At 63.2% G+C, this 57,671-nt stretch carries 43 protein-coding genes, 1 tRNA gene and 1 pseudogene (1 of these 45 running past the window's edge); 24 read left to right on the top strand and 21 right to left on the bottom strand.

Annotated features, from left to right (window positions below; translation table 11 throughout):
* The 7 genes from QRN45_RS05905 to QRN45_RS05875 form a co-directional block, all read right to left on the bottom strand.
* Nucleotides 1-2,248 carry the start of a DEAD/DEAH box helicase family protein gene (locus tag QRN45_RS05905; protein ID WP_284762656.1) on the bottom strand. Its footprint begins 2,933 nt before the window's first position, so only the first 2,248 of its 5,181 coding nucleotides appear in the window; it begins with the start codon at nt 2,246-2,248; the stop codon falls past the left edge of the window.
* Nucleotides 2,249-2,456: 208 nt separating this feature from the next.
* On the bottom strand, nt 2,457-3,698 hold the full coding sequence (locus QRN45_RS05900) for a tyrosine-type recombinase/integrase (RefSeq protein WP_284762655.1): 1,242 nt from the start codon (nt 3,696-3,698) through the stop codon (nt 2,457-2,459).
* Nucleotides 3,698-3,925 carry a helix-turn-helix transcriptional regulator gene (locus QRN45_RS05895; RefSeq protein ID WP_284762654.1) on the bottom strand — a complete coding sequence of 76 codons (228 nt, stop codon included), beginning with the start codon at nt 3,923-3,925 and terminating at the stop codon, nt 3,698-3,700. Before QRN45_RS05895 ends, QRN45_RS05900 begins: the two co-directional genes overlap by 1 nt.
* A 1,300-nt stretch (nt 3,926-5,225) precedes the next feature.
* Complete coding sequence (locus tag QRN45_RS05890; RefSeq protein WP_241708022.1) at nt 5,226-6,188, bottom strand: carbohydrate kinase family protein; 963 nt, start codon at nt 6,186-6,188, stop codon at nt 5,226-5,228.
* Between the two features lie 118 nt (nt 6,189-6,306).
* Entirely contained in the window at nt 6,307-7,101 is a 795-nt protein-coding gene (locus tag QRN45_RS05885) for an ATP-binding cassette domain-containing protein (protein ID WP_284762653.1), read from the bottom strand.
* Nucleotides 7,098-8,144 (bottom strand): ABC transporter permease, encoded by a 1,047-nt coding sequence (locus QRN45_RS05880; RefSeq protein WP_234750546.1) that lies wholly within the window; start codon nt 8,142-8,144, stop codon nt 7,098-7,100. The genes QRN45_RS05885 and QRN45_RS05880 overlap by 4 nt, the downstream gene beginning before the upstream one ends.
* A gap of 95 nt (nt 8,145-8,239) precedes the next feature.
* Complete coding sequence (locus QRN45_RS05875; RefSeq protein ID WP_241708020.1) at nt 8,240-9,355, bottom strand: substrate-binding domain-containing protein; 1,116 nt, start codon at nt 9,353-9,355, stop codon at nt 8,240-8,242.
* Nucleotides 9,356-9,521: 166 nt separating this feature from the next.
* Here QRN45_RS05875 and QRN45_RS05870 point away from each other — a divergent pair, with 166 nt between their 5' ends.
* Nucleotides 9,522-10,520 carry a LacI family DNA-binding transcriptional regulator gene (locus QRN45_RS05870; protein WP_241708019.1) on the top strand — a complete coding sequence of 333 codons (999 nt, stop codon included), beginning with the start codon at nt 9,522-9,524 and terminating at the stop codon, nt 10,518-10,520.
* A 46-nt stretch (nt 10,521-10,566) separates the two neighbouring features.
* Nucleotides 10,567-10,860: a putative quinol monooxygenase gene (locus QRN45_RS05865; protein ID WP_241708018.1), complete on the top strand. Its 294-nt coding sequence runs from the start codon at nt 10,567-10,569 to the stop codon at nt 10,858-10,860.
* Nucleotides 10,861-11,403: 543 nt separating this feature from the next.
* Here QRN45_RS05865 and QRN45_RS05860 read toward each other — a convergent pair.
* A complete protein-coding gene (locus QRN45_RS05860) occupies nt 11,404-14,010 on the bottom strand; it encodes a glycoside hydrolase family 32 protein (RefSeq protein ID WP_284762650.1) in 2,607 nt (868 codons plus the stop codon).
* Nucleotides 14,011-14,386: 376 nt separating this feature from the next.
* Here QRN45_RS05860 and QRN45_RS05855 point away from each other — a divergent pair, with 376 nt between their 5' ends.
* The 8 genes from QRN45_RS05855 (at nt 14,387) to QRN45_RS05820 (ending at nt 24,549) form a co-directional block, all read left to right on the top strand.
* A complete protein-coding gene (locus QRN45_RS05855; protein ID WP_241708017.1) occupies nt 14,387-15,457 on the top strand; it encodes a LacI family DNA-binding transcriptional regulator in 1,071 nt (356 codons plus the stop codon).
* 78 nt (nt 15,458-15,535) lie between these two features.
* A complete protein-coding gene (locus tag QRN45_RS05850) occupies nt 15,536-17,212 on the top strand; it encodes an ABC transporter substrate-binding protein (protein WP_284762649.1) in 1,677 nt (558 codons plus the stop codon).
* A 127-nt stretch (nt 17,213-17,339) separates the two neighbouring features.
* On the top strand, nt 17,340-18,317 hold the full coding sequence (locus tag QRN45_RS05845; RefSeq protein ID WP_241708015.1) for an ABC transporter permease: 978 nt from the start codon (nt 17,340-17,342) through the stop codon (nt 18,315-18,317).
* Nucleotides 18,318-18,327: 10 nt separating this feature from the next.
* A complete protein-coding gene (locus QRN45_RS05840) occupies nt 18,328-19,254 on the top strand; it encodes an ABC transporter permease (RefSeq protein ID WP_284762648.1) in 927 nt (308 codons plus the stop codon).
* Complete coding sequence (locus tag QRN45_RS05835; RefSeq protein ID WP_241708013.1) at nt 19,251-20,213, top strand: ABC transporter ATP-binding protein; 963 nt, start codon at nt 19,251-19,253, stop codon at nt 20,211-20,213. Before QRN45_RS05840 ends, QRN45_RS05835 begins: the two co-directional genes overlap by 4 nt.
* Entirely contained in the window at nt 20,210-21,280 is a 1,071-nt protein-coding gene (locus tag QRN45_RS05830; protein ID WP_241708012.1) for an ATP-binding cassette domain-containing protein, read from the top strand. Before QRN45_RS05835 ends, QRN45_RS05830 begins: the two co-directional genes overlap by 4 nt.
* Entirely contained in the window at nt 21,277-22,833 is a 1,557-nt protein-coding gene (locus tag QRN45_RS05825) for a glycoside hydrolase family 32 protein (protein WP_284762647.1), read from the top strand. Before QRN45_RS05830 ends, QRN45_RS05825 begins: the two co-directional genes overlap by 4 nt.
* Before the next feature lie 222 nt (nt 22,834-23,055).
* A complete protein-coding gene (locus QRN45_RS05820) occupies nt 23,056-24,549 on the top strand; it encodes a glycoside hydrolase family 32 protein (RefSeq protein WP_284762646.1) in 1,494 nt (497 codons plus the stop codon).
* 411 nt (nt 24,550-24,960) lie between these two features.
* Here the strand turns inward: QRN45_RS05820 and QRN45_RS20995 are convergent, their stop codons facing one another.
* The 3 genes from QRN45_RS20995 to QRN45_RS05810 form a co-directional block, all read right to left on the bottom strand.
* Nucleotides 24,961-25,035, bottom strand: a complete 75-nt coding sequence (locus QRN45_RS20995; RefSeq protein WP_502870697.1) for a hypothetical protein — start codon at nt 25,033-25,035, stop codon at nt 24,961-24,963.
* Between the two features lie 26 nt (nt 25,036-25,061).
* Entirely contained in the window at nt 25,062-26,318 is a 1,257-nt protein-coding gene (locus QRN45_RS05815) for an IS110 family RNA-guided transposase (RefSeq protein ID WP_284762666.1), read from the bottom strand.
* Nucleotides 26,319-26,775: 457 nt separating this feature from the next.
* Nucleotides 26,776-27,762: a response regulator transcription factor gene (locus tag QRN45_RS05810; protein WP_284762645.1), complete on the bottom strand. Its 987-nt coding sequence runs from the start codon at nt 27,760-27,762 to the stop codon at nt 26,776-26,778.
* Between the two features lie 358 nt (nt 27,763-28,120).
* On the opposite strand from QRN45_RS05810, the gene QRN45_RS05805 reads away from it, so the two are divergent.
* The 4 genes from QRN45_RS05805 to QRN45_RS05790 all read left to right on the top strand — a co-directional run bounded on the left by QRN45_RS05805 (nt 28,121) and on the right by QRN45_RS05790 (nt 33,959).
* A complete protein-coding gene (locus tag QRN45_RS05805) occupies nt 28,121-29,284 on the top strand; it encodes a N,N-dimethylformamidase beta subunit family domain-containing protein (protein WP_284762644.1) in 1,164 nt (387 codons plus the stop codon).
* Nucleotides 29,285-29,407: 123 nt separating this feature from the next.
* The gene (locus QRN45_RS05800) at nt 29,408-30,814 is read left to right on the top strand and encodes an APC family permease (RefSeq protein WP_284762643.1); all 1,407 of its coding nucleotides are present in this window, start codon (nt 29,408-29,410) and stop codon (nt 30,812-30,814) included.
* A 437-nt stretch (nt 30,815-31,251) separates the two neighbouring features.
* The gene (locus QRN45_RS05795) at nt 31,252-31,599 is read left to right on the top strand and encodes a N,N-dimethylformamidase alpha subunit family protein (RefSeq protein WP_241708006.1); all 348 of its coding nucleotides are present in this window, start codon (nt 31,252-31,254) and stop codon (nt 31,597-31,599) included.
* Between the two features lie 5 nt (nt 31,600-31,604).
* Nucleotides 31,605-33,959: a N,N-dimethylformamidase beta subunit family domain-containing protein gene (locus tag QRN45_RS05790; protein WP_284762642.1), complete on the top strand. Its 2,355-nt coding sequence runs from the start codon at nt 31,605-31,607 to the stop codon at nt 33,957-33,959.
* Nucleotides 33,960-34,390: 431 nt separating this feature from the next.
* On the opposite strand, the gene dctA is transcribed toward QRN45_RS05790, so the two are convergent.
* Entirely contained in the window at nt 34,391-35,701 is a 1,311-nt protein-coding gene (dctA, locus tag QRN45_RS05785; protein ID WP_284762641.1) for a C4-dicarboxylate transporter DctA, read from the bottom strand.
* A 57-nt stretch (nt 35,702-35,758) separates the two neighbouring features.
* Entirely contained in the window at nt 35,759-36,898 is a 1,140-nt protein-coding gene (locus QRN45_RS05780) for a PrpF domain-containing protein (RefSeq protein WP_284762640.1), read from the bottom strand.
* 125 nt (nt 36,899-37,023) lie between these two features.
* Here QRN45_RS05780 and QRN45_RS05775 point away from each other — a divergent pair, with 125 nt between their 5' ends.
* From QRN45_RS05775 to mobF, 3 genes are all read left to right on the top strand, one after another.
* On the top strand, nt 37,024-37,959 hold the full coding sequence (locus QRN45_RS05775) for a LysR family transcriptional regulator (protein WP_284762639.1): 936 nt from the start codon (nt 37,024-37,026) through the stop codon (nt 37,957-37,959).
* A gap of 168 nt (nt 37,960-38,127) precedes the next feature.
* The gene (locus tag QRN45_RS05770) at nt 38,128-38,418 is read left to right on the top strand and encodes a single-stranded DNA-binding protein (RefSeq protein ID WP_284762638.1); all 291 of its coding nucleotides are present in this window, start codon (nt 38,128-38,130) and stop codon (nt 38,416-38,418) included.
* A 354-nt stretch (nt 38,419-38,772) separates the two neighbouring features.
* Complete coding sequence (gene mobF, locus QRN45_RS05765; protein ID WP_284762637.1) at nt 38,773-42,345, top strand: MobF family relaxase; 3,573 nt, start codon at nt 38,773-38,775, stop codon at nt 42,343-42,345.
* Nucleotides 42,346-42,525: 180 nt separating this feature from the next.
* On the opposite strand, the gene QRN45_RS05760 is transcribed toward mobF, so the two are convergent.
* The gene (locus tag QRN45_RS05760) at nt 42,526-43,164 is read right to left on the bottom strand and encodes a TMEM175 family protein (RefSeq protein ID WP_284762636.1); all 639 of its coding nucleotides are present in this window, start codon (nt 43,162-43,164) and stop codon (nt 42,526-42,528) included.
* A gap of 321 nt (nt 43,165-43,485) precedes the next feature.
* On the opposite strand from QRN45_RS05760, the gene QRN45_RS05755 reads away from it, so the two are divergent.
* Nucleotides 43,486-43,698: a helix-turn-helix domain-containing protein gene (locus QRN45_RS05755; RefSeq protein WP_284762635.1), complete on the top strand. Its 213-nt coding sequence runs from the start codon at nt 43,486-43,488 to the stop codon at nt 43,696-43,698.
* Between the two features lie 25 nt (nt 43,699-43,723).
* Nucleotides 43,724-44,938, top strand: a complete 1,215-nt coding sequence (locus QRN45_RS05750; RefSeq protein ID WP_284762634.1) for a site-specific integrase — start codon at nt 43,724-43,726, stop codon at nt 44,936-44,938.
* 89 nt (nt 44,939-45,027) lie between these two features.
* Here the strand turns inward: QRN45_RS05750 and QRN45_RS05745 are convergent.
* A tRNA-Thr gene (locus QRN45_RS05745) sits at nt 45,028-45,101 on the bottom strand.
* 150 nt (nt 45,102-45,251) lie between these two features.
* Entirely contained in the window at nt 45,252-46,130 is an 879-nt protein-coding gene (locus tag QRN45_RS05740; protein WP_078106406.1) for a DsbA family protein, read from the bottom strand.
* Between the two features lie 181 nt (nt 46,131-46,311).
* Between QRN45_RS05740 and QRN45_RS05735 the strand changes: the two genes are divergently transcribed.
* The 4 genes from QRN45_RS05735 to QRN45_RS05720 all read left to right on the top strand — a co-directional run bounded on the left by QRN45_RS05735 (nt 46,312) and on the right by QRN45_RS05720 (nt 51,402).
* Complete coding sequence (locus QRN45_RS05735; protein ID WP_284762632.1) at nt 46,312-47,802, top strand: alpha,alpha-trehalose-phosphate synthase (UDP-forming); 1,491 nt, start codon at nt 46,312-46,314, stop codon at nt 47,800-47,802.
* Nucleotides 47,792-48,616, top strand: a complete 825-nt coding sequence (gene otsB / locus QRN45_RS05730; protein ID WP_284762631.1) for a trehalose-phosphatase — start codon at nt 47,792-47,794, stop codon at nt 48,614-48,616. The genes QRN45_RS05735 and otsB overlap by 11 nt, the downstream gene beginning before the upstream one ends.
* A gap of 194 nt (nt 48,617-48,810) precedes the next feature.
* Nucleotides 48,811-49,893 (top strand): ABC transporter ATP-binding protein, encoded by a 1,083-nt coding sequence (locus QRN45_RS05725; protein ID WP_059388327.1) that lies wholly within the window; start codon nt 48,811-48,813, stop codon nt 49,891-49,893.
* Nucleotides 49,894-49,992: 99 nt separating this feature from the next.
* Complete coding sequence (locus QRN45_RS05720; RefSeq protein WP_078106409.1) at nt 49,993-51,402, top strand: DUF4032 domain-containing protein; 1,410 nt, start codon at nt 49,993-49,995, stop codon at nt 51,400-51,402.
* A gap of 9 nt (nt 51,403-51,411) precedes the next feature.
* On the opposite strand, the gene QRN45_RS05715 is transcribed toward QRN45_RS05720, so the two are convergent.
* On the bottom strand, nt 51,412-52,083 hold the full coding sequence (locus QRN45_RS05715; protein ID WP_264637432.1) for a GntR family transcriptional regulator: 672 nt from the start codon (nt 52,081-52,083) through the stop codon (nt 51,412-51,414).
* A 281-nt stretch (nt 52,084-52,364) separates the two neighbouring features.
* Between QRN45_RS05715 and QRN45_RS05710 the strand changes: the two genes are divergently transcribed.
* Nucleotides 52,365-53,591, top strand: coding sequence for an amidohydrolase family protein (locus QRN45_RS05710; protein WP_284762628.1), 1,227 nt, complete (start codon nt 52,365-52,367; stop codon nt 53,589-53,591).
* 53 nt (nt 53,592-53,644) lie between these two features.
* Here QRN45_RS05710 and QRN45_RS05705 read toward each other — a convergent pair whose 3' ends face one another.
* From QRN45_RS05705 to QRN45_RS05690, 4 genes and pseudogenes are all read right to left on the bottom strand, one after another.
* A complete protein-coding gene (locus QRN45_RS05705) occupies nt 53,645-54,967 on the bottom strand; it encodes an MFS transporter (RefSeq protein WP_284762627.1) in 1,323 nt (440 codons plus the stop codon).
* Between the two features lie 121 nt (nt 54,968-55,088).
* On the bottom strand, nt 55,089-56,507 hold the full coding sequence (locus tag QRN45_RS05700) for an FAD-binding oxidoreductase (RefSeq protein WP_284762665.1): 1,419 nt from the start codon (nt 56,505-56,507) through the stop codon (nt 55,089-55,091).
* 54 nt (nt 56,508-56,561) lie between these two features.
* Nucleotides 56,562-56,927: pseudogene (locus QRN45_RS05695) on the bottom strand (GNAT family N-acetyltransferase); the annotation flags it as partial.
* A 73-nt stretch (nt 56,928-57,000) separates the two neighbouring features.
* The gene (locus tag QRN45_RS05690) at nt 57,001-57,495 is read right to left on the bottom strand and encodes an SRPBCC family protein (protein ID WP_241707993.1); all 495 of its coding nucleotides are present in this window, start codon (nt 57,493-57,495) and stop codon (nt 57,001-57,003) included.
* Nucleotides 57,496-57,671: the final 176 nt, after the last annotated feature.

Genomic DNA, 57,671 nt, shown 5'->3' with positions numbered 1-57,671 from the left:
CCACCACGAGGAGACCTGTCTGTTCAAGGTTGGGCAGGGTGATCCGCCACCCGCGTTGTAGGTCGCGCAGCGCACGGTAGGTCACGACTTCATTCAGGGCCCGCTTGGTCGGTTTAGGGTCCAGCGGGTCTTCAGTGCGCGCATAGTCGGACCATGCCAGGCTGAGCGTTTTGATAATCGCATCGCCCAGTTCCATGGCCTCAACTCCTGAATCGCCGGCTGAGGCGACTGCGCGGTAGAGGGCCGAGCGAAGCTGGGCCACTTGGACGAAGTCGTTCAAGTGGCCGGCCTGGAGGGACGCGTCCTGTCTGTTGTCTACGAAAGTCAGCAGCTTCTTGGCGCGCGGGCTCAAATCGCTTCCGGCCCCGGATTTCAACAGTTGCACGAGCTTCGTTGCGATCACGGTCATCGCGCTGCTGCGGCCCTCTTGGTCGAGCGTCACAACCTTGGAGAATTCACCGCTCCGGGCGGATTCATAGGTGACCTGGCAGTTCAGGCAGAAACCAAGGCTTCCCGGGACCCAAGCGGCGAGCTGGCCATCGTCCTGGGTGTACTCGTTATCCCGGGCCGCTGCGCCGTCAGGCTGGACGCGGTAGCGCGACGGAATCCGCTTGCGCTTGGACTCGATGACTCGATTCCCAGACACCGCCTCGTTGAGCCAGGAGGCGGGGATACGGCCCGCCTCAATGGCCTGTTCCGGCCATTCCTGCTCAGTGGAGATGTACAGATAGCCGTCCTGGCCATTGTCCGGGCCGCCCGTGTCCTGCATTTTCAGTTCGTGCCGGGCAATAAAGCGTGATTCGTCGCCAGTTTCCGTCAACCGTGCCATGAGGTATTCCTGACCGCACTCGCGACAAAAAGCGAGGGGGTAGAGCCGCTTCTCCTCGCCTCCGACGGTCAGCTGGAAGTCGGTCTCGATGAGCCTCGTGTCCTCGGACTCCGCTGTGGCATAGAGGGAGCCAGCCTTGGAAATGAACTGGTGAAGGCGGAAGGCGAACAGCGGACGGTTGGTCTCAGTGTGCTTTGCCCTCGACCCCGCAAGGAGAGTCGCGCGGATAGCGGTGGCGCAGCTCCCTGCTGTTTCCCCGGTCTGTTTAGCCAGTTCCTCTGCGGCATGGGTGACGGTCTGTGGTTGTCTACGGATGATCTTGCCAGATTCCTGCTCCGTGGTGAGGCCGAACTTGTCCTCAATCCAAGATGCCAGCGGATCTGAGGTCATCAGCGTGTATCCGCCGTCCAACGTGGGGCTGCTGTACTCGGCGTCACCGCGTTCTCTCACAGCAGCCTTCAGATCCTGGTCCGATCGGTGCTGGTTGGTGGTCGCTTGGACCAAGGTCTCGGTCACCACGTGCTCCGGCGAAACAACGGTTCCAAAAATCCGGGAAGCGACCTCGGCGACGTCCCTCTGCTGCTGGGCGACTGTTCCACCGCTCGACATCGTGGCGGACGTGCCAATGCACTGCAGGGTGCTCTGAGCGTTACAAGCGTCCCGCAAGCGGCGTACGAGCATGGCAACATCAGCGCCCTGCCGGCCGCGATACGTATGCAGTTCATCCAGAACGAGGAACTGGAGACCGGAGGCCGCTCGGATGAGGGACTGCCGCTCCTCCGGCCGGGTCAGGACGTACTCAAGCATGACGTAGTTAGTCAGCAAGATGTCCGGGGGGTTCTTAAGGATGTTCTCGCGGGTTTCTCCGCGTTCCTGGCCGGTATAACGCGCGAAAGTGACCGGCGGCTTGCCGTCAAATCCGTTGTCGAGGAACTTGGATAGCTCCTCCATCTGGCTGTTGGCCAAGGCGTTCATCGGGTAAACGATGATGGCCTTGACGCCCTTACCCGTCCCTTCGCGGAGCACGCGGTCCACAATCGGGACTATGTACGCAAGTGATTTGCCGGAGCCCGTGCCGGTTGTAAGGACGTATGAAGCATTCTTGGCGGCGATTTCGATGGCATCGCGCTGATGCTTGTGCAGCGTGATGGGCGCTGAGCCGCGATCGCCGGCATCTTTCTTGGGCCTGAAAATGGCATCGCAGTCGGGGTGAAGGAGTCCACGCCGGACGAGCGCGTCTATGCGCCCGCCGGAGCTGAACGAGGGATTCAGGGATAGCCAAGGATCGGGCCACTGCCGTCCCTTGTCTCCGAGCTCGACGACGGCATCCTTGATCCGCTGATCCTGGATGTCAACGAAGCCCTCCGTGAAAGACCGGTAGCCGGCAATCAGCTTTTCACGAATTCCGAACGCATCCACGCGTGCTCCCCCTGTTGACAAGACCTTCGATAACTACAGCGAAGTTTAGCCGGGTGCGGCCAGCGCTTCGCGAAGCCACGGTCCGACCACCTGCCCGCAAACGCTGGAATGAGCCTCCAAACCGATTGACGACTCATTCCAGCGCACAGCAGGTCTCATCCGCGCCGGTCTCAATTCATATGAGGCCGGACAGACAACACCGATCTGCCTATGACCCGGGCTTCGGCGCCAGACGGTTCAGGACCGTGGTGTAGTCCGCAACGTCCCTCAGCCGCTCGATGTAAGCGGCGTGGGTCATGGAGACGTCGGCGTGACCCAACATGGCCGCGGCGGCCCCGTCGGTCAGCTCACTCGCGAGAAGGGACGCAACCGTTCGCCGAAAGGCGTGCGGAGTGATGACTGCCGTGTCTTCCATTTTGGACGCGATCAGCGCGGAGCGCAGCTGCCTCCGTACGCTTGAGGCCTGAACGTAGGTGCCAGTCCTGGACCAGAACAGGGCCCCCGCTTTGTTGTTCTCCGGGGATTCAAGGCTCCTGCGGATGAGTACGTCGACGACAAACCGAGGGACTGGGATGACCCGCTCGCTGCTGCGGCTCTTGAGGAAGCTCTGGCGGTACTTGGGGCCATGCCGAGGCTCCACCAGCGTGCCGGTGAGTGCGATCTTTCCGACGTCGCCTGACAGGTCGATGTCTTCCAAACGGATTGCCAGGACTTCCCCAATGCGCGCCCCAGTGCCGATCAGAACGTCAACGACATCTGCCAGTACGTTGCTCGGGCGGGGACCGAATTGACCGGGTTCCGTCCGCCAGTTCCGGACGGCTTCCCGGACGTCGTGCAGGGTAGCCGCGCTCAAGGCAACGGGCTTCTTCCGCGGCCTGTTCAGCCGATCGACTTCACGCACCGGATTTCCACCCACGTAGAGGTCGTGCCGGATGGCATAGGACATGATCTGCTGGAGCACCGTTTTTGCCAGCCGGGCATTCGTATGCCCTTTCCCTCCCACGACCAGCGACCTCAGGAAGCTGTCACAGGTGGACGTGCTGATTTCATTGATCTTCAGCGCGCCGAGCGCGGGCTCGATGAGTCGGTAGATGAGCCCTTGGTACTGGTCCCACGTCTGGCGCCGGATCCCATCCGTGCTGTCAGTCGCGACCATGTTCCCGTTGTCGTCAACGACGACCTTGGGAACCTCGATACTGGCGAGCCACTTCTCGGCGACGACGTTCAGCGAGGGGTTCGCCGCTACTCGGCCGGCACGCTGCTGGTGCTCTTTCATGGACGCCAGCAGGGCTGTCTCTGCCTTGCCCTTGGTCGACCCGAACTTGCTGTAGGTCCGCGTGACACCGTCCCAGCCACGGAACCTACAGCTGGCCCGCCATTTTCCCGACGCCTCGTCCTTCTTGGCGCTGACCGTTCCCCAGGCGCCAACCGGCAGGCTTGAGCGCCCCATCAGGCCGCAGCCTTCGAAGTCTTACCGATCCAGGCCACGACAGCGGCACGGTCGTAGCGGACGACGCTATGGAGTTTAAGGGCCCTCGGCCCGATCCCGGCGGAGCGCCAGTTCCGGAGGGTCTTGGGTGCCACCTGCAGCCAGAGAGCCACTTCCTCGGTGGTCAGGAGCTGCACTGCGTTGCCTTGGTCCGTTGCCGGTCCCAAGGTCTTTCTGCTTGTCTGCATGGCTTCCCTATGCAGCCCGAGAGCCGACGGGCGTATCCCGTCTCCCTGAAAGCGTGTCGTAAGCGTGTCGTGCCCAATTTTCCGGCATGAAAAAGCCCCTCCGTTCCGGGCAAAATCGCCGGAATGGAGGGGTTTTCGGAGCCCCCTGTCGGATTCGAACCGACGACCCCCGCTTTAGGACCCAGGTCCTCTGTGCGCCTTGAATATGTCCCTCTCCCCCGGAATCTAGGGGTTTTTGTAGGCGACGATGGGTGATGAATTGTCATTGGTTGACGCTGATTAAGGTGAGTTAAAGGTGAGTCGGTTGCAATCTCCGGGGCCTCGCTCGGCCAAGTCGCCGCTTGTGGAGCTCGTCCCCTACTTGGACATTCTCGTGCTCGACCACAGGAGCACAGGAGCACAGTAAAGCCCAACAGCTCTGCTGCTTTCCCGCACAGATGTGGCGTCGTGTTTGGGCCCTTACCGCTGACCACAGGCAGCCGTAGTCATCGCTGTTTGTCATTCTGATCGTCGATTATCGCTGGGCCGGCCCTCCGCGCAACCAGGGCGTTTTGCGCCGGCCCCAATCCAAAACTTCGCTCGGCGCTCCGCTTCTTTCCTCGCGAACTTTCGGATCGTTCCCGGTTCCCCAAGTTGCACTCCGGCCCCTCATGCCCAGCGGAGGCGCCTCTATCAGAACGACGCCGGAACCTAACGCCCACTCGCCCACTGGCGACGCCGCCTCGGAAAGAGAAGGACCATGGAAACGCTCATGATCAAAACTGCTGCCGATGTCCTCAGTTTCCCCGGCCACACCCCAAGTTTCTGGCCGCACGAAAGCCTCGTGTGCATCACCCTGGACACCGACCACATCGGCGTGACGGGGTGATAACACCGATACAAACACGGCGAGTACGGGTCCGTCCTGGACCCCGGACAGGACGGAGCCGAGCATTTCCAAATCGAATTCGACGGGTCCAGGGTCCGAACTGCCGCCTCGCTCGACGGGAAAGATGGAACCGGCTCGGGGCCTACTGGATATCAGCTTCATCAGCGACGACCATGCCGGGCTCTTGCGTTTCACAGAAGCTCTCGCTGGGATTGCCGCAAAGGATCTGACGGAGCGCCGACTTTGAGAGCGTCACCTTTACGAGCTGAACCTTGGCCAATGCCCGGGACTCTCAGCTGGGGCTTCCGTCGCAGTGCAGGAACATGAAGAGCATTAGCGTCGTTGAAGATCTCGCTTCTTGGCCTGAATGAGCGCACACACAAGTGGACGGCGGTGCGTCGAACTGACAGCCGAAGATCGGGCGGTGGATGGTTAAGAATAGGCGACGGCGTGCCGACGTCGCCGAGGGCCTGCCAGACGCGTCTGCAACTCTTCGGCGGTCGGCGGGTTGGCGCCCGGGCGGCTCACTGTGATTGCGGCGGCCATCGACGCGGTCTGCCCAATGGCTTCGAGCCCGGGCGGCGTAAACGCTTCGTCGCCCCGGGTCAGCAGTCCGAAGATGAGTGCGGACATGTAGGAGTCGCCGGCGCCGATGGTGTCGGCAACGTCGGTTTTCACGGACGGGATGCTGAAGCGGCCGCCGGGTGTGGCGACAAGGGCACCGTCGGCGCCCTTGGTGATGACGGCCAGGCGCGCGCCATGTTGCAGCAAGTGGGAGGCGACGTCGTCCGGGGACCATCCGGGGTAGAGCCAGTGTGCATCTTCGTCGCTGAGTTTGACGACGTCCGTGAGCGGAAGCAGGTCCTCGAAGATCGTCGTTGCCTCGGTGTGGCTGCCAAGGAGAGCAGGGCGGATATTGGGGTCGTAAGTGACCAGGCAGGACTGGTGGCACTGCTCGAGAAGAGTGCGGACGGTGCCGGCTCCCGGGGCCAGGAACGTAGCGATCGAGCCCGTGTGCAGAATTTTCGGGATCATGGCCGGCGCCACAGGTGCCAGCTGCCAGGCGATGTCGAACTCGTAGCTGGCTGAGCCGTCGGCAGCCAATGTCGCGGTGGCGGTTGCCGTCCGTTCAAGGGAAGCGGATCCGGGAAGAAGCTCGACGCCTGCGCTGTGGAGGTGGTTGGTGATGGCGGTGCCGTGCTCGTCGTCGCCGATTGCCGTGAGCAGCCCGGTCCGGATGCCGAGCCGCCCGAGGCCATAGGCGACGTTGGCCGGGGACCCGCCCGGATAACTGATGGATCCTTCGGGGCCGTTGACGATGTCGATCAGGGCTTCGCCGATGACAACAGCGTCTATCAGCTCGTGGTTGGAGCCGTCCGGTTGGGGTTTGTGCATCGGGGTTCTTTCTTCGGGTTGACTGGTGGGAGCCCGGTATGGATCCGTCCGCGGACCTGTTGGCAGGTCCGCGGACGGAGAAGGGGCTCCGGTGGAGCGGGAGGTGCCGGTGGGCCCGTCAGGCCTTTGCGGCTCCTGTCATGATTGCGACGGCGTCGGTCATGCTGTGGGACTGCGGGGTGATGGTGGCCGCGCACTTGCCCAGGCGCTGGATGTGGATCCGGTCGGCCACATCGAACACGTGCGGCATGTTGTGGCTGATCAGGATGACCGGCAGGCCGCGGTCGCGCAGGTCGCGGACCAGTTGGAGGACCTGGTTCGATTCGCGCACGCCCAGGGCCGCCGTCGGCTCGTCCAGAACGACCACCTTGGACCCGAAAGCCGCCGCGCGTGCCACGGCGACGGCCTGGCGCTGGCCGCCGGAAAGGTTCTCGACCGGAACTGTGACATCCTGCAGGGTGGAGATGCCCAGCCGGGTCAGCTCTTCCTTCGCCTTCCTGCGCATGCCTTTGGTGTCGAGCATCCGGAACACGCTCCCCAGGAGGCCCGGGAGTCGTTCTTCACGGCCGAGGAACAGGTTCGAGGCGACATCGAGGGCCGGGGAGACGGCCAGGTTCTGGTAGACCGTTTCGATGCCGTGGACCCGCGCGTCCTGCGGTCGTTTGAAGTGGACCTGCTGTCCCGATACGTAGAGCTCCCCGGCGTCGGGGATTTCGGCGCCGGTGAGGCACTTGATGAGCGTGGACTTGCCGGCGCCGTTATCGCCGATGACGGCCAGTACCTCGCCCGGGTACAGGTCCAGGCTCACGCCGTCGAGGCCGACGACGCGGCCGAAGGTCTTGACGAGGTTCCTGGCCTTGAGGATGGGTTCGCGGGTGTTGGTGTGGGAGGCTGCAAATTCTGTCGTGGTCATGACTTGACCTTTCGGATCCACTGGTCGATAGACACGGCAACGATGATCAGGATCCCGACGGCGAGAGTCTGGTAGAGGACGTCCAGGCCTGCGAGTGAGAGACCGTTGCGGAAGATGCCGACGATCAATGCGCCAAGCAGGGAACCCCAGATGGAGCCGCGGCCGCCGAAGAGGCTGGTTCCGCCGATCACGACGGCGGTGATGGAGTCCAGGTTCAGGTCGACCCCGGCGTTCGGGCTGGCGGCGTTCGTCCGGCCTATCTGGATCCAGGCACCGACTGCCAGCACCGCCCCGGCGGCAAGGTAGACGCTCATCAGAACGCGGCTCACAGGAATGCCGGCCAACCGGGCGGCTTCCTTGTCATCGCCCACGGCGTAGACGTGCCGTCCCCAGGCGGTCTTGCCCAGGATGAAAGCGACCACGACGTAGAGCAGGATCATCATGACGACGCCGGTGGAGATGCGTACGGGTCCGATCGGGAACGTGCTTCCCAGCCATGTGAGCACCGGCGGCATCGCGGATCCGCGGACCGTGCTGCCGCCGGAGTAGAGCAGCGTCAAAGCGACGAAAATGTTCAGCGTTCCGAGGGTGACGATGAACGGCGGGAGCCGGAATCTGGTCACCAGGAAGCCGTTGAGTGCCCCGGCCGCCAGACCGACGGCGAGACCTGCAATGAGGGCGAGCGGCCCGGGGATGCCGTTGCTGACTGCGAGCTGGGCGATCACCATTGAGGACAGGATCATGACCGCCCCGACCGAGAGGTCGATGCCGGCCGTCAGGATGATCAGGGTCTGGGCGATCGCCAGGGTGCCCACCACCGCGACCTGCTGCGTGATGAGAGACAGGTTCTCCACCCGCAGGAAGCGCTCATTGAGGATCCCGAAGACCACCACCGCGATCAGCAGGACAATGGCGGGGCTGAGGGCCGGGTAGCGGTGGAGAATGTTGCGGATTCTGCTGAGAGGGGTCTGGCGGTCGAGGAATTCCTCGGCCAGGTCAGCATGACCGGCGCTCGGCGGGCCGGCGGTCTGTTGCTGGGTCACTTGAATTGCTCCTGAACTTCAATGTTCTATAACTGTTGTCGTGCTGGGTATTCTGCGGGGAGGCGCTTTTAGCGCGCCCCCCGCAGAGAGAGGCGTTACTTGCCCCAGCAGATCTGGGAAGCAGCCGTCGTGTCGATGCTCTGCAGTCCGGAAACTGCCTTGTCCGTGACGAGTGCGGAGCCGGTGTTGAAGAAGTCCAGGCCCGCTGAGACCGTGGGCTTCTTGCCTGATGTGGCCAGGTCCTGGATGGCCTGGACGCCCAGCTGGGCCATCTTCACCGGGTACTGCTGGGCAGTGGCACCGATGATGCCGGACTTGACGTTGTTCACGCCGGTGCAGCCGCCGTCGATGGAGACGACCAGCACGCCCTTGTCCTTGCCCGCGGCCTTCAGGGCCTCGTAGGCGCCTGCCGCGGCAGGTTCGTTGATCGTGTAGACGACGTTGATGTTCGGGTTCTTGGACAGCAGGGTTTCCATTGCCGTGCGGCCGCCGTCTTCGGCGCCCTGGGAGGCCTGGTTGCCGACGATCTCGTAGTCCCCGCCCTTGCCGCCGGTGTACTTGCCGGTCTTGGCCTCGTCACCGTTTTTCGTCTTGTCGGCGGTGTCGATGCCCAGGCCGGTCAGGAACCCCTGGTCGCGGTTGTAGTCAACCGAGACGACCTTGTCGCTGAACAGGTCCACCAGCGCAATGGTGGCCTTCTTGCCGTCCAGCTGCGCCGCGGTCCACTGGCCGATCTGCTTGCCGGCCGCGAAGTTGTCGGTAGCGAAGGTGATGTCCACGGCACTTGCCGGGTCCGGCGGGGTGTCCAGGGCGATCACGTACAACCCCGCGTCGCGGGCCTTCTTGATCGCGTCGACGACGGCCGGGCCGTTCGGGGTGATCAGGATGCCCTTGTCACCGCTCGAGATGGCGTTCTCGATGGCCTGGATCTGAGTGTCCTCGTCGCCGTCGGACTTGCCTGCAGCGAGCTTCAGGTCAATATTGCCGCCTTCGGCTGCCTTCTTCGCGCCGTCCTCCATCGCCACGAAGTACGGGTTGGAGGTGGTCTTCACGATCAGCGAAACGCCGATCTTTCCTGCGGCACCTCCGCTGGAGGAAGAGCTAGAGGAACTGCCTCCGCAGGCGGTCAAGCTAAGTGCGCCGAGGGTCAGGACTGCGCCGGCGGCAAGAAGGCGGGTCGCGGCCGGCCTCGGGGCTTTGGAACTCAACATTGAAACTCCTGTGTTTGTGGCGCCTTTCCGGCGCCAGACAACGATGTCATGTATCATGTAACCAAGCTCACACTGGGGAGTCAAGTGTTAATCGATGATGAGGAGCAGTTCGTTGACAACGGTGTCTAATCGTTACCAATCCGTTTCCGGGCGGAGGCCTCCGACGATGAAAAACGTCGCGGATCTCGCGGGAGTCGGGATCAAGACGGTCTCAAGAGTCGTGAACAACGAACCAGGCGTTTCGGAGGAAACACGCCAGCGGGTGCTCAGGGCCACGGAACAGCTGCAGTATCACCTTGACATGACGGCGGGCAGCCTGAAACGGTCCGGACGCAAGACCCAATCCATCGGGTTATTGCTGCCCAGTGTTTCCAACCCCTTCAGCGGCGAGATCCACAGGGCACTGGAAGACGCACTGACCGAGCGCGGGATTGCGGTTTTCGCCTCAAGCCTGGATGACGATCCGGAGCGGGAGAAAAAGCTGATTTCCGCTTTCCTGGGGCGCCGGGTCGACGGACTTGTCCTGACCCCGATCGCCAGAAGCCAGGCCTACGTCATCCCGGAGCACTCACGGAACCTGCCCATGGTGTTCATCGACCGCGAGCCGGTAGGCATCGAAGCCGACGCGGTGGTCACGGACAATGAGACGGGCGCCTCAAAGGCGGCCGCGCACCTCATCCGCCACGGCCACACCAGACTCGCCTACCTCGGCGACCGGACAGACATCCAGACGGCAACGAAACGCCGCACGGGGTTCCTGGAGGAAATCGGCAGGGCAGGAATTGCGACCTCGACCATCCCGGTGCGCAACGGACTCCACGACGAGGAGACCGCCCTCCGGGCGGCGATCGAGTTGCTCACCTCGGAGAACCCTCCCACCGCGATCTTCTCCAGCCAGAACCTGATCACCTTCGGTGCCATGCGCGCGCTGAGATCCCTTGGGTTGCATCACAAAGTTGCCTTGATCGGATTTGACGACTTCACCCTGGCCGACATGATGGAACCGGGGATCACCGTGATCGCCCAGCACCCCGAGCGCATCGGCAAACTCGCCGCCGAACGGATCCTCGCCAGAATCGACGGAGACGACGGCGCCCCGAAAACCTACATCGTCCCGTCAGAACTGATCCCTAGGGGATCAGGCGAGCTCCCGCCACTGAACTAACAACCAACTCTGCAAGACATCCGAACCCACCAAGTAAGGACCGGACATGACCAAAACACTGTACGCGGAATTCACCGTCAGACAGGGCAGCGAAGCGAGGGTGGCCGAAATGATGGCCGAGCTCACCGCTCACGTCCGCCGGGAACCCGGGAACGTCATGTTCCTGCCCTACACCCGCGAAACCAACCCGCGGGAATACTTCGTGTTCGAGGTCTACCGCGACCAAGCGGCATTCGAGGAACACATCGGAGCGGAATACGGCCGGAAATTCAACGCCGAACTCGCCGAGCACATCGAAGAAGACGGCTCCGTCCTGACCTGGCTCCACCCACTGATTTAGGGCCCGCCAAGGCAGAAAAGTGCGCAGGGCTGAAAAGCGCCTGCACCCCAGCGGTCGTTGCTGCTCCCGGACTACTTCGGGAGCAGCAACGACCATTGCGCATTTAATACGCAATTCAACTGAAGCCAGGAAGCACAGGCAGCACCACAAGGGATCCGTCCATCTCTATGCCCGGCCACGCTCCAGCAAAGGACACCATGGGGCGGGTGCAGAAGCATACTCAAGAGTGGATGATGCGCCTGGAAATCTGGCACCACCGGGCAGACGACCCCCTCCGTCATGGAAGCGATGGGCACTGGCTGGAAGTGCCATTCGTCGTGTCCCATCCTCCTCAGGAGGACTCGTGGACGCCTGTTTCCTGATGCGGCGCCGCTCCGGCGCATTTTCGTAGCCCGCTCCGGTTGCAGGATGAGGTCTGCTGGCTGCTCTCCTGACCCGGCATGATTGCCCCGGTACGTGCATGATGCAAGGGCCGCTGGGTGCGGCGCCCGCAACGGTGAAGTTGCGGGCGCCGCGGTCTGATCAATGCGATGGGGCTTCCGGTTATTGCCAGGCCGACTTCATCTGCTTGACGTCCAGAGAAGTAAGAACAGCGTTTCCTCCGTTGGCGAAAGCTTCGATGCCTTGGCTGGATGGGTCCGGGAAGATCTGGTCTGTCAGGACGATTTTCCCGTCGTCGGCGAAGACTTCGACCGAGGACCAGTCAACCAGGATCCGGAGTTTGACTGTTCCTCCGCTTGTCGTGAGCGGCGCGGTCTGAACTCCGGGGAAGCCGGGGTTGAATCCCACGGCGCCGGACTTGGTCCGGTCGATGTAGACCTGTCCGGATTTGTTGTCATAGCCGATGAGTGTTTCCTGGCCGGACCCGGTGCGGACTTTCAGTCCGTAGGAGCTTGCAGTACCGGCAGTGAAGGACGCCGAGATGTCGAGCGCCTTCCCTGTGGCCGGCAGGACGATGCTTCCGGCAGGGACGGACATGTTCTCCTTGTGGACGGACGGCCCCGTAGTGAGCTGGTTGAGCTGCTTGACCGGTGTCTGCATCAGGCGGGGTGCGCCGTCGACGGTTTGGAGGGACAGCTCCCGCGGGACGGTCATGGCGCTGCGCCATGGTGAGGTGGGAATGGATCCTCCATAGTCCCAGTTGTTCATCCAGCCGATCATGATCCGCTTGCCGCCAGGGGCGTCATTGAAGGTGACACCGGCGTAGTTGTCCTTGCCGTAGTCGACCCAGTGAGCGCGTTGGACTGCGGATTGTGCCGCTGTGTCTGAGAGGGTGAAGTCGTCGGCCAGGATGTGTCCCCAGCCGCCGGTGTTGTGGTCGACGACCTGGATCTGCGCCTGCTTGCCGATCAGGTCGCTCAGGTCCCACGACGCCCAGTCCAGGTTCTCGCTGTTTGCGCCCGTGGCGGAGCGCACCACCTTGCCGTCGACGACGAGATTAACGGAGGTCTGCGTGTCCCAGGACTTGGCCGGGGCGTTGGCGAAGACGATGTCGCCCACCATGAGGTGGCCCCATCCGCCGGTGGACCCGTCGTTCTGGTCCACGACCTGGATCTGCGCCTGCTGGCCTTGGTACTTGCTCACGTCCCAGTTCGTCCACGTCAGGTCAGGGCTGTTGGGGCCGGTGGTGGTCGCGACGACCTGTCCGCCGATGATCAGGTTGACCGCGGTCGCGTTCGCCTGGCCCCAGGGGTGGTTCCCGCCAGCGACTTGCAGGTCGATGTACGGGCTGTTGACCGTGAAGGTCGGCGAGGTGATGGTGCCCGTGCCGGGATCTCCGGCGGGCGCATAGGTGTCCAGCACCTTGGGGCCGAGCTGGTTGGGCAGGCTCTCTGTCGAGGGCCCGGAGCTGGCGAAGGAACCGGTGGCGGTCCAGCCGGCACCGTAGGTGGTCCCGGAGAAGTCGTTGAACACCTGACCGGCCGGCAGGGTGCCGAACGGGACGGTGTCGGCGGCGTAGGGGTGGTTGCCGCCGCCGACGAGGAAATTCAGGTGGGATTTGTTGACGGTGAAGGTCTGGGAACTGAGTGTGCCGGTGGGGCCGTCACCGCCGTTGAAGCTGTTAGCGAAGCCGGTTCCTTCAAAGCCTGTAACGCTGGACTGGCCCGGCAGGCTTCCTGTTGCCGGGGCAGTGCCGAAGGCGGTCCCGGTGGTTTGCCAGCCATCGTAAGTACCGTTATCGAAGTTTCCCAGAGATGTCCCGGCCGGGGGGACGTAGGGTTTGTCATCCGAGGTGAACTTGGTGCCGTCGAAGCTTCCGGTGAAATATTGGACGCCCGAACCTCCTGCGATCCCGCCCGGGTTGAGGTTGACCGTCAGTACCCACTTCTGTTTGCCGGGGTTGGCGGGATCCGGCAGGGGGAACAGGTCAGGACATTCCCAGGCAACGCCCGTGGCACCTGCAGGACCGAAATCACTCAGATGCTTCCACGTTTTCAGGTCAGGAGAACTGTAGAAAGACACCTTGTGCTGGTCGGACAACGCGGCCGACATCAGCCACTCGTGTCCGGCCTCGTACCAGAAGACTTTCGGGTCCCTGAAGTTGTTTGACCCGATGTCCAGCACTGGGTTCCCGGAATATTTGGTGAAGGTCCGGCCTTTGTCCGTGCTGTAGGCGAGTGCTTGGGACTGCTTCCCGGTAGCCTTGTCGGCGGCGGTGTAGATTGCCACCATGGCGGGGTTGCCCGGCCGGCCAAAGCCCGTCGTGTTGTCTTTATCGATGACAGCACTGCCCGAGAAGATCATGTTTTTGTCGTCCTGCGGAATGGCGAGCGGAAGCTGCGTCCAGTGCACCAGGTCCGTGCTGACGGCGTGGCCCCAGGACATATTGCCCCAGGTGTCCCCCGAGGGGTTGTACTGGAAGAACATGTGGTATTCGCCTTGGTAGTAGACCAGGCCGTTCGGGTCGTTCATCCAGTTCGTTGCCGGGCTGAAGTGGAACTGGGGCCGGTATGTCTCGGAGTAGGGCGAGGAAGTTCCGACCGCGCCGGAAGCCGTCGAGGCCGCCCCGGAGGTGTCCGCGGCCAGAGCCGGGCCGGACAGCGGAAGGGCGCTGCCAGCGGCCATGGCGGCGGCGAGGATCAGGGCGTTGAGACGTTTTTTTGATATTGGTCCGGGTGTCAGACCGGGACCGGAATGTGTGCGGCGCACGTATTCACCTTTCGTGTCGACAGTGACAGGCAGGTAATGCCGGTTGTCGCTCGGCTGGTTGTGTGGGGCCTTGATCGACTCAAATGCTGCACTTGCGTCAGATCCACCGAACGAAGACAACGTTGTCAAAAAGGGAACCTACGGCTTGTCCACCGGACAAGTCAACAGTCAAATCCTCCGACGCCCGGCCTGGCTCAAGTGGTCGTGAACCAACTGTCCGCATGCCGGTGGAAGCCGTTGACAGCCACGAGGTAACGCGTGTAACCTCAATCACACCGTTGAAGGTAACCCGCGTTACTTGCCAACGATTGCGATACGACCTCAGACCGAACCCTTGGTACTGCGCGCAGGATCAACGAAGACACCGGAGCATTCAATGGCGAAAACCACCACCCACCAGAAAGCCGCCGCTGTGCGGCAGCGGGGTGTCACCATGAGTGATGTCGCCCGGCACGCCGGTGTCTCCCGGACGGCGGTCTCGTTCGTGCTGAGCAACCGAGAAAACGCCAGCATTTCTGAGGAAACACGCATCCGCATCAACGACGCCGTTCAGGCATTGGGTTACCGCCCGAATGCCGGAGCGCGCGCACTGGCTTCCCAGCGCAGTGATTGGTACGGACTCGTCACCGAGATCGTGACGGCCCCGTTTGCGGTGGACATCATCAAGGGCGCCCAGGATCAAGCCTGGCTTGACCACCGGTTCCTGCTCATCGCGCCTTCCGACCAGGCCGATGCCGTGGGACCCAACCAAGGGCTGGAAGATGCAGCAACGGAAAAGCTGCTGGAACAACGAGTAGAAGGACTTTTGTACGCGGCAACATACCACCGCGGCGTGCACGTTCCGGAAAGCGCCCACGAGGTTCCCACCGTCCTGATCAATTGTTTCGACGCGGACGGGAAGCTGCCCTCGATCGTCCCGGACGAGCGCGCGGGCGGCAGGGTTGCCGTCGATCGTTTGCTCCGGGCCGGCCACAGCAGGATCGGAGTCATCAATCTGGACCCGCACATTCCCGCGGCCATCGGGCGTTTGGAGGGTGCACGAGAAGCACTCGCGGGCGCCGGGCTGGAACTGGATCCGGAGCTGGTGGTGTCCGGGCATGCGACGGCGGATGGAGGCTATGAGGCGGCGTGCCAAATCCTGGATCGTTACCCCCAGCAGGACAGGCCGACCGCACTGTTCTGCCTCAATGACCGCATGGCGATGGGCGCTTATGACGCCATCAAGGAACGGGGACTGACCATCCCCGGCGACATCGCCGTGATCGGCTTCGACAACCAGGAACTGATTGCGGCCTACCTCAGGCCAAAGTTGACCACGGTTGCGTTGCCGTTCGAAAAAATGGGCGCTCTGGGAGTCCAGACGCTCGCAGCTCTCACAGCAGGACAGCCGATCACTGCCGACCAACAATTGGTCGACTGTCCGCTGCTAGAACGCTCTTCGGTCTGACCGTGAAATCAATGTCGAAGAGCAAACCCTTACCCACCACTTCACCTTGCTGATGAAGATAGGAAAGAGATACCCATCATGACACAACCCCGATTCTTGAGGTCTGCCCGCATTGCAGCGGCCGGACTGGCTGTGGGTGCAATGCTGCTGACTGGCTGCGCTGCCACCGTCAACAAGTCCGCCGGCACCGACGCCGGAGCCAACGCGAACGCCTTCCTGACCATCCCGCGTGAGGACATGAGCACCTTCGACCGTAACTTCAACCCCTTCGCCCCCACTGTGAACCCCATGGTCCAGCAGGCCATCTACGAACCCCTGATGGTCTTCAACCCGGCCAAAGGAAACACGGTCCCCTGGCTGGGCGCCTCCTGGGACGCTGCCAAGGACGGCAAATCCGTCACCTTCACCCTGCGTGAGGGCGTGAAGTGGTCCGACGGGCAGCCTTTCGTCGCCGATGACGTGGCCTACACCTTCCAGCTGCAGAAGAAGCTCAAGGGCGGCTTCGAGTACCTGGATTCCGTCACTCCGGTGGGCACCGACAAGGTGACATTCACCTTCAACAAGCCCTGGTCCCCCGCGCTCTATGAGATCGGGCAGCTCCCCATCCTCCCCAAGCACATCTGGTCATCCATCGCCGATCCCGCGAAGGACACCAACGCCAACCCCGTAGGAACCGGCCCCTACACCCAGGTGGACAGCTTCCAGTCCCAGTCCTTCGTGCTGAAGAAGAACCCGAACTACTGGCAGCCTGACAAGCAGAAGATCGCCGGCATCAAAATGCTGGCAATGTCCGGAAACGATGCCGCCAACCTGGCCAGCGTCAACGGCGATGTGGACTGGTCCACCCAGTTCATCCCGAACATCGAGAAGACCTTCATCGCCAAGGACAAGGACCATCGCCACTTCTGGTTCCCGCCCACGGGCGCCATGATCAACTGGCAGTTGAACACCAGCAAAGCGCCGTTCAACGACGCGACAGTGCGCAAGGCCCTGAGCATGGCAGTTGACCGTGACCAGGTCACCAAGATCGGCATGAGCGGATACGCCACCCCGGCCGACTGCACAGGCCTCTCCGGCAACTACGCGAGCTGGAAGAACGCCGATGTGGCGAACAACTGCACCTGGACCAAGCTGAACGTCGACGAAGCGAACAAGATGCTCGACGCAGCCGGTTACCCCAAGGGCGCGGACGGCAAACGCACCCTCAAGGACGGCAAGCCCTTCGAGTTCAAGATCTCCGTGGGCGCCAGCTCCTCCGACTGGCTCTCAGTGGCCAACGTGATCGCCCAGAACCTCCAGGCCATCGGCGTGACCGCCAAGGTGGACTCCCCTGACTGGGCCTCCGTCGTCTCCAGCTACGAGCAGGGAACGTTCGACACCGGCATCGTCTGGAGCGCGAACGACCCCAGCCCGTTCAAGTACTTCAGCTCCACCATGGGCACCTCCACCGTCAAGCCGGTGGGCGCCAAGGCCACCGAGAACTACCACCGTTTCGGCGATCCGAAGGCCGATGATCTCCTGCAGCAGTTCGCTGCTGCCGGCGACGAAGCCGCACAGAAGCAGATCGCGAGCCAGCTTCAGGCGGAATACAACGCGGTGGCCCCCACGGTTCCACTGTTCTCCGGCCCCGAATGGGGCGACTACACGGACGTTCACTTCACGGGATGGCCCACTCAAGACAACCCCTACGCAACGCTCTCTGACCGCTCCCCCACCACGGTCCTGGTCCTGACCACTCTGGAACCACGCAAGTAGCCGGCACCAGTTCCCGGCCGGTGGCTGCAGTTGCCACATTCCGGTTCCCACCGGCCGGGAACCTTCTCATCTTTCCCGCCCGGGACCACTGTCGTCCCGGACCCCGCCTTTCCCGAACGGAGCAACCGTGCGCTTCATCCTGCGCCGCCTGGGTTTCTACCTGATCGCCTTCTGGGCCTCCATCACCCTGAACTTCCTGCTCCCGCGCTTCATGCCGGGAGACCCCGTCTCACGCATGTTCGCCCGTACCCAGGGCAAGATGCAGCCCGAACAGATCGAAGCCCTGCGCAAGATGCTCGGCGTGGATACGCGGCCGCTCTGGGAACAGTACGTCGACTACATGCACAACATACTGACCGGCCAGATGGGTGTCTCCATCTCGCGTTTCCCCACCCCGGTCACCGAGGTCATCGCCAGCCAGATCGGCTGGACCCTTTTGCTGGGCGGAACCGCCCTGGTGTTCGCCGCCATCATAGGCAATCTCCTCGGCATCCTGGCCGCCTGGCGACGCGGCGGCGCGATCGACTCCGCCCTGCCACCGCTCCTGATCTTCATTGGATCCTTCCCGTACTTCTGGCTGGCCATGGGAGCCCTGTACCTGTTCGGCGTAGTGCTGGGCTGGTTCCCGATCCGCCACGCCTTCACGGATGGACTGGAGCCCGCCTTCACCTGGGAGTTCATCGGCGACGTCGGTGCGCACCTTGTGCTCCCGGCGCTGACGATCGTCCTGGTGTCCATCGGCGGCTGGATGCTGGGCATGCGGAACACCATGATCGCCACGAACGCCGAGGACTACATCACCATGGCCGAGGCCAAGGGTCTCCGGCCGGGCCGCATCATGCTCCGCTACGCCGCCCGCAACGCGATGCTCCCGTCGGTCACGAGCTTCGGCATGAGCCTGGGCTTCGTGGTGGGTGGTGCAATGCTCACCGAGGTGGTGTTCGCGTATCCGGGCGTCGGCTACCAACTCCTCAACGCCGTCCAAGGCCTCGACTACCCGCTTATGCAGGGCCTGTTCCTGACCATCACCGCCGCTGTGCTGCTGGCGAACTTCCTGGTGGACATCCTCTACGTCCGCCTCGACCCGCGTGTGCGCAGCAACTGAGGGACCCATCATGACAACCGCAATTCTCAAGCAGCCCACTGAGCCCACAGCTGCCCGCAAGCCCAACCGCAGTTTCGTCCACGGACTTATCACCAACAAGAAGGCCCTGGTGGGCATGATCGTGATGCTCGTGTTCATCGCGCTCGCGTTGCTGGCCCCCGTGCTGTTCCCCGGAGACCCATCGCGGATCACCGCGATGGCCTCGCTGGAACCGTCTCCCGAGCACTGGCTCGGCACCACGGCCAAAGGTCAGGATGTGCTTGCCCTGACTGTCCATGGCTCCCGCAGTTCCCTGTTCGTCGGGTTGACTGTGGGCTTCGCATCCACCTTCATCGGCATTTTGGTGGGCCTGGCGTCGGCGTACTTCGGCAAGTTCATTGACGAAGCACTGTCCCTGGTGACCAACGTCTTCCTGCTCCTGCCCGGACTCCCGCTCCTTGTCATCCTGGCAGCTTTCCTGCCGCCGGGTTTGGGAACCGTGATCCTGGTGCTCGTGGTCACCGGCTGGGCCGGGTCGGCACGTGTATTGCGCTCCCAGGCGTTGTCCATCCGCTCAAAGGACTTCGTGGCCGCGGCCGTGGTGTCCGGCGAACGGGCGGGCCGGATCATGTTCCGGGAAATCCTCCCGAACATGGCATCGATCGTCATGGGAACCCTGCTCGGCTGCGTGATTTACGGCATCGGCGCCCAAGCAGGCCTGGAGTTCCTTGGCCTGGGCGACGTGAGCACCGTTTCCTGGGGCAACAACCTCTTTTGGGCCGGCAACGAGGGCGCCCTCCTGACCGGCAGCTGGTGGGTCTTCGTTCCCTCGGGTGTCTCCATCGCGCTGGTCGCGTTCGCACTGGCCCTCATCAACTATGCCGTGGACGAAGTCACTAATCCGCGGCTACGGAAGATCAAAACCCCAAAGAATACCGAAAGGAGCGCCGGCAAGTGACAGTCTCACAAGTTTCCTTCGGCTCCCATGAACCCGTCCTGGACGTCAAGAACCTCAGCGTCAAGTACATCGGCGACACCCGCTCCACCACCGCCGTCGACCGTGTTTCCTTCAGCATCGGCACCGGTGAAGTGTTCGGGCTGGCGGGCGAGTCCGGCTGTGGAAAGTCCACCATCGCCAACTCGATCATGCGCCTCCTGAAGGATCCCGCGAAGATCGCCGGCGGCAGCATCTCCTTCGGCGGCAAGGATGTCCTGGCCATGAGCCCGGAGGAACTGCGGGGCTTCCGCTGGCAGGACGTCGCTATGGTCTTCCAATCGGCCATGAACTCGCTCAACCCTGTGCTCACCATCGGCGAGCAGATCGTGGACATCTTCACCACACACGCCGGCTACTCCCGCAAGGAATCCCTCCGACGCGCGGGCCAGCTGCTGGAACTTGTCAGGATCGACCCCGCTCGACTCAAGTCCTACCCGCACCAGCTTTCGGGCGGCATGCGCCAGCGTGCGGTGATCGCGATGGCCGTAGCGCTCAAACCGTCGCTGCTGATCCTCGACGAACCCACCACGGCCCTGGACGTGGTGGTCCAGCAGGAAATCATGGCCCAAATCAAGGAACTCCAACGCGAACTGGGATTCTCCGTCCTCTTCATCACCCACGACATGTCCCTCATGGTGGAGCTCTCGCACCGCATGGCCGTGATGTACGGAGGCCGGATCGTGGAGACCGCGAAAGCCCAGGACGTCTACGCCAACCCCCGCCACCCCTACACTCAGGCCCTCATGGGTGCGTTCCCACCGCTCACCGGTCCGCGGGTTCCGCTGACCGGACTGCCCGACGGCGTGAAGTTCCGGAACATCCCCGACCTCACCGAAGCAGCACCCGGCCATTTCGTGGCACCTGTCAGTGCCGACGCTTCAGCGGCTGACACCGCCATCATGGAAGGAGCCGCACGATGAGCCACGCTGTGCTGTCATCCCGGCGCCCCTCCGCCGACACAGAAGCTGCGGCCCTCGAGGTCCGCGGACTAGGAAAGTCTTTCCCTCTAGGTGGTTTGTTCTCCCGGGAGTCCGTCCGGGCCCTGCACGGCGTAGACCTGGCCATTGGCCGCGGAGAAATCGTGGCCCTCGTGGGAGAGTCCGGGTCGGGTAAGAGCACCCTGGCCCGCTGCGTTGCCCGGCTGGAACGACCGAGCGCCGGGGAGATCCTGATCGACGGCGTCGACGTCCTCAAGCGCGACCGCTTCCAGGCATCGCGCGCCTTCCGCTCCCAACTGCAGATGGTCTTCCAGGATCCCTTCGGCTCGCTGAATCCTGCCCACAGGGTGGAGCATTTCCTGCGGAGGTCGCTGGCGATCCACCGGAAGGGCGGCAGCTCCGAGACAGAGACACGGCAGCGACTCGAGGAGCTTATGACTACCGTAGGCCTGCAGGCCGACATGCTGAACTCCTACCCGCACGAGCTCTCCGGCGGGCAGCGCCAGCGAGTCGCGATCGCCCGGGCCCTCGCCGTGGAACCACAGGTCATCCTCGCTGACGAACCCACCTCCATGCTGGATGTTTCGGTCCGCATCGGTGTTCTGAACCTGATGCGCAAACTCCGCGATGAGCAGGGAATCTCCATGCTCTACATCACACACGACCTCGCTTCGGCCCGATACCTCGCGGATCGGACGGCCGTCATGTTCGCCGGTGAGCTCGTTGAAGAGGGCGAGTCCTTGGACCTCCTGGCCAATGCGGCCCACCCGTACACGCAACTGCTGGTCTCAGCCGTCCCGGATCCGGCCAGGGCGGGCTCCTACGATCCCGTCCGCCGGGCCGAGCTGCGGCAGGCTGTGATGGCTTCGACCAGCTGCGCTTTCGACGGCGACCCAAACCAGGCCTGCTCGGCCGAGGAACCCGTTCGCCACGGTGTGGGAGACCCCGAAAACCGCCACTGGGTGCGCTGCCACCTCTACCGCCCGCAGGCTGGAGCCGGCGGCCACGCCCTGGCAACTGAACCTACCGATAACAAGGCCTCCGCATGACTGAATCGACGCACCCACTCGGCACCGTTCCCCAGGACGAACTGATTGCCCGCGCCGATGCGGACCCCCTTCGGCCGCGCTTCCATTTCGTGTCCCCGGCCGGTTGGCTGAACGACCCCAACGGCGTGAGCCAGTGGAACGGCACCTATCACCTCTTCTACCAGTACAACCCCGAAGGCGCCTTCCACCACCGCATCCAGTGGGGCCACGCCACCAGCACCGACCTCGTCCGCTGGACGGACCAGCCGGTGGCACTGGAACCGTCCGCAGGTCCGGACGCCGACGGCTGCTGGTCGGGGGTGTTGGTGAACGACGGCGGAACACCCACCTTGGTGTACTCGGGACGGCTGGGCGAGCAGGAGTTGTCCTGCGTTGCCGTCGGATCCGCAGACCTCCTGAGCTGGAGCAAAATTCCTCAGAACCCGGTCATCGCAGCTCCACCGGCCGGCGTGGACATCACGGCGTATCGCGATCACTGCGTCTGGCGCGAGGGTTCCATCTGGCGGCAGTTGGTGGGATCGGGCATCCGTGGGCGCGGCGGAACTGCGTTCCTGTACGAGTCCCGCGACCTGCGCTCCTGGGAATACGTCGGGCCCCTGTTCATCGGCGACGCCTCCCAGGGCGATCCTGCCGAAACCGACTGGACCGGGACCATGTGGGAATGCGTTGACCTGTTTCGGGCAGGCGGGGGCTCGTTGGGTACGGTTCCTACTTCTGGCGACGCGCCCGACGTGCTGGTCTTTTCCGCATGGGACAACGGCGACACCAGACACCCGCTGTACTGGACCGGCCGCTATTCGGAAAACACCTTCGAGCCGACCGGGCTGCATCGGCTCGACTACGGAGGACGGTTCTTCTACGCGCCACAGTCCTTCCAGGATCAGTCCGGCCGACGCATCATGTTTGGCTGGCTTCAGGAAGGCCGCAGCAATGCCGCGATGATCGAGGCCGGGTGGTCGGGCGTCATGAGTTTGCCGCGCGTCACCGCCCTGGCCGACGACGGATCCCTGGTGTTCGCGCCCGTGCCTGAAATCGAGAAGCTGCGCCGGGACCACGTCGGCCTGCCGGTACAGGAATTGGTGCCCGGGGCACCTGTGCCGACCGGGGTGTCCGGCAACCAACTGGACCTCGAACTGGATTTGCAGCTCGAGCCTGGTGCCGTGCTGCGGCTGGGCTTACTGGGATCAGCTGACAATGGTGTTTCCGGCAGTTCCAAGGAGGAAACAGTGATCGAGCTGCGCCGGACCACTGAAGGCGGCAGCCAAGGCACACTCCGCCTCGACCGTACTCAGAGCAGCCTCGATCCAACCGTTGATGTCGACGACAAGGCCGGACCACTCCCGATGCCCGACGGCCGGGTGCACCTGCGCGTCCTGGTGGACCGGTCCGCCGTCGAAATTTTCGCCAACGGCAAGCCGCTCACCGCCCGCGTTTACCCGACCCTGGCCGGCGAGCACGTGAGCCTGACCGCCGAAGGTACCGTGAGGCTGCTCTCCTTCGATGCCTGGACCATGGCTGAGATCTTTGGAGGAGCTCGGAACCTCTTCCCCTAACTCAGGATCCGACCTCTCCCGCCTTTGGAGTCATCTCCAAATCGCTCAATCACGTAAGACATCCAGCTCATGGCCGGGGGCATCCCGCCGCGAAGCGGACGTACGACCTATACAGGAGCAACTGCCAACCCCAGCCGCCGAACAGCGCCCCGCGCCGTTCGCCGGCTGGATGGCCGCACCCACCCTTCCTCAGGAAGACGAAATGAAACGAGACTTTGATTCATGACTGCGGTAACCGCGCCCACACGTGAGGCTTTCCGGCCGGCGATGCATTACGCCAGCAAGGACACCTGGCTCAATGACCCCAACGGCCTCATCTACTACGAGGGTAATTACCACCTCTACTACCAGAACAACCCCTTTGGGAATGTCTGGGGAAACATGTCCTGGGGGCACGCCACCTCCACGAACCTCATCACGTGGACAGAGCAACCCGTCGCTATTGCCTGCGACGAATACGAGGACATCTTCTCCGGCAGCGTCGTTTACGACCAGCACAACACCAGCGGCTTCGGCGACGGAACTGCTGCACCCCTGGTCGCCATCTACACAAGTGCCTACAAGGAGAACTCACAGCACGCCGGGATCCAGGCCCAGTCACTCGCGTGGAGCACGGACGGCGGCTACACCTGGTCCAAGTACCACGGAAACCCGGTCCTGAACCGCAATTCCGCGAACTTCCGCGACCCGAAGGTGTTCCGCTACAACGGCCCGGCCGGTGCCTATTGGGTAATGGTCGCTGTCGAGGCACTGGATTTCACGGTCGTGATGTACCGTTCGGGTGACCTGAAGAGCTGGGACTACCTCAGCAGTTTTGGGCCGGCCAACGCTACTGGCGGAGTCTGGGAATGTCCTGACCTGTTTCCTCTGCCACTTGACGGGAACGAGGACCTGATCAGATGGGTGCTGACCGTTAACCTCAATCCCGGCGGGCCGAACGGAGGATCTGCTGGACAGTACTTCGTGGGAGACTTTGACGGCGTGACGTTCAGGTCCGAAACCACGGTCACTGAAGGCGACCAGGATCCGGCGCACATGGCCGAGTATCTTTGGCTCGACTGGGGCCGGGACTACTACGCGGCTGTGTCCTTCAGCAACGTTCCGGACGGTCGCCGGCTCATGATGGCCTGGATGAACAACTGGCAGTACGGCAACGACATTCCAACCTCCCCGTGGCGAAGCCCCATGTCGCTTGTACGCGAGGTCTCGCTCGTCACCTCTGAAGGGGCACCGCACCTCCTCCAGCAGGCCGTGATTGACCCCGCAGCGCTTACCCGCACAGTTGCCTACACAGAGCTGGACGTCGATGGCATCCGTTCCGTGGCAGGCGGGGGCTCCGTGCAACTCATCGAGGTAACGTTTGTGCCCGGTTCCGCAGAGGAATTTGGCCTCGTGATCCGCGGCAACGGCAACGAAGGTATAAGGATCGGCATCCGTCCGGGTGACGGCAGACTGCTCGTGGATCGAACAGTCTCAGGCAACACGGCGTTCCACAGCGCCTTCGCATCGATCGACACCGCTCCCCTGCGTGCCGTGGATGGAGCGTATAACCTGCGCATTTTCGTTGACCACTGCTCTGTGGAGATCTTCGCCCAAGACGGAGAAGTCACCCTCACCGAACTGGTCTTCCCAGACCCCTCCAGCACCGGCGTATCGCTGTACACCACCGGAGGAACAGCAAAGGTCACTTCGCTCAGGCTCATCACCCTCGCCTGACCATGGCTGCCCAACCGCCGGATGGTTTCAGACCCACCCAATCAACGCGGCGGGTGGACGACGGCGGCTCAGCTTGCCGGCCAGGGCACGCGCCTGAAATAGAGAGTCCCCTGGCGCGCGTGCGTTTGAACGCCGTGCCGCTGCCCTGCAGTCACTACCTCCGCCGCGCCGAACTGCTGTTCCCGGTCCTCACCGAGTGGAGGAAAAGAACTCCATCGCGATCGCCAGCAATGAGTCCTTCTCGAGTGACATGTGGACCTGCAACCTGTCCTTGGAAGGTGATTTGGCCCGGGAGGCGGCGCCTGACTTTCAGGTTTCGTGCTGCGACCGACTGCACGCCTCCCGGCCCAAGAGTGTGGGGCTATACACACCGAGGAATCTGTGGAAGCCCGCGCGGCTTTCCTGGTCCGCCTACTTGGAGATGGTGGTTGGTAGCCAGGCGGGTCTGGTTCTCTCAAAGTCAGTAATTAGTTCTTGGTCTTGCAGGGTCAGAAGTCCGATTGACGTGTCTACTAAGAAAACGAAGGTGGGCTCCCTGCAGAAAGTGGGGTGAGGATGGGTTTGAATCCGAGCGAGACCATTCTGCGTTGGAGACGTTTCCTAGCGCGTTCGGGGTTCGTTTTGTCGTAATGATCGATGCCAAGTTCGTCGTAGGCGACACCGTCGTGGAGCATGTTCCAGACGATGACGAGCAGCGTGTGTTGGATTGCGACTACCGCACGGAGGGCGCCGGCACGGGACTGAATACGACGGTATTTCACGGCGAGATAGGTCGTTTTTGATCGGGACACGGCCAGCGCCGCGATTCCCAGAGCGGCTTTCAGGTAATGGTCGCCGGGCCGGGTTTGAGTGGACTTGATCCGTCCGGCGGACTCGTTCTGGCTTGGACATACTCCGGCCCACGAAGCCAGGTGGCCTGCAGTGTCGAAGACGCTCATGTCCACGCCGGCTTCGGCGATGATGACGTTAGCGACATTCTTCGAAATTCCAGGGACTGTCATCAGCAGCTCCCGGGCCAAGGAAAAGGGTTCCATCACAATATCGATGCGAATATCGAGGGCCGCGAGGGACGCCTCGATCTGATCAATGCGGTCCAGATGCAGCTGCACCATGAATGCGTGGTGGTCAGTAAAGCGGCCGGTGAGGGCTTCGACCAGCGCTGCGGATTTGCGGCCCATCGAGGCGTGCACCAGCGAAGCTAAGGCCTGCGGGTCACGTTCTCCGGATACAAGAGCTCCGAGGATGCTGCGCGCGGATTGGGTGCTCAGCGTGCTGACCACCGAGGACAACTTGATGCCCGAGTCCTCCAGTGCTTTCTCCAGTCGTGAGAATTCACGAGTCCGCTCATGCGTCAGGTTCGATCGTGTGCGGGTCAAATCCCGCAACTGGCGGATCGGTTCGGGTGGCACGAAACTAGCCCGCAGCAGATTATGGGCGGCGAGCTCCGCCAGCCACGTCGCGTCTGAAACATCGCTCTTCCGCCCCGGGATATTCCGAGCAGCTTTGGCATTAACCAGTAGTACGTTCAGTGTCTGCGCTAGCAGGAAGTAGAAAGGTTTCCAGTAGTCGCCGGTAGCCTCCATTACCACCACCGTCACCGCGGCTGCCTCCAGATCACGGCGTAGACGCACGATCTCATTCGTCGTCGCCCCATATGTAGAAACTGTCCTGTTAGACGTTCCTGCCCGCGTTCCCGGTATCCGAATGCAGACCTTCGCATCGCGTTTGGAAATATCCATTCCTGCGGCGCGCTCGTGCACGACTTCCATCATCTACTCCTCGGATCCGGTCCAACAACACCACCGGCTGGCGGTGCCAGGTGCCGCGGGAAGGGCGGGGAAATGATTCAGGAATCTACTAAACGGGCTCGTCAGACCCAACACTCCCGGGCTGGCGGCACCAATCCACGGTTCCCGTGGAAGCCCCCCACACCATGCTCATAAACAGGCTCTGCGCACTAAGACACAGCGGCGTCGACCGCGGCACCGCCATCATCCTCCGCTACCCAAGCCAGCCACAAGGCCGTTTTCTCAAGTCCACAACGCCGCGGAGCGGCTCCCCAGCTCATAACCCCTCCGTCTCAAAACGCAAGACTTACAAGACAAAACAACTGGCACTTCAGTCCATATCTTGGAATGCAGGCCCGGACGACGAACCCTTGGCGCCCGATCCTGTTCCAAGGTCCGTGAAGGGCCTGACTGCGTTGCGCCTCCGCAACGACGGTCGCTACCTTAGGTCGAGCCGACGCAGGCCCGCACCGATGGCCACCGAGGCCACACCAGAGCGGGATTCCTGTGCCATTTTGACGAGGATGTTCTCCACGTGTGTTGTGACGGTGCGGATGGAAATACCGAGTTCGGAGGCAATCTGCTGATTTGAGCGCCCCGCCGTTATCCGATCGATGACCTCCGCTTCCCTCGTGGTCAGTCCGAACGGAAGTTCCATCGGTGTTTCAACGATCAGGGCAACGTCGCGGTGTCCTGCCCATGCCGCGGCCGTGCGGGTGATTTCCAGGGCGACCGTGCCGTTGTCCGTGGCCCACAGCCCTGAGACGGAAGCTGCGTCGCCTGCGAGGAACCGGGCGACGAATTCGCGGAAATGCGGCCGGAAGACCACGCTGCTCATGTCCCTGGAGATGACGGGGCGGGGATCGTCCTGTCCGTCGAAGAGGGCGGCTTTGCAATCTTCCCGAAGCCGGAGCGTGGGGTAACCCGCGGTTTGACGTCGGCACAGCTCAGCGACGATCGGTGAGAGAGCGCCGATGAGGTCCCGGGCGTCATCGTCGAAGTTGTGGAAATGAGCGGCCGAGAGATGGAGCATTCCCGAGTATTGGCCATCGTCGGAAATCAGGCACGTGCTCATCCCATCGGAAAAGCCTGCCGGTGCCAGCGCGGTCTGATACAGACGGGTTTCCCGGTAGTCGTACTTCAAGTCATCAATGCGCAACGGTCGATGCAGTTTCAACAGCTTCCGATGCGCCTTGGTTGCAGCGTAAGGGTCGCCCAACGCGGCCAGGGTTTCCGGCTGGTAGCCATCATTTGCCAAGACATCATGCCGGGCCTGGACTGGGTCCCAGAAGAGCAACGCCGCAGCGTCATGCCTGGTGCCATCGGCCAGGATGTGCAGGATCTGGTCAGCACCGTCAAGGTGATATTGCGCCGCACCGGCAGCAAAAGCCGCCTTGAGCAGAATCCGGGACTTTCCGCTGACCATCAAGGCCTCCAAGACAGGAGGAACGTGTCCTCCGGGTATGCGGCTTAATTATACGGCTCACGATCCGGGTCGCTCATGCCCGGGTTCCAACATCTGAACGGCCCCCGTGATTTCCATGCCTTCGTCCGCCCGGTTGCTCGGCAGTACGTATAAATACCGATACTGCAGGCGCGGCCGCATTCATAGGCTTGATTACACAAAGCGGTGAGCCTTGTATCGGTCGTGAAAGAGCACAAAGTGAAAAGCATTGAGCCAAAACCCGGTGAAGCCATCATGGCGTGCGGGCACAGTTGCCTACTCGATCAGCGAATCCGACCCGCCTCGTGCGGCGGCAAGGCCGGAACGAAGGACCTGAGCGATGGCCGCTCCTGAGCTTCACGGGCAGGCGGACCGGTTCACTGTCAGCCCGTCGGCGGGCATCTGTTTCACCATCACTTGCCGGGGCGCATCCAGTTTTGAGACGCAGCTGCTGCGTCTCAAAGGCAGCCGAGGCGAAGAAGCGAATCCGGAGCTGGGAGGAACTGCGGTGCGCAGCAGTATCAATGCACGATATGAACGCCGCCGGCATGGAATTTGCCGCCACCCCTACCTGGAAGTGCCAGGCAGCGAAAATGTCTTCAGCGGGGCTGCTGGCGTTACCTTCGGGGCTTTCATACGCTCCGACGCGCCGACGGCCGCCCGGCAAGCGGTTCTCACCGCGTGGGACACAAGCATGGGCGCGGGATTCGGAATATTCCTTCAGAAGGGAAAGCTGACGCTTTTGGCCGGCCACGGCGAGGCCAGGATGGAGCTCAGCATCCCCGAACCTCTCCAGCCGGGCATCTGGTACGAAGTGGCCGCGACCTACGACCTCGCATCAGGTCTCGGGGCCCTGTCTCAGAAACCATGCTCCGCGGGCGTGGGGTCCCGACGTATAGCGTCCCCGAGAGCCCGCAAAACCCGGACAACAACTGATCATTGCAGACTCGCGCAGCTGCCGCCCGCGCCGATCATGATCGGCGCCAGCGCCAAGCTCACTTCACACTGGACGGCTGCCGAAGAATCCTTCAGGGGAACGATTGAATCCCCCTACGCCATCGCGAACGCAACAAGTGCCTCGGATCTGCCGGGGCTGCACGCCCGGCGCTTGGACTCTCCTGCCCTACTTGCGGCATGGGATTTCTCCCAAGGGCTTTCCGACGACGGCATCCACCCCGATGAAGTGCCCGACATCACCGGTTCTTTTGACGCCCGCTGCGTGAATGCACCGCTGAGGGCGGTCCAGGGGCATCTTGGCAACGCGATCGAAAACTTCAGGACCGCGCCGGAAAGGTACGGCGCCATCCGTCTGCTGGACAGGCGGCCTGATCCCGAGAGATGGCAGTCGCAGATCACCCTCGCAGTCCCGGAATCCCTGGAAAGCGGGTTCTATGCCGTGCGGATACGCGCCGCGAATACCGAGGAATATGTCCCGTTTGTCGTCTCGCCGCCGAGACAACCGACGTTGCACAGGGCAGACGGCACGGGGGCCGCACCCGATTGAGTTCCGCCCACGAGGCCAAGTCGCATCATTGAGCACCCACCAACCGCTCATCCAACTAACCCAGATCCACTTACGGAATCCACAGCCCAAGTCTAGGATTCTTCCGAGAGGCACAGATAGCCCATGAAAAGCGAAAGTATTGCTACGTCGCCCGACGACGCCGGAGTCAACGACGTCGAAGAGCAAAAACTAGGGGCGCTCGGCTACAAGCAAGAGCTCAACCGCACCATGACCTTGACCGATGTCGTCGTTTACGGCCTCATCTTCATGGTCCCGCTGGCCCCGGTGGCCGTGTTCGGTACCATCTTCAATTTCTCCCACGGCATGGCCGCGCTGGTCTACCTCGTTGCCGGAATTGCCATGTACTTTAGCGCCGTCAGCTACAAGGAAATGGCCAAGGAGTACCCCGTTGCCGGGTCCGTATATTCGTATGTCCGCCTAGGTACCACGAAGTTCGTGGGGTTCCTGTCGGGGTGGGCCATCCTCCTGGACTACCTGCTCCTGCCGGCGCTGCTGTTGATTCTCGCAGCGTCCGCCATGGCAGCGCTCATGCCCGATGTTCCGGGCTGGATTTGGGTCATAGGTTTCCTCGTTGTGGTGGCCTTTATCAATCTCCGCGGCATCGTTGTCACGGCCCGGATGAACATGATCTTCCTGATCATCCAGGGCGCGGCGCTCATCGTTTTCGTCGGCGGGGCCCTGGTCGCGATCGCCCAAGGGCGGGCGCAGTTCAGCCTTGCCCCGTTCTACCAACCTGAATTCTTCTCCTGGGACCTCGTTTTCACGGCCATCCCGGTCGCTGCCCTGAGCTACATCGGCTTCGACGCGATTTCGACGCTCAACGAGGAAGCCAAGGGCGGCGGAAAAACCGTGTCGAAAGCAACCATGATCGTCCTGTGGCTCGTGATCGCGTTATTCGTCGCACAGGTCTATTTGGCGGCCCTGTTTGTCCCCAACAACACGCCATTCGCCGACGGCGACGCGGTGAACAACGCCTTCTACTACATCGCCGAAACCGTAGTGGCCCCCTGGTTCAAGATCGTCTTCACCCTGATCACAGCCATGATCGCACTGTTCGCCAACGTCCTGGTTTCCCACGCCACCACATCGAAGATGATCTTCGCAATGGCCCGTGACGGCCAGCTGCCCCGCCGTCTGGCCGTCGTGAGTAAAAAGCACCAGGTCCCGACAGCGGCCATGATCGTAGTGACGATCCTCACCACCATCATCGGAGTGCTGGGAGTGGGACAGATCGATGTCATCGTCACCATGGTCACCTTCGGCGCCCTCACGGCCTACATCCTGCTTCACATCAGCGTCATTATCCACTTCGGCGTACGTCAGTCCAGCAGGAAGTACTTCATCCACTGGATCTCTCCCGTGCTCGGCATTGTCGTGCTCGGATACGCGCTCTACAGCACCAACATCCTGGCCAAAATCATCGGCATCTCATGGCTGGCCATCGGCACCGTCGTCGCACTCATTCTGAAACGGTCCGGCCGCACGCTTGAAACGGAAGACGGCCTCTAAATCCCCGCCGAGACCAACCCTGCAGCCGCCTTCTGGGGAAGGATCACCGGTTCTGACTCTCAAGCCAGAACCGGTGATCCGGTACAGCTCGCGGACACCGGGTTCAGCGGGGCCAATCCACGGCTGGGTCCGTGAGAGGGTGCTTCGGCTGATCAATGTCCGTGAAACTCCACGGCCGGGCCACCACCTAAACCAACTCCGTGAGCGACCCGACCGGTACGTACAACTACCGATACCTCCACAGCCAGCCCGGTCATACCGTGGAAGTTATAGCCAACAAACGTCTGGGCACGGTCAACGCAAGCAGGCTGTTTCCCTGCCAGCCAGCCCGTCGCACGACCGGCACCACCTCAACAACGAAAGCGAGACCCTTACATGACTCCGCGGACCAGTCCAAAGCCTGGCTACTTCCACCGTGGCCGAACCGGGGCGAAGTGATGCGTACCAGCGCGGACCGCTCATCCGAGCTCATGAGCATTTTCGAGGAACGTTTCTCATCCCGGCTCCGTCGCGACTTTACAGGCGACGTAACAGCCGCCTACGACCGCTGCCCATTAGGCCCCCACGACGACAAGACAGCCCGCGTCGTGCGGGCACTCGGGAATGCCTCCGCCAACGGCAAGGAGATCATCCTGAACCTTGGCCCCAACGGGCCGTGGGGCATCGGCAGGATCACCCTCGGAGCACCAGGAAATCTCCTCCTCCTGCCGGGAACATTCCACAGTTACGAAGACGCGCTGCGCCGAGTGTTCTCGCTGCGCCGCAAGAATTTTTTGGAGAGCTAAACAAAATGACCGCAGCACCCAAACCAGAGACCCGGCCCGAACCGAAAATCTTCGGCTACACCGACCGCTTCGCTGCCCGCCCCGGAGAGAGCCTCTCCTTCCACGTCAGCTGCGAAGGAGCCTCCGCCTACCAGGCGTCGCTGGTCCGGCTACGCCACGGGTTCACCGGCGAAGCCGGACCGGGATTCCTCGAAGCACCGGTCCGTTCAGAAATCGATGGTGAAAAAAAGGGGACGAAGTACGCCTGCCAGCCAGGATCCTACGTCGAGATACCCGACCCTTCCTCACTGCTGACCAGCCCGGAGGGACTGGTCATCCGGGCCAAGGTATACCCCACCCTGCCCTTGAGCTCGCGCTCCGGGAACTTCGGCGCCTACCACGTCACCCAGAACTCGTTCGGGGGCGGAAACGACCGGCAGGTCATCTTGGGAAACTGGGCAGAGGAATCCGCTACCGGTTACGCGCTTGTCCTGGATGCCGGGCGACCCACCTTCATCTGGAGCGAACAAGGGGCCGTAAAGTCCGTTTCACTGGACAGCCCCTTGGAAGGCCATCACTGGTACACGCTCCACGTCGAAGTCGACGCGGCGGCCGGCCGCATCCGCCTCATCCAGGCTCCGCTGTCCAACATCATGAACCGGTACACCGACCAGGCGCTGCCCCTGGAGCCCGAAGAAAAAGTCGTGGCCGCCCGACCGTCCGCATCCGCAGTCGCGGACGCTCCGTTCCGCATCGGTGCCGGCGCCCGGTCGGACGGGGAACGATGGCTCGCGGCCAACGGCTTCAACGGCAAGGTCGGCGGCGTCTCGATCCAGCGCTCCACCCCGGGCACGACCGACACCATCGCTGACTGGCACTTTGGGCGCAGCCGCCGCGAGGACGGACTGCTCCTGTGGGACGTACTCGACCAATCCACAAACCAGCTCCACGGGAGATGCCACAACGCACCCACCCGCGCCGTAGCGGGCCATTCGTTCACAGGTCTCATCGACGACTTCCGGCTGGTTCCCGATGAATATGATGCGATCCACTTCCACGATGACGACATCACCGACGCCGGCTGGCCGGCCGCGTTCACCCTGAACGTTCCCTCGGACCTGCCCAGCGGAGTGTACGCAGCCAAACTCACCGCGGACGGAGCAGAGCAGTACCTTCCCTTCTTCGTCCGGGCAGGCCAAAAGAAAAACGACGTCGCCGTGCTCTTCTCTACCGCCACGTATCTGGCCTACGCCAACGACCGGATTGCCTTCGAAGCAGACGGCGCCGAAATTATCGTCAGCCGCACCCCCATTCTCGACCGCGAAGACCTCACGCTCCAGGACCATCCCGAATTCGGGCGCTCCTGCTATGAGATCCACAACGACGGGTCCGGGGTCGTCTTCGGCAGCGTCCGCAAACCCATCCTGACCCTGCAGCCCAAACACCGTGCATGGTTCCAGGCAGAAGGTGTGTGGGGGCTTCCAGCGGACTTGTGCATCGTGCACTGGCTCGAAGTCGAGAACTGCGACTTCGATGCCATCACCGATGAGGACCTCGACCGCGAAGGCTACGACCTGCTCCGCGACTACCAGGTGGTCATCACCGGCAGCCATCCCGAGTATGTGACGCGCAACGAGCTCACAGCGCTGGAGGAGTTCACATCCAACGGCGGCAGACTCATGTACCTGGGCGGCAACGGTTTCTACGCCACCATCTCCTTCGACCCCGAACAACCACATCTGATGGAACTCCGACGCTCGGACGGTGGCACGCGCCCCCACCAATCCCCGTATGGAGACAAGCGCCACGCCACTTCCGGTGAACTTGCCGGGATCTGGAGGAACAAGGGTCTGCCGCCCCAGAAGCTCGCAGGAGTAGGATTCGCCGCTCAGGGCTTTGACCGTTGCACCTACTATGAGCGGCTCGAGGACAGCCACTCACCGGCCGCCGGGTTCATCTTCCAGGGAATCGGCGAAGACGAACACATCGGCGATTTCGGCATCATGGGCGGCGGAGCCGCAGGCGCCGAGGTCGACTGCTACCAGCCCGGACTGGGTTCACCGCCCGGCACCCTCGTACTCGCCACCTCCGGGCCCCTTTCCGACGCGTACCTCCTGGCCGCAGAAGAAGTCTACGAATCCATTCCCGGCATCGGAGCCACAGAGCAACCCGGAGTCCGTTCCGACATCGTGTACTGCGCACTGGACGGCGGAGGCGGCTTCTTCTCCGTCGGCTCCATCGCCTACACCGCGGCACTGTCCCACAACAACTACGACAACAACGTCGCTAAGATCACCGGCAACGTCCTCAGGCGCTTCCGCAGGACCGAAGCGCTCCGGGAAATCCTCAGCGAAAGCTCATTCCAGCCAGCTGGGAGCTGATTCTCGATCCAAAAACCGGATCGGCGCGCCACCAGCCCGGCCACTTCTAGAAAGCACCTGCTGGACAGGAGTGCAGACGGCGGGCCATCTTCAAGATGAGCTGCTCCCCGAAAGTTGGACTGAGAATTCAGTTCTGACTTACGGGGAGCAGTTCAGTTTTGAGCCGGTCCCCGTGGGACGCGGCGGGGAGCAGCGTTCTGCTCCCCACCGCGTTGGCATCGGACCCGTGCTCCTGCACCCGACTTTCGGGTTACCTGTTGCGATGGAATATGCAGGGCCTGGTGTCCGATGCGGCTTTGTGGAGGGGACCCCTGAGTGTTGGTTCGCATTTCGCAGGCTCCCGGGGCGGCTGCTCTGAGATGTTTCGGTGCTTCTTACTCTGGCGTCAGGCCCTGTGCAGAGCGTAGGAGCCTGACTCGTGGTGGGCTCTCTCAGTGGGCCAGGGCGGGTTCGCTCAGCTGGTGCTTTTCCGCCTCGGTGGGCACGAAGCCAGCTTTGAGTTCGGATTGGAGCTTGTCGGTGTCGAGCGCGTGCTGCCACTTGGCAATGGCGACGCACGAGACGATGTTGGCCATGGTGCTGGTGAGGGCGCGGGCTTCGCTCATGAAGCGGTCGATGCCGACGATGAGGGCCACGCCGGCAACCGGAAGCGTGGGCATGACCGTCAGGGTCGCGACGAGGGCGACGAAACCGCTGCCCGTCACGCCCGCTGCACCTTTGGAGGTCAGCAGCATCATTCCGAGCATGAGCAGGATCTGGTCCCAGCTGAGATGGATGTCGCAGGCCTGGGCAATGAACATCGAGGAGAGCGTGAGATAGACCGCGGTGCCGGTGAGGTTGAAGGAGTAGCCGGTCGGGACCACGAGGCCGACTACACCGCGGTCGCAGCCGAGGCGCTCGAGTTTGGAGAGCAGGCGCGGAAGGACGGGCTCGCTTGAGGATGTGGCGAGGACGATGAGGAACTCGTCGCGGAAGTAGCGCAGGATCCGCCAGAGGCTGAAACCGGTGAGCTTTGCGAGGATGCCGAGGGCGAGGACCACGAAGATGATGCACGCGGCGTAGAAGGCGAGGATCAACATTCCAAGATTGCCGATCGAGTGGGCTCCGTACTTGCCAACCGTGAACGCCATGGCGCCGAACGCCCCGATGGGGGCGACCTTCATGAGGTAGCCGAACACGACGAACAGCAGTTTGTTGAAGCTGTTGACCACGTTCAGGGCCAGCTGGCCCGGTGCGCCGAGCTTACTGAAGGCGAAGCCGCAAAGCAGCGCGATGACGAGCACGGGCAGGACTTCGCCGTCGGCAAAGGCTCCGATAAAGGTGGTGGGGATAATGCTCAGCAGGAAGTCGGCAGGGTTGCTGCTGGGCAGTTGGGTTGTGTACTTCGAGGCGACCGAAGTATCGAGGTGGGCCGGGTTGATGTGCATGCCTACGCCCGGCTGGAAGAGCATGACCGCACCCAAGCCGATGGCCAGTGCCACCAACGTGAGCACGTAGAACAAGCCCAGTGAACGGATCAGGGTCGGGCCGACCTTCTTGGTGTCGGTCAGGGAGGTGATACCGCTGACGATGGTGCAGAAGACGATCGGCGCGATCATGAACTTCACAAGCTTCACGAAACCGTCGCCGAGCGGCTTAAGGGAGGAACCGAGGTCGGGCCACAGCGCGCCGACGAGGATGCCGAGCGCGACGCCGATGAGTACCTGGACATAGAGGTGTCCGAGAATGGATTTGATCTTCATTGAACAACTTCCTGGGTGAATGCCGCATCAAATGATGGCTAGGGCGGATTGAAGGGGCTAGGCAGTCTGTGCCACAGGCTGAGCGACGTCGATGTCGGCGACGGCGAGTTGGCGGGCCGCCCGGTGGAGGGCGACCTCGCTGACGCAACCGTTGTCGTTGCTGACGACCTCGGTGGTGATGACACCGGCAGGCGTTCCGATGCGCAGAAGCCGGCGCCCTTGGTGAGCACTGTCTGCCGGGCGCAGCGCCTTGGCCACCACCGATCCAGGCAGGGCAGCAGCGAGGGAAACTGCCACGGCGGACGTCAGGCCGATGGCGGGGTGGGGCGCGAGCATCGAGAGCATCCGCACCCGCAGATCGTGGCTGTCCGCCGCGATCCTCGTTCCGTCGGCTGCGGTGTAGTCGCCGGGCGCTGCCACGACGCCGACCTTCGGCACAGCGTTCTGCGCAGGATCTTCAGGCTTCCTCAAGCCCATCATCAGACCCGCCGACGCGCGGGCTGCCACGAGCGTGGGCAGGTGCTCGGACAGATTGCCGGTCATCGACGACAGGTCGATGCCTGCTTCGTCAGCCGGAATCAGCACGGCCGGCGCCCCGGCGTCAACCAGGGTCGCCGTAAGAGTGGTTCCGCCGGCAGAGATTTCGTCGGTCACGGTTCCCGTCGGCAGAACCGCGCCCGTCGTCCGCCCCCACGGGGCGTGGAACGAGAGGCTGACGGGCACGCCCAGCGCGCTGCTGCCCGGAACCTTTGCCATGCCCGACGTCGGGATGCGGCCGCCCGGGGTCGCGATCGTGCCGCTCAGCACGGCTCCCGTGTTGAGGTTGCGCATGCTGACCCGCGTTGTTCCCGCCCGGGGAGGAACGACACCCGACTGCACCGCGTACAGGGCGATCGCGGTGGCGCAATTCCCGCAATTGGAACCGAGTTCCACGGTGGGATCACCGATCCCGACCTGGGCAAAGAGGTAGTCGAGGTCCGCCGGCCCCTCGGGGGTGGCGCGGATGACCGCAGCCTTCGACGTCGTTGAGGTGCCGCCGCCGACGCCGTCGAGCTGGCGGGCATCCGCTGCGCCGAAGGCATCGGCCAGCAGGTTGCGGATCTCCTCGCGGCTCCCGGCGTGAGGTGCCACGTCTTCGGCGTTGAAGAGCCAGCACTTGCTCGTGCCGCCCCGGTACCAATGACCGCGGAGTTGCATGGTCTCTTTCCTTCACGTGTCGTAGTCACGCCTCACGGCGCCTGCTCCTTCTACGATCCACGCCCCGAGAGTTCAGCACAATCACAGAATTCTCGACTACCGTTCACTTTTGCTAAACTCAATGCATGGCCGACCTTGACCTGCACCGACTTCATCTGCTCCGCGAGGTAAGCCGTTCCGGCTCACTGACGTCCGCCGCGACGGCCCTGTCCTTCACAACGTCAGCCGTCTCCCAGCAGATCGCAAAGCTTGAACACGAAGTGGGCGTCGCCCTGATTGACCGCCATCCAAGGGGCGTCGTGCTCACCGATGCAGGTCAGGCGCTCCTGCGATATGCGGACGACATCGACAGGACAATCGAGGCTGCCCGGGCCGAGATGGGCGAGTTCGCCGGGCTGCGGCGAGGCCAACTGCGAATGGGGACGTTCCCCACCGTCGGCGCTTCCCTCATGCCCGACGTCGTGCTCGCCTTCCGCGCGCGCCATCCAGAGGTCGCCGTCACGGTGGTCAGCGCGCGACGGGACGGCCTGCTCGAACGGCTGCGGCGAAGGGACATCGAGCTCACGCTGCTGTGGGACTACCCATGGGAGCGCATCGAGGACGAGGACCTGAACGTCGTTCGGCTCATGAACGACCCCACCATGCTGCTCGTACCGTGCGACCACCCTGTCGCGGCGCGTCGCGCCGTGCGGATCGACACGCTGAGAGACCAGGAGTGGATCGTCCGCGACGAACACCCCGTGGCCGACGTCCTCCGACGGGTCTGCCGCGATGCCGGATTCGAACCGCGCATCGCCTTCGCGGCCAACGACTATCAAGAGACGCAGGGCATGGTCGCCGCGGGCATTGGCATCGCCCTGGCCCCGCAGCTAGCCCTGAGTGCGCTCCGCCCCGACATCATCGCCATTCCACTCGCCAGCTCCCCGACGCGAAGGATCCTCCTCGCCCACCTCGCCAACCGCAGACTCAGCCCCGCCGGGCAGCAAGCCTCGTCCGTATTCCGGGCAACGGCGAAACGCTTGCAAAGCACCGCACTCGCATCAGGCAACCCCAGTTCGTAAGTCCCGTGCCGCCACTACGCGCGGATTCTCGTTCCTTGAGCCATCAACGTAGGCACGTGTGCCCTCTGGCGGATCGGTCGGCCCATACCGAAATGACCGCTGCCTGATTCCGAGGGCAGAGGACTTCTGGCAATCCCGTGCAGGCGACTTCGGAAACTGACACACATCATGGCCGGCGAAACAACCATTACAGTGATCGAAAATCTAAATGCGGATCCAGAACTGAGATTTTCTCCCGTTTCCCGTGGGTTCGGGAACACTGAAGGCACTCCCGTCGCGAACTTCACGATTGCTTCGACGCCTCGTACCTTCGATCCGGCCTCCAATGAGTGGATAGACGGGGAGACGCTTTTCCTCCGGGCCACTGTGTGGCGGGATATGGCCGAGAACGTCGCCGCGTCCCTGCGGATCTCATCCCACAACTCATCGCGCTCAGCCAGGAAACGGTCACGTACCTAGAAAATTCGGTTACGTCGCCCTGGACGCCTTCTACGGTCGCGCCGCATCCGCGTCCATCTAAGCAGGCAACGCAAGCGGTATAACAATCCTCATCCCTCGACCCGCTGAAGGAGCACGTGCATCATTTGAACATCCGCATCGTGCACACCTCTGGCACCAAAGGTCGTCGCCGTGAGCACCGTCTCACGGCACGTCATGTCGCGACGTAATGCCACCCCGATGAAGAATCGTGAAAGGGAAGACTTGCGGTGAATGTGGTCAAGACTTCGAACAGTTTCGCACCTCGCAGCGATTCCGCTCTACGAGCTGCGGCAACGGGCAGCGAGACCGCCGACGGCGGACACGGAGACGGCCATGACCATGTCGATCGCCCGGCTCTCCGCGCAGTCGGGTCTGAGGTACCTGTTCAAGACCACGATGATGGATGATGTGTCGCCGACTCCCCCGGACGCCACAAGCTACTACCTGAAGGCCGGGACACCGCAGGGGCGCTGGCTCGGTAGCGGCCTGGGTGGCATCACCCGGGCCCGCGGCGACCCAGTCACCGAAACTGATGCCAAAGCCATCTTCGACGAAACTGTCCATCCAGACACCGGCGCTCCCCTGGGCCGCCCGCACGGCCAACCCACACTCGCCCAAAACAGCCTGGGACAAGCCGGCACGCGCCGCGCTGTCGCCGGATTCGATCTGACGTTCAGCGTCCCCAAATCAGTCTCCGTGCTCTGGGCGCTGAGCCCACGGACCCTCCAAGACCAGATCCTTCAAACCCATCACGACGCCGTCACCGCCACACTGGAATGGTTGGAAGAGTCCGTCATCCATACAAGATCCGGACGCAATGGCGTTGCCCGCATCGGCACCACGGGAGCCATCGCCGCCGCCTTTGATCATTGGGAGTCGCGCGCCGGGGACCCGCAGCTGCACACGCATCTGGTCATCGCCAACCGCGTCCAGCGGATCACGGACGGCGCCTGGGTCACCCTCGACTCCAGGACGCTCTACAAGGCAGCGGTTGCCGCCAGTGAGCACTACAACGGACTCCTCTTCGACTCCCTCCACCGCCACCTCGGGACCGACACCGACGTCCGGGAGCCCGCAGCCAGCACCCACAACCCCAGCCCGCAGCTCACCGGAGTCCACGACGCCCTGATCCGCGAATTCTCCCACCGGTCCCGCCTCATCGAGCTGGAGACCGACCGCCTCGTGGCCGAATGGACCACAGACCACGGCACTTCCCCAACAGCGAGAACCACCATCAAACTCCGCCAGCAGGCAACCCTCTCCACCCGCACCCCCAAAGCCAACACCATTGCGCCGCTCCGCGAGCTCTCCGCACAGTGGAGGGCACGGGCCGTCGCCCAAGGTTTCGACCCAGAATTCGTGCTGGCCGACACGGTTCGGCGATCTCGGACCGCTCCTTTCCGCTCGTGCGACTTCACCGCCGAGTGGGTGGACGCCGTCGCGTCACTGACGCGGGAGCGAGTCGCCACCAAGCGCGCCACCTGGAACCGCTGGAACCTCCTCGCCGAGGCCGAACGGGTCTGCGCCGCGATCCGCTGCCACACACCGGAGGACCGCAACGCCCTGATCGACGCCGTCGCCACCGCCGCCGAAGCCCAATCGCTGCCCCTGAACGACTACCGGTACTGCATCCCCGCGGACTCGCGGCCCGATCTGCGCATCGGCAAGCAGAGCGTCTTCGACTTCCACGGCTCCCGCCTCTACACCGACGCCAACACCCTCGCCTACGAGGAGACCGCCATGGAAGCAAGGAACGACGACGGCGGCCCCGCCGTCCGGCCAATGGTCGCCATGGATGAACTCACCGGATACAACCACCACGGTCGGTTCGGACTACATGAGGACCAGCGGGCCGCCGCTGCAGAGATCCTGCTAAGCGGAAACCGGCTCGACGCCGTCGTCGGACCGGCAGGCACCGGCAAGACCACCACCCTCGGCGCGGTCAAGGCCGCCTGGGAAGCAGAATTCGGACCCGGAAGCGTAGTCGGATTGGCGCCCGCGGCGGCGAGTGCCGAGGTTCTCGGGCGGGAACTGTCCATGGTCGCGGAGAACGTCGCCAAATGGCTGTACGAGTCCGCCGGTGAGGGGGCCCGTCGCCGGGCTGAGCGGTTCTTCGATGCGGAGCGGCGGCTCACCAATCCTGTGGTTAAGTCAAGCCCGCAGACCGCTCTGCTCGCGCAGGAAGCTACCCGGCTGGCCGCCGAGCAGGACAGGTGGCGGTTTCACGCGAACCAGCTGGTGGTCGTCGACGAGGCTTCGATGGTGTCCACTTTTCAGCTGTCGGCCCTGGTGCACCAAGCCAGGGATGCCGGGGCGAAGGTCCTGTTGGTGGGCGATCCCGGGCAGCTGGATGCCATCGACGCCGGCGGTGTCCTGGGCTGGCTGGACCGCCAGGGCAAGACCGCCCGGTTGAGCACCATCTGGCGCTTCGAGAATGCCTGGGAACGGGATGCCTCGTTAAAGCTCCGTACCGGGGACGTCGCAGCCATCAGCGACTACGAGCAGCATCAACGGATCCGGCATGGAACCTATCTGGACATGGTCGGTCAGGCATATCTGCAGTGGCAGTCCGACATACGTGTGGGAAGGTCGTCCATCCTTATTGCCGCCGACAACGACACCGTCAGCATGCTCAACGAACGAGCCCAGGCGGACCGCGTGATCCAGGGTCTTGTAGACGCCGAACAGACAGCACTCCTGGCGGACACGCAGTGTGCCGGGCGCGGTGACACAATCATCGCTCGCCGCAACGACCGCACCGTTGCCGACAGCAACGGTGACTTCATCCGCAACGGCACTCTGCTCGACGTCGTGCGTGCAGTCAAGCGCGACGGCTCCCTGGTGGCGGTCCGGAGGGACACCGGCGCCATCGTCACACTGCACCGCGAGTATGTCGAGTCGGCCGTGGAACTGGGATACGCGACCACTGCCCACCGCTCTCAAGGAATCACGGTCGACACCGGCCACACCGTCGTCACCCAAGGACGTCTCACCCGCGAACTGCTCTATGTCAGTATGACCCGGGGCCGCCGCGGCAATTACGCGTACGTCAGCGAAAACGACCCCGGCAACGCCGAGCCACTCGACCCGACCTTGCAACCGCAATGGCAGGAGATCCTCGCCGAAGTGCTCGCGGCAGAAGGCGCCGAGCGAACCGCTCACGAAGTCCGCGACGCCGAACAGTCCAGCGCCGAGACGCTCGACCGGCTCAGCCCGGAATACGACTACCTCGCCCAGATCGCAGCCGCCGAAGATCTGACCAAGTTCCTCAAGGTGCACAGCCCAGCGAAGGTTGAAGAACTGCAAAAATCTCCATCGTGGGGACCGACGGTGGCAGCCTGGCGCCGGTCCACGGGCATCAGCCGTCCAGGTGCTCAGCGGATCGTCGCCAAGGCGTTGGAGACAAGCACAGCGGCAAAAGACCCCACCGCGGTCATCCATACCCGGCTCCGCAGCTTCCTCAACGGAATGCCCGCTAGCGGGTCCGATCCCCTGACTGAGCCAATTCACACCGAGCGTCGTGATCTCGCAAGCATGATCGGCCAGGCACAGAAGCGAATACAAGACAGGGCAGACAAAGTCACCTTCGAAGCACTCCTGCACGACACCGAATGGAAGGGAAACCTCCTGCGGGATCTCGCGCCAAGCGTGAGTCTGGATGACACACTCCCTGTGATTGGCGGAGTCGCTACCTACCGGGACAGATGGGGCCTCGACGACTCACCCCTTCCGCTCGGGCCTGTTCCGGCGGACTTCGAGTGGGAACGAAAATCGCAATACGAAAGCATCCAAGAGCTCATTGTTAAGATCGAGCATCGCCCCGCCGCGCACCAACAGCCTGAAGGTTGGTTAGAAGACTCGATCTATCGAGAAGCAAGCCTTATCCATGTCGGCTGGCAGCTCTGACTGCGCCGAGCATGCGCTCCATGAACTCGGCCCCGCCATCGAGTCGAAAAGTTACCGCTCACGCCATTTCGACACCTCATCTGTCGGAGGAGCACCCGTCCCGCACAGCGACCCACGGTGCCACCGAAAAACCCCGGAACCTTCCAGGTTCCGTGCCCCCCTCGGCCGGTCCGATCCGCCTTAGGATGATTGCGCGGCTGGTGCCAGACGCGCGGCAGCTGATCGTCGATCGTAGACCCGCTGCAATGGGACGGTCAGCAAAATAATCAACAGCGCGTAGAAGTTGATGGCCGGCACGAGCACTCCCACGATCAGGGCGATGAAGAACCCGATCGTCGAAACGACGCTGGAGAAGACTTCGCGGCCGGGCATGGGATTCTCTTCCATCTCGAGCTGCGGATGCTTCCGGATCAACAACGTCATGGCCGTGAGCGTGAGGCTGCTCGCGGCCATCGTCCCGATGTAGACGCCGACCGAGAGGGGCGAAGTCCTGAACTGGGACACCATTTCCGTCGGAAGCGGCAACACCACCACCGTGAACGCCCAAAACAGGTTGAGCAACAGGAGTGGACTGCTGTAGGACCTGACATGCTCGAACGTCGAATGGTGTGCGAGCCAGAGCCGGGCGATCACCACGAAACTCAAGGCGAAGCCAGAGACCGCCGCGTAATTGTTCCCGATGAACTGCTCAGCACTCAACCCGTCGTGGGCCGCCTGGGTGACGGAGTCGACCAGCGGCAGCACGAGCAGAGTTATGGCGATCGCCGTCACGGCATCGGTGAAGAAAACAAGCCTGTCCAAGCCCCGGGTTGTTTGCATTCATTCAGTATGTTCCGACCACCGTCCGAAGCGAACTCCGCGTCCGCCACCGCCACCCTCACCGGAGTCCGTGGTGGTTGGTCCGGCGGCTTCGAACTCTTCCTTGTCCGGAGTCGCCTGAACCATCTCGCAGTTCCGAGGGCACAGACCGGTCAGCAGGACCGATTCCGTGACGACGCCTCCCCCGGACAGCACAGGGTCAAGTCGCGACGGCGAGGTTCCACCGCAAAGTCATGCCGCCTCGTCCTTCCGCGTCCATGGAATAGGAACACAGCCAGCCCCTCTACCCACGACCAGCCCGCGAAGATGACGGAGACTCCAATGACGACGACCCCCAAACGCAACCAGCCCGTCGAGGTTGACCAACAGTGGCTCACCCCGAAAGAGATCTGCGCACAGCTACAGATCCCCGAACAGACCTTTTACCAGTGGCGAGCCAAGCACGTCGGGCCACACGCATACCGCATCGGCAGGCACCTGCGAATCAGCCAAAGCGACTTCGTTGCCTGGCTGTCGCTGCACGCAGAGCCGTAACCGGCCCAAAACCTGCACGCGATAAATGAGCAGGTACCCACTGCCCCTCGGAACATGGGGTCTCATCCGCACTGACCGGGCAACAGCAAGAAGCTGGCGTGCACGGGCCAGATACCGGGACCTCGACGGGCAAACGCGAAAAATCGAAGCCCGCGGACCATCCGCCGCAGCGGCACGGCGAAATCTCCAAATCAAACTGCAAAAAAGGCAGACCCAAGGCAACGCCCTCGTCAGCGCAACAGACCAGATCCGCGAACTCTCGGAGGTCTACCTGGCAGAGCTGCAACGCTCGGACAAGGCATCGCGGACCAAAGACAAGTACGCGTTCAGCGTCAAGAAGTACATTCTGCCTGGAATCGGCTCTGTCCGCATTGGAGAGACCACGCCAGGCGTCGTGGATCACTTCATTCGAAATGTTGTCGACGCGGCCGGCCCAGCTACGGCCCGCACTTGCGGGGCCGTGCTGTCGTCGATGTTCAAAATCGCGCTGCGCCACGACGCCGTGAGCATCAATCCGGTCCTAGGAATCTCTATCCCGAGAAGTCGGGCGGCAAAGCCTCAAGCTCTGGATCCGGAACAGTTTCTGGATCTGAGGACCAAGCTCATTGCCTGGGAGCAGGGGTCAGTGCTTGGCCGCACGAGGTCCCAGGAACTCCACCAAATCGCCGACGTCCTCATCACCACAGGCCTACGCCCAGGCGAACTGTTCGCACTGTCGTGGGCTGATGTCGACCTCCACGCAGACCCGCCAACCGTCCATGTCCACGCCACAGTCATCCGTACTTCGACCGGGGGTGTCACCATTCAAGACCACCCAAAATCCGAGCACGGATTCCGCTACGTGACCATACCGCCAAATCTCGCCGAGTCGCTTCGAAGGCGACAGCTCAGGCAACGCAGCAACGCCACCGGGAATCCCTCGGACCTGGTCTTTCCCTCATCCACAGGAACGGTGTGCGATCCGAACAACGTCGGCAAGACCTGGCGCAAAGCGGCAGACGAAATCGGATACTCGTGGGTGACGTTCAAAACGTTCCGCAAGGCCAACGCGACTCTCATCGCACGGACCATGGGCGCCGAAACGGCCGCCTACCAGGCAGGGCACTCCAAGGTGTCAATGACCCGGAAGCACTACGTCGAGGAATACAAAGAAGCGATCGACACACGGGCCGTGCTCGGCGCCTTCGACGCAGCCAACGGGGGACCAGGAGCGCCTGGCAAGACCGGTCTCCAAATCTGATTTAGGTGAGTTAAAGGTGAGTCCGGAGCAAAAAAGTTCAAATGGCTCTGACCAGAATCAACATACCCGCAGGTCAAAGCCAAACTAAGAGCCCCCTGTCGGATTCGAACCGACGACCCCCGCTTTACAAGAGCGGTGCTCTGGCCAACTGAGCTAAGGAGGCGCGCCCCGGCGAACCGGGACTGGTGCCCCGGCGAACCGGGACTGGTGCCCCGGCGAACCGGAGCTGGTGCGCGCGAGCGCTAGATAAGGGTAGCCCAAGACCTCCCGCCCACGGAAATTCCCAGTGGACGGAAGGCCTCGGGCCAGAGAGCTACTTCTTCGCTGCGATAGCCGCATTCAAGAGGGTCATGAAGTCCGTCTTGTTATCCCACTGCTTACCGTCGATAAACACCGTCGGAGTGCCGGAGATCCCGATATTCTTCGCCTCTTGGGTGACCACCTTGATGAACGGCCGGTACGTCTTGTTGTCGATGCAGGAGTCGATGTTGGCCGATCCCGCCTGGGTGGCCAACTTCTTGAGGTCGTTGTCCGAAATGCCTGCGCTGCCCTCGGCGGGCTGCTGTGCGTACAGCAGGTCCACGAGCGCCGAGTACTTGTCCGGCGAGGTGTTCGCGACACAGGCCGCGGCATTGGCTGCGCGGGACGAGTAGTTGGTGCTGGAGCTGGCGTCGAGGAAGCCGAACGGACGGTACTCCAGGGTGATCTTGCCATCGTTGCGCAACTGGGTCAGCTGCTGGCTGTACGTGGTCTCGAAGTTCTTGCAGATCGGGCAAATGAAGTCGATGTAGGCCACAACCTTGACCGGTTTGCCAGCTTCAGCGTCAGCCCCCGGAGCGGTCACCGTGGCGGGCGGGGTGGCCGGGGCGGACGGCAGAGATGCCAGGCTGACGGTGCCGGCGGCCACCTTCGTCACATCGGTGCCCTTCAGCAGCGTCACGCCGCCGTGCACGTTGGCGTTCGCCGGCGTCGGGCCCTGGTCGGCAATAGGGGCGTTGTTCGCTATGTTCTGGGTGACCACGAGGGCGATGACCGCGAGGATCGCCACAACGGCAACCACAATGCCCCATCCGATGAGCAACTTGTTGCGCTTGTCTTTCTTCAGCTGAGCTTCGCGGATTTCGCGGGCCTTCTCGCGGGCCTGGGCGGTGCGCTCTGCCTTGGACAGGCGTGGTTCGTTTGCGGGGCTCATCAGTTCCTCGTGATTTATCGACGGCGTTGGGTTATTAGCTATGGCAACGGTGCCAGTTTACGGGAGAAGACTGGCAGCTTTGCTGGGGTCTTCGACTCCAGTCTGAGGAACGAGCAAGTGTCCTTGATGATTCCCGCCGGTAGGGTGGGAGAAGAGTCACAGGCAACCCCAGGGGGCAGCAATGCAAGAACCAGCAAGCGAAAAAATCGACAGCGGACCCGAAGGAAATCAGGCTCCAAAAGCCCGGAAACACGATTTCATGGTGGTCTCCAACCGCCTTCCGGTTGACCGCTACCCCAGCGATGACGGGGAAAACAACGAGGAAGGTTGGCGCCGCTCTCCCGGCGGCCTGGTGACCGCCCTCGCACCGATGATGACAAAGACCGACGGCGCGTGGGTGGGCTGGCACGGCGCCCCGGACGAGGCCCTGGAGCCCTTCAGCCACGACGGCATGGACCTGATTCCCGTGGATCTCAGCACCGACGATGTTGAGCTCTATTACGAAGGGTTCTCCAACGCGACCCTCTGGCCGCTCTACCACGACGTCATTGCCCCGCCGGAGTTCCACCGCACCTGGTGGGACAGCTACCGCCGGGTCAACCAACGGTTCTCCGATGCCGTCATCCAGTACGCGGACCACGGAGCCACCGTGTGGGTGCAGGACTACCAACTCCAGCTCGTGCCGAGCATGCTCCGCCAGGCACGCCCGGACCTGCGGATCGGTTTCTTCAACCACATCCCGTTCCCGCCACCGGAAATCTTCGCCCAATTGCCGTGGCGCCAGGCCATCATCGAAGGCCTGCTCGGCGCTGACCTGGTAGGTTTCCAGCGCCCGAGCGACGCGGCAAACTTCATGCGTTCGGCGCGCCGCTTCATCGGTGCGAGCGTCAAGCAGCAACAAGTCCACGTCAAGGGACGGGATGGGCAGATCACCCATATTGCCCGCGCGCAGGCCTTCCCGATTTCCATCGCCGTGGACCACATCAGCGAACTCGCAGGGCGCCCGGACATCATCGAGCGTGCCCGGCAGATCCGCGAGGACCTCGGAAACCCGAAAACGATCCTCCTGGGCGTGGACCGCCTCGACTACACCAAAGGCATCCCCCACCGATTGAAGGCGTTCGAGGAACTCCTCAAGGAAGGCCGGCTCAAGGTGGAGGACGCCACCCTGATCCAGGTGGCCAGTCCCAGCCGCGAGCGCGTGCGGCAGTACAGGCTCCTGCGCGAGGAAATTGAAGGCACGGTGGGCCACATCAACGGCAGCTACGACACCATGCAGAACACGGCCGTGCGCTACCTCCACCACAGCTACCCGGTCGAGGAAATGGTGGCTTTGTACCTCGCGGCCGACGTCATGCTGGTAACGGCATTGCGCGACGGCATGAACCTCGTCGCCAAGGAATACGTCACGGCCCGGACCAACAACACGGGCGCCTTGGTACTCAGTGAATTCACCGGAGCGGCCGATCAGCTCAAGCAAGCGCTCCTCATGAATCCGCACGACATCGACGGACTCAAGAACACCATCATGCGGGCCGTGGAGCTTCCCCCGAACGAATCCCGCCGCCGGATGAAGTCCATGCGGAAACAAATCCTCGACCACGACGTCGATCATTGGTCAGCCGAGTTCCTCTCGGCCCTAGCAGAAACCGTGGTTCGCGATGACTCCTGAAACAGCCGCCACTCCCCCGTTGAGCCTCCAGCCCGAGCTGCTCGACGCCGTCCGCAGGATAGCGGGAACCGACCACCTCCTGGTGGCGATGGACTTTGACGGCACCATCTCCCCGATCGTGGACCACGCCGACGCCGCCCGCCCGCTCGAGCGCTCAGCCGCCGCTTTTGCCGAACTCGCCAAGCTTCCGAGGACGACGACGGCGCTCATCTCGGGGCGCGCATTGGCCAGTCTGCGGGAGGTCGCCTCACCCCCTGAAGCCACGCTGCTGATAGGCAGCCATGGCGCAGAGGCCTGGTTGGGCCCCGGTTCGACGGAACTCCAACTCGACGACGCCCAACGGGAGCTCCTCGCCGAAGTCCGCGAAGTCTTGGCCGGAATCTCGCAGGAAGCTCCGGGGACCGTCCTCGAAGACAAGCCCGCCGGCGTCGTACTCCACACCAGGCGTGCCGCCGACGACGTGGCGGAGGACGCCGTCGCGGCGGCGAGGTCGGTGCTCGAAGGCCTGCCTGGAGTCTTCCTCAAGAACGGCAAACGGATCCTCGAGACCTCGGTAGTGCACTCCTCCAAGGGCGATGCTGTCGAGTTCCTGCGCCAGGCCACCTCCGCCACCGGGATCCTTTTTGCCGGCGACGACGTGACGGACGAGGACGCGATCGCCAGGCTCGGCTCCAGCGACGTCGGAGTGAAGGTGGGGCTGGATTTCACCCAGGCCGAGTTCCGCGTCGAGGCCCCTGTCCACGTCGCAGAACTCCTGGAGGCCGTGCTTCGCGAGCGTCGCCGCAAGGTCTCGGGAGACGCATCTCACATGTGACATTCGTAACATTTAGGCGAATAACCCGGACTGCTGCCATACTCTTGGTTGTGATGTGGCGCACAACTACCGTGCGGCGTCACTCAGTCTCCCTTGCCCGGGCTTAGCCCAGGGCGGGGAGTCCAACTGAATAAACATGAACCATTCACAACGGATCGTCCGGCACGTACCTGCCGGTGAAGGGATTGATAACTGTGGCAACAGTTACTTTTGATAACGCTACGCGTCTGTACCCGGGCACAGATAAGCCCGCCGTCGATAAGCTCAACATCGACATCGCCGATGGCGAATTCCTGGTCCTCGTTGGACCCTCCGGTTGCGGTAAGTCCACCTCCCTGCGCATGCTCGCGGGCCTCGAGGATGTGAACTCCGGCCGCATTCTGATCGGTGACCGCGACGTCACGGACGTCCCGCCGAAGGACCGCGACATCGCAATGGTCTTCCAGAACTACGCGCTCTACCCGCACATGACGGTTGCGGACAACATGGGCTTCGCACTCAAGATCGCCGGCGTTTCCAAGGAAGAGCGCGCCGAGCGTGTCCGCGAAGCAGCCAAGCTTCTTGACCTTGAGCAATACCTGGACCGCAAGCCGAAGGCACTCTCCGGTGGCCAGCGTCAGCGCGTTGCCATGGGCCGCGCCATCGTCCGCAACCCGCAGGTCTTCCTCATGGATGAGCCCCTTTCCAACTTGGACGCCAAGCTCCGTGTCCAGACCCGTACGCAGATCGCATCCCTGACCCGCCGCCTCGGCGTCACCACGGTCTACGTGACCCACGACCAGGTCGAGGCCATGACCATGGGTGACCGCGTTGCCGTTCTCAAGGACGGCCTGCTGCAGCAGGTCGACACCCCGCGCAACCTGTACGACCGCCCGAAGAACGTCTTCGTTGCCGGCTTCATCGGCTCCCCCGCCATGAACCTGCTCGAACTGCCCGTCGTCGACGGCGGCGTCCAGTTCGGTGGCACCGTGTACCCGGTACCCCACGATGTCCTCGAAGAGGCACACGGCAAGACCGTCACCCTCGGTTCCCGTCCGGAAGACCTCGAGACCGTTGGTGCCGGCGAAGGCCTCGAAGTTGAGGTCGACGTCGTCGAAGAGCTCGGCGCCGACGCCTACGTCTACGGCCACACCACGCTTGACGGCAAGAGCCACGACATCGTGGCCCGCGTCGACGGCCGCCGCCCCCCGATGAAGGGTGAGTCCATCTTCGTTCGTCCGCAGTCCGGCCACGTGCACTTGTTCGACACGAAGTCGGGCCTGCGCCTGGGCGACTGATCCCCACCGGCACCCTAATATCGAAGCGACGGCGGCCCTTCCGAGTGGACGGGCCGCCGTCGTCGTTAACAACAGCCTCCATACGGAAGAATTGACCCCATGACCGAGCAAAGCGGTGCCAAGTGGCATGACGAACCCACCGACTACGCGCAGATCGGCAAACTCCCGCGCACCGAGGCTGCCAGCGCCAACGACACTGCACCACCAGCGAGCGTCATCGGATCCCTCAACATCACCGCCGCGGCGGCCGATCCCGAACTCCTGGACCTGCCCTGGCACATCGCCCTCGAAGACTGGCCCGCAGCAAACCTGGCCGCCCTGCCCCGCGGCATCTCCCGGCACATCGTGCGTTTCGCGCACTTGGCCGGCTCCGTTATCGCCATCAAGGAAACGTCCGAGCACGTTGCCCGGCACGAGTACCACATGCTCCGCAAGCTGGCACGGATGGATGTGCCATGCGTCGAGCCGGTTGCAGTCATCACCGGCCGGACCACGGTGGACGGGAAGCCGCTGAACCCCGTGCTGGTCACCCGCCACCTCAAATTCTCCATGCCATACCGGGCGCTCTTCTCCCAGATGCTGCGGCGGGACACGCTGACGAGGCTAATCGATGCCCAGGCGCTGCTGTTGGTGCGCCTGCACCTGATCGGCTTCTACTGGGGCGACGTCTCCTTGTCCAACACCTTGTTCCGTCGCGACGCCGGCGCCTTCGCCGCGTACCTCGTGGACGCCGAGACCGGCGAGCTGTACCCCGATCTGTCGGTGGGCCAGCGCGAATACGATCTCGAGATCGCGCGCGTCAACATCGCCGGGGAACTCATGGACCTGCTCGAAGGCGGACTGATCGAAGAGAAGGTGGACCCGGTGGCGACGTCGGAGCTCATCATGGACTCGTACCGCAGGCTCTGGACCGAGCTTACCGAGAAGGAATCGTTCGAACTCGGCGAGCGCTGGCGCGTGGGGGCGCGCATCCGCCGCCTCAACGAACTGGGCTTCGACGTCGAGGAATATGCCATCAAGACCACCGCGGACGGCTCCACCATCCAGCTGCAGCCCAAGGTCGTCGACGCCGGCCACCACCAGCGGCGGCTGCTCCGCCTCACTGGCCTGGATGCCCAGGAGAACCAGGCCCGCCGGCTGCTCAACGACATGGATTCGTTCCGGGCGGACAACAATCCGGACATGGACGAAGAAATAAGTGCCCACACCTGGGTCAGCCAGATCTTCGAGCCCATCGTCCGGTCCATCCCGCGCGACCTCGCCGGCAAGCTTGAGCCGGCGGAAGTGGTCCACGAAGTCCTCGAGCACCGCTGGTACATGAGCCAGAAGCAGGACAGCCACATCCCCTTGGCGGAAGCCGTGCAGTCTTACCTGGATACCATCCTGCGCCACCGGCGTGACGAGGCTGCCATCATGCTCAACCCTGACACTGCGATGCTCAAGATCCTGGAAGCCGAAACCGAGGAATCCCGGTACGACGAGGACGAATACCCGGATTCGGACGACTAACGCCGAGGTTTAGGGCTCCAGCGTCTGCGCGAGTCCCTTGAGTACGGGTTCGCGTCCTAGCTCGATGTGGGAGTACGCCAGCGTGTAGGCGAGGTCGGCCTTGCCGCCGAGGATGGCGTTGCATAGTTCCATGTGCTCATCGCGCTGGAGTTCGTTGCTGCGGTTGTGGGCGAGCCCGAAGATCCAGCGCATCCGCCCGAACAACGGTTTGACCGATTCGATGAGCAGCCGGTTGCCGGACAGCCGGACGATTTCGGCATGGAACGCCGCACTGAGGCGTACGACGTCGTCGGTCCGGTCGTCGTCGATCGCTTGCCTCGTGTCGTCGAGGAGTTCCTGCAGTCGGCCGCCCGGTTCACCCGCCGCGACGCGGACGGCCGCCATGCGGGCGGCAAACGTTTCCAGGCAGAGCCGCACGTCGAAAAGTTCATTCACGTCGGTGAGCGTCAATTGGCGGACCACTGCGCCCCGGCGGGGGAAGGTTTCCACGAAGCCGTCCTGCTCGAGGCGTTGGATGGCTTCGCGTACCGGAATTCGTGAAACGTTGTAGAGCTCGGAGAGCTCCCGTTCGCGCAGCCGCACGCCCTGCTCGTATCTCCCCGCCACGATTCCCTCAAGAACCAGCTGGTAGACCTGTTCGGCCCGGGCTTCGTCGTCGCGGGCTGTCAGCGTTTCGGACATCGCCTTCGGCCACCCTTCCCTTCCCCGTCGTCTTGCATTCCACCCGAGCATACACGGGCGGAAATAGTGCTTTTTGGTATTCCAGATAACGCAATATTTGTGATTTACATCGCCCAAAACCTGCTCTAATCTATTTTTGGTATACAAAAGAGCCGGGGGTCCACTCTCTGTCAACCAGCGCCGGAGCGGGTTCGCCCTTGGCCCCGGCCTGCCATCACGCAGGTCTGGAATCCGCGGCCCACGCTGGTGTGCAATAGATCCAACATCAAAGGAGCAATACATTGAACACCTTGATTCGCGCCGTCCGCCCCTGGGGACAAGCATTGAGCGACGTCCTCGTCACGGACGGCAAGATCACCGGCGTCGAACCCCACCACCCGGCGCGCGCAGCGGCCGGCGACGTCACCGTCGTCGAAGGCCGCGGCCGTCTTCTCGTGCCGTCGTTCTCGGACGTCCATGTGCACCTGGACTCGACCCGCATCGGCCTGCCGTTCCGCGAACACACCGGCGGCCCGGGCGTATGGACCATGATGATGAACGACCGGCAGAACTGGCGCAACGCCGAAGTTCCGCTGCAGGAACGCGTCAACGACACCCTCGGCCGGATGATCGCGCGCGGCACCACCCGAGTCCGTTCGTATGCCCAGATCGACGTCGATTGCCGCCTTGAGCGTTTCGACGCCGTGATGGCCGCCAAGGAGCAGTTCAAAGGCCAGGCCGACGTCGACATCATCGCGTTCCCGCAGGCCGGCCTCCTCCTCGAGGAGGGCACCGTGCCCCTCATGGACCAGGCCCTCAAGGCCGGCGCCAATGTGATGGGCGGCATCGACCCCTGCAGCCTGGACCGCGATCCGGCCCGGCATCTGGACATCGTCTTCGGACTGGCCGAAAAGTACCAGGTCCCCATCGATATCCACCTCCATGAGCCCGGCGAACTCGGCGTGTTCAGCACGGACCTGGTGCTTGAGCGCACCCGCGCGCTGGGGATGCAGGGCAAGGTCACCATGTCCCACGCGTACCAGCTGGGCAGCATCTCCGAGGCCACCACGCGCCGCCTCATCGACGAGTTCGCCGAACTGGACATCTCGATGGCGTCCGTGGCGCCGGGTTCCGCCGGGGTGGCGGGCCAGCTGCCCATCCCGATGCTCGCCCAAGCCGGAGTCCGGATGGGCTTGGGCGAGGACGGCCAGCGCGACTACTGGTCCCCCTACGGCAACACGGACATGCTCGACCGCACATGGCAGCTCGCTTTCACCCACGGCTTCCGCAAGGACGAGCTCATCGAGCACTGCCTCGCGATCGCCACGGTAGGTGGCGCAAGTATCCTCGACCCGTCCGCCACCCGACTGAAGGGCACGGCACACCGCCCGGGCGTCGAGGTCGGCGATCCCGCGGAACTCCTGCTGCTCGACGGCGAAACGGTGGCCTCCGCCGTCATGGACCGCGGCACCGACCGCACAGTGATCCACCGCGGCAAGGTCGTGGCGGATCAGCTCAAGCTCGTCTAATTTCGCACAAAAAGTGGCCGTTCCCTCGCGGAGGGACCGGCCGCTTTCTTGGTTTAACGCCCGACGGCGGCAGGCTCGCCACGGCGCTCCGCCTCGGCGGCTGCCACCCTCACGGCGGGCCCGCGCACGGCGGGCCCGCGCACGGCGAGGAAACCGGCAAGCGCAAGGAACACCGCCTCCGCCGCCAAGGCCCAAAACGGAACGTCCCAGCCACCGGACCACTCATGCAGGAATCCCGCGCCCAAGGGCCCCAGGGAGGCCAGCGCGAAACCCAAACCCTGGCTCATGGCGGAAAGGCTGCCAGCGCTCTCCGGCCCTGCCGAACGGATGACCACCAACGCCATTCCCAGCCCGAAGCCGGCGCTCTGGACGATCCCCAACAGGCCGACCATCAGGAACTGCAAAGCTGCGGGCGCCGTCAAGACGCCTATCAAAGCCGCGGCAACGAACAACCCCAAGCCCGGAGCCATGAACTTCAGGACCGCTCGACGCCCCGCGAGGACGGGAGCCAGCAAGCTTGCGGGCAGCCCGGCGATGCTGAACCAGGCCAAGAGCCCGGCCGCGTCCGCCGCGGTCTGGCCCTTCGACACCAGGAAGACAGCCAACCACGAGGTAATGGCGAAATACAGCATGGCTTGCAGCCCGAAGAAAGCGGTCACAGCCCAGGCCGTCCCCTGTTTTCGCAGCGGAATGGCGACGGCCTCGCCCGTGGCGCCGCCCGCCGTCGTCGTCTCCTGTAAACCAGCGCCCGACGCCGGTCCGCCGCTTCCATCGGTCCCGCTGGGGCGCCCTGGTGTTTGAGCTGTACGCCGGATCAACGCGGCCGCGAGCACGGCGGGGACGGCCCAGACGGCCAGTGCCCAGGCGAGGCTTCCGCCGAGCGCTTGCTGCAGCGGCTGGACGAGCCCTGCGCCGAGCGCCGCGCCCAGACCGAAGCCCATCGTGCACAGCCCCGTCCACCAGCCGGTACCGCGGTTTGCTTTGACGATCTGTGGCACGAGCACGCTGGCGGTCATGATGGATGCCCCTGCCAGGAACGTTCCGGGCAGCAACAGCCCGGGCACGAATACGCGGCCAATCAGCGCGGCGGCAAGTACCAGAAGCGCCGCAGCCACGGCCCTGCCAGTGCCCACGCGACGGGCCAGCCACGGACCGCAGGGAGCTGAGACGCCGAAAGCAAGTACAGGCAAGGCACCGAGCAGCGGCAGCAGATGCGCGTCGAGTCCGAAGCCTGCCTGCAGCTGACCCATGGTGCCGGCGACCGTCGTAATGGCCGGACGGAGGTTGATGGAGACAAGCCCGAGTGCAACGAGCACCCCGGCGGTCCGTCGAGCAGCGCACGCGGAAGTACGGTGGCGCTGGCTTGCTTGTCCCATTGGTCGTCTCCCGGAATCTAATTTGGTATACCAAATAAGATTAGGGGCATTGCTTGGTAAAGTAAACCGGCCTGGGTCTAGGGCGTGAGATCTTCACGATCAGATTTGGAATACCAAAGCTTTAAATGGCCTTGCCGGGGTTGAAGATTCCGGCAGGGTCGAAAAGCTCCTTGATCCGCCGCTGCAACTCGCGGATGGGTGCGGGCTGCTCAAGGCCAAGCCAGCGCAGCTTGTACTGACCTACCCCGTGCTCTCCGGTGATGGTTCCACCCATCTCCAGCGCGGCATCGATGGAGTCGTCCAAGGCCTTGTTGAGGCGGGACATTGCATCGGCGTCCACTTCCATGTCCACACGGTCCACCCAGAAGGTCGGGTGCAGGTTGCCGTCGCCGGCGTGGGCCACCACCTTGAGCTGGACATCGTGGGTGACGGCCATGGCTTCGAGCGCGGCCACGTATTCGACAAGCCGGGACCTGGGAACGGCGACGTCCTCCCCTACCCGGTATTCGTTGTCCACTTCGTCGCCGCGGCTTGAGCGGCGCATCTCGATGAGTCGCTCGGCTTCCGCGTTCGATTCCGCCGTCACCGAGGCGCCGCCCGCTGCAAGCACCTCCCGCACGAGCGTTGCTTCCGCGGCAGCTCCGAAACCGTCTGTCTGGATCAGGAGAAGCGCCTGCCCGCGTTCTCCGAGGTCCGAGCCGTACAGTTCATCGAGCTGGGCCAGCGTACCGGCGTCGAGCATTTCCATGATGGCGGGCTGGACGCGTGCCTTTCCGACCGCGAGGACGCCCGCGGCGGCACCGCGGAAGTCCGGGTAGAACGCCGCCACGGTCTGTACGTCGCGGGGAAGGTAGCGCAAGCGCACCGTCACGCCCACCACGATGCCCAAGGTGCCCTCCGAACCCACAAACAGTGCCGTGAGATCGTATCCGGCCACGCCTTTGAACGTCTGGTGTCCTGTGTGGATGAGCGAGCCGTCGGCCAGGACGACGTCGAGCGCCAGCACCGAGTCTCTGGTCACGCCGTACTTGGCGCAGCGCAGGCCGCCGGCGTTCGTGGCCACATTGCCGCCGATCGTGGACATCTTGTAGCTCGCAGGGTCCGGAGCGTACATCAGGCCATGTTCAGCCGCCGCGGCGTTCAGATCCGCGTTAACCACGCCAGGTTCGACGACGGCGGTCTCGTCGTCGGCGTTGAGCTGCAGGATCCGGTTCATGCGTTCCAAGCTGAGCACGATGCACCCTTGGCTGGCATGGGCACCACCGGAAACCCCGGTGCCGGCGCCGCGTGCAACAATCGGAACCCCGTACCTGGCGCAACTGCGCACCACGTACTGCACGTCATCCACGGACTCGGCGAACACCACAGCCAAGGGCAACTGCAGGTCCAGGACCGGCCCTTGGTCTGCCGCGTAGCTCGTTCGTGTCTCTTCGTCGATGGCGACTTGTCCCTGCGTCAGCGCGACCGCCAGTTCATCGATGAATCCGCCGGGGCCTTGGCTCTGCCGGGTCGGCCCTACGGGAGTAATGCGGCGGGCCATGACGATTTCCAACCTGGTTTTATCCTGCGGATACGGCCGGCTGGCACCTGTGTATTCAAAGCCATGCCGGGCGTAGAAGGCCCTGGCGCGGGCGTTGTCCTCGTGGACACCCAGTTCGATCAGGGCCGCGCCGAGCTCGGTGCCGGCGACTGAGCATGCCTCGTCGAGCAACTGGTCTGCCAGGCCCAGACCCCTGTGTTCGGGCGCCACGTAGACGCTGATCAGCATCGCTTGCTGAGCCTGGGAAGGATCCTGTGGCTGCTTGAGGACGACGCGCATGAGTCCACTGATCCGGCTGCCATCTGTCCCGTCATCCGCCACGAGCGTGATGCTCGAGTCACCCGACATCGTGGCTGCTCGCTCCTGCCACTGAGTATCGGTCTGGCGCCGTGCTGCCGCTAAGCTCTCCACGTAAGCCATCGGGGTGTCCGACAGCATCTCCAACCGGACGTCGCGAAGCAAACGCCAGTCGGCAGCTTGGAGCCGACGGATTCTATTCACTTGCGCCGCCCATGAACCGGACGTAGCGCTCAAGAACTCCAGGCCAGTCGGCAGCGTAGTTTGCACGGGTTTGCGCGGGGTGTTCGGCGCCTTCCCAGCCGTCGTGCACCAGACGGACCTCTGTACCTCCGTCAACCGCCCGGAAGGCTAGTCGGAGTTCAGTGGACCACATCGCGGTGCTGCCCGGATACCAACTCGCGTGGAAGGACAACGGCGGCTGCCAATCGTCGATGGTCCCCCATATCGAGGTACGCCCGTCGTCCGCGGTCTCGAGGATCAAATTCTCCTCGAATTCAACGTGCGAGCCCGCCCCGTAGACGCTGTGGTCCTCCATCGGCCACCAGAGGTGCGGGTGATCGGTGAAGCCCATGAAAGCATGCGCCACCGAAGAAGGCACGACGACGGTGCACACCACCGGGTTCAGCTCGCCGGATGGCTCCGGCTGGGGTTCGGAGTCCGGCGCGAGGTGACTAAAGAGGCTCTCCATGTGCACCAACTTTACCGCCGGGATAAGAGCCCTGCCTCCGGCCCCTCCCAAACGCCCGCTCACTTATGACGGGTCCGGGCCGGACGCCCGCTCACTTATGACGGGTCCGGGCCGGACGCCGGCTCACTTCTGCTGAGGGCAGCTCGGGGATGGGGGTCCGGTCCGGCTCAATGGTG

This window comes from Arthrobacter sp. efr-133-R2A-63 (assembly GCF_030209795.1).
In the GTDB taxonomy this organism is placed as follows: Bacteria; Actinomycetota; Actinomycetes; order Actinomycetales; family Micrococcaceae; genus Arthrobacter; species Arthrobacter bambusae_A.
The sequence above is the reverse complement of the archived record's forward strand: the minus strand, read 5'-3'. Positions and strand labels throughout refer to the sequence as shown.

Excerpts from the sequence above, each read along its gene's own strand:
- QRN45_RS05775 (WP_284762639.1), top strand. The coding sequence starts at position 37,024 with ATGGCCGACCTTGACCTGCACCGACTTCATCTGCTCCGCGAGGTAAGC.
- QRN45_RS05875 (WP_241708020.1), bottom strand. The coding sequence starts at position 9,355 with ATGTTGAGTTCCAAAGCCCCGAGGCCGGCCGCGACCCGCCTTCTTGCC.
- otsB (WP_284762631.1), top strand. The coding sequence starts at position 47,792 with ATGACTCCTGAAACAGCCGCCACTCCCCCGTTGAGCCTCCAGCCCGAG.
- QRN45_RS05855 (WP_241708017.1), top strand. The coding sequence starts at position 14,387 with ATGGCGAAAACCACCACCCACCAGAAAGCCGCCGCTGTGCGGCAGCGG.
- QRN45_RS05840 (WP_284762648.1), top strand. The coding sequence starts at position 18,328 with ATGACAACCGCAATTCTCAAGCAGCCCACTGAGCCCACAGCTGCCCGC.
- QRN45_RS05800 (WP_284762643.1), top strand. The coding sequence starts at position 29,408 with ATGAAAAGCGAAAGTATTGCTACGTCGCCCGACGACGCCGGAGTCAAC.
- QRN45_RS05735 (WP_284762632.1), top strand. The coding sequence starts at position 46,312 with ATGCAAGAACCAGCAAGCGAAAAAATCGACAGCGGACCCGAAGGAAAT.
- QRN45_RS05760 (WP_284762636.1), bottom strand. The coding sequence starts at position 43,164 with ATGCAAACAACCCGGGGCTTGGACAGGCTTGTTTTCTTCACCGATGCC.
- QRN45_RS05740 (WP_078106406.1), bottom strand. The coding sequence starts at position 46,130 with ATGAGCCCCGCAAACGAACCACGCCTGTCCAAGGCAGAGCGCACCGCC.
- QRN45_RS05750 (WP_284762634.1), top strand. The coding sequence starts at position 43,724 with ATGAGCAGGTACCCACTGCCCCTCGGAACATGGGGTCTCATCCGCACT.
- QRN45_RS05770 (WP_284762638.1), top strand. The coding sequence starts at position 38,128 with ATGGCCGGCGAAACAACCATTACAGTGATCGAAAATCTAAATGCGGAT.
- QRN45_RS05715 (WP_264637432.1), bottom strand. The coding sequence starts at position 52,083 with ATGTCCGAAACGCTGACAGCCCGCGACGACGAAGCCCGGGCCGAACAG.
- QRN45_RS05795 (WP_241708006.1), top strand. The coding sequence starts at position 31,252 with ATGCGTACCAGCGCGGACCGCTCATCCGAGCTCATGAGCATTTTCGAG.
- QRN45_RS05830 (WP_241708012.1), top strand. The coding sequence starts at position 20,210 with ATGAGCCACGCTGTGCTGTCATCCCGGCGCCCCTCCGCCGACACAGAA.
- QRN45_RS05755 (WP_284762635.1), top strand. The coding sequence starts at position 43,486 with ATGACGACGACCCCCAAACGCAACCAGCCCGTCGAGGTTGACCAACAG.
- QRN45_RS05705 (WP_284762627.1), bottom strand. The coding sequence starts at position 54,967 with ATGGGACAAGCAAGCCAGCGCCACCGTACTTCCGCGTGCGCTGCTCGA.
- mobF (WP_284762637.1), top strand. The coding sequence starts at position 38,773 with ATGACCATGTCGATCGCCCGGCTCTCCGCGCAGTCGGGTCTGAGGTAC.
- QRN45_RS05870 (WP_241708019.1), top strand. The coding sequence starts at position 9,522 with ATGAAAAACGTCGCGGATCTCGCGGGAGTCGGGATCAAGACGGTCTCA.
- QRN45_RS05900 (WP_284762655.1), bottom strand. The coding sequence starts at position 3,698 with ATGGGGCGCTCAAGCCTGCCGGTTGGCGCCTGGGGAACGGTCAGCGCC.
- QRN45_RS05820 (WP_284762646.1), top strand. The coding sequence starts at position 23,056 with ATGACTGCGGTAACCGCGCCCACACGTGAGGCTTTCCGGCCGGCGATG.
- QRN45_RS05720 (WP_078106409.1), top strand. The coding sequence starts at position 49,993 with ATGACCGAGCAAAGCGGTGCCAAGTGGCATGACGAACCCACCGACTAC.
- QRN45_RS05805 (WP_284762644.1), top strand. The coding sequence starts at position 28,121 with ATGGCCGCTCCTGAGCTTCACGGGCAGGCGGACCGGTTCACTGTCAGC.
- QRN45_RS05825 (WP_284762647.1), top strand. The coding sequence starts at position 21,277 with ATGACTGAATCGACGCACCCACTCGGCACCGTTCCCCAGGACGAACTG.
- QRN45_RS05885 (WP_284762653.1), bottom strand. The coding sequence starts at position 7,101 with ATGACCACGACAGAATTTGCAGCCTCCCACACCAACACCCGCGAACCC.
- QRN45_RS05815 (WP_284762666.1), bottom strand. The coding sequence starts at position 26,318 with ATGGAAGTCGTGCACGAGCGCGCCGCAGGAATGGATATTTCCAAACGC.
- QRN45_RS05850 (WP_284762649.1), top strand. The coding sequence starts at position 15,536 with ATGACACAACCCCGATTCTTGAGGTCTGCCCGCATTGCAGCGGCCGGA.
- QRN45_RS05865 (WP_241708018.1), top strand. The coding sequence starts at position 10,567 with ATGACCAAAACACTGTACGCGGAATTCACCGTCAGACAGGGCAGCGAA.
- QRN45_RS05790 (WP_284762642.1), top strand. The coding sequence starts at position 31,605 with ATGACCGCAGCACCCAAACCAGAGACCCGGCCCGAACCGAAAATCTTC.
- dctA (WP_284762641.1), bottom strand. The coding sequence starts at position 35,701 with ATGAAGATCAAATCCATTCTCGGACACCTCTATGTCCAGGTACTCATC.
- QRN45_RS05890 (WP_241708022.1), bottom strand. The coding sequence starts at position 6,188 with ATGCACAAACCCCAACCGGACGGCTCCAACCACGAGCTGATAGACGCT.
- QRN45_RS05780 (WP_284762640.1), bottom strand. The coding sequence starts at position 36,898 with ATGCAACTCCGCGGTCATTGGTACCGGGGCGGCACGAGCAAGTGCTGG.
- QRN45_RS05700 (WP_284762665.1), bottom strand. The coding sequence starts at position 56,507 with ATGGCCCGCCGCATTACTCCCGTAGGGCCGACCCGGCAGAGCCAAGGC.
- QRN45_RS05690 (WP_241707993.1), bottom strand. The coding sequence starts at position 57,495 with ATGGAGAGCCTCTTTAGTCACCTCGCGCCGGACTCCGAACCCCAGCCG.
- QRN45_RS05810 (WP_284762645.1), bottom strand. The coding sequence starts at position 27,762 with ATGGTCAGCGGAAAGTCCCGGATTCTGCTCAAGGCGGCTTTTGCTGCC.
- QRN45_RS05895 (WP_284762654.1), bottom strand. The coding sequence starts at position 3,925 with ATGCAGACAAGCAGAAAGACCTTGGGACCGGCAACGGACCAAGGCAAC.